At 54.2% G+C, this 57,671-nt stretch carries 50 protein-coding genes and 2 pseudogenes (2 of these 52 running past the window's edge); 24 read left to right on the top strand and 28 right to left on the bottom strand.

Features of this window, described 5'->3' with window-relative positions; all coding sequences use genetic code 11:
- From tdh to DAI21_RS03795, 5 genes are all read left to right on the top strand, one after another.
- Positions 1-332, top strand: the 3' portion of a protein-coding gene (gene tdh / locus DAI21_RS03815; protein WP_107702525.1) for an L-threonine 3-dehydrogenase. 694 nt of this gene lie to the left of the window's left edge; only the last 332 of its 1,026 coding nucleotides appear in the window; the start codon falls outside the window, past its left edge; the stop codon is at positions 330-332.
- Positions 333-554: 222 nt separating this feature from the next.
- On the top strand, positions 555-2,141 hold the full coding sequence (locus DAI21_RS03810) for a phosphoethanolamine transferase (RefSeq protein WP_107702524.1): 1,587 nt from the start codon (positions 555-557) through the stop codon (positions 2,139-2,141).
- 68 nt (positions 2,142-2,209) lie between these two features.
- The gene (locus DAI21_RS03805; RefSeq protein WP_107702523.1) at positions 2,210-3,469 is read left to right on the top strand and encodes an O-antigen ligase; all 1,260 of its coding nucleotides are present in this window, start codon (positions 2,210-2,212) and stop codon (positions 3,467-3,469) included.
- A gap of 72 nt (positions 3,470-3,541) precedes the next feature.
- Positions 3,542-4,390: a glycosyltransferase gene (locus DAI21_RS03800; protein WP_107702522.1), complete on the top strand. Its 849-nt coding sequence runs from the start codon at positions 3,542-3,544 to the stop codon at positions 4,388-4,390.
- A 15-nt stretch (positions 4,391-4,405) separates the two neighbouring features.
- Entirely contained in the window at positions 4,406-5,326 is a 921-nt protein-coding gene (locus DAI21_RS03795; RefSeq protein WP_234419516.1) for a capsular polysaccharide synthesis protein, read from the top strand.
- Positions 5,327-5,354: 28 nt separating this feature from the next.
- Here the strand turns inward: DAI21_RS03795 and DAI21_RS03790 are convergent, their stop codons facing one another.
- The 3 genes from DAI21_RS03790 to gpmM are packed head-to-tail and all read right to left on the bottom strand — an operon-like array spanning position 5,355 to position 9,137.
- Positions 5,355-6,296, bottom strand: a complete 942-nt coding sequence (locus DAI21_RS03790) for a divergent polysaccharide deacetylase family protein (RefSeq protein WP_102105055.1) — start codon at positions 6,294-6,296, stop codon at positions 5,355-5,357.
- Positions 6,297-6,299: 3 nt separating this feature from the next.
- Positions 6,300-7,559: a murein hydrolase activator EnvC gene (gene envC / locus DAI21_RS03785; protein ID WP_234419528.1), complete on the bottom strand. Its 1,260-nt coding sequence runs from the start codon at positions 7,557-7,559 to the stop codon at positions 6,300-6,302.
- A gap of 33 nt (positions 7,560-7,592) precedes the next feature.
- Positions 7,593-9,137, bottom strand: coding sequence for a 2,3-bisphosphoglycerate-independent phosphoglycerate mutase (gpmM, locus tag DAI21_RS03780; RefSeq protein WP_102105054.1), 1,545 nt, complete (start codon positions 9,135-9,137; stop codon positions 7,593-7,595).
- Positions 9,138-9,385: 248 nt separating this feature from the next.
- On the opposite strand from gpmM, the gene DAI21_RS03775 reads away from it, so the two are divergent.
- The 5 genes from DAI21_RS03775 (at position 9,386) to cysE (ending at position 12,500) form a co-directional block, all read left to right on the top strand.
- Entirely contained in the window at positions 9,386-9,817 is a 432-nt protein-coding gene (locus DAI21_RS03775; RefSeq protein ID WP_095280187.1) for a rhodanese-like domain-containing protein, read from the top strand.
- A 13-nt stretch (positions 9,818-9,830) separates the two neighbouring features.
- Entirely contained in the window at positions 9,831-10,079 is a 249-nt protein-coding gene (gene grxC, locus DAI21_RS03770; RefSeq protein WP_100778179.1) for a glutaredoxin 3, read from the top strand.
- A 33-nt stretch (positions 10,080-10,112) separates the two neighbouring features.
- Positions 10,113-10,580, top strand: a complete 468-nt coding sequence (gene secB / locus DAI21_RS03765; RefSeq protein ID WP_100778178.1) for a protein-export chaperone SecB — start codon at positions 10,113-10,115, stop codon at positions 10,578-10,580.
- Positions 10,580-11,599 carry an NAD(P)H-dependent glycerol-3-phosphate dehydrogenase gene (gpsA, locus tag DAI21_RS03760; RefSeq protein WP_107702519.1) on the top strand — a complete coding sequence of 340 codons (1,020 nt, stop codon included), beginning with the start codon at positions 10,580-10,582 and terminating at the stop codon, positions 11,597-11,599. The genes secB and gpsA overlap by 1 nt, the downstream gene beginning before the upstream one ends.
- A 79-nt stretch (positions 11,600-11,678) precedes the next feature.
- Positions 11,679-12,500 (top strand): serine O-acetyltransferase, encoded by an 822-nt coding sequence (cysE, locus tag DAI21_RS03755; protein WP_059180464.1) that lies wholly within the window; start codon positions 11,679-11,681, stop codon positions 12,498-12,500.
- Positions 12,501-12,537: 37 nt separating this feature from the next.
- Here the strand turns inward: cysE and trmL are convergent, their stop codons facing one another.
- The 8 genes from trmL to DAI21_RS03715 all read right to left on the bottom strand — a co-directional run bounded on the left by trmL (position 12,538) and on the right by DAI21_RS03715 (position 21,095).
- The gene (trmL, locus tag DAI21_RS03750; protein WP_107702518.1) at positions 12,538-13,011 is read right to left on the bottom strand and encodes a tRNA (uridine(34)/cytosine(34)/5-carboxymethylaminomethyluridine(34)-2'-O)-methyltransferase TrmL; all 474 of its coding nucleotides are present in this window, start codon (positions 13,009-13,011) and stop codon (positions 12,538-12,540) included.
- Between the two features lie 39 nt (positions 13,012-13,050).
- Positions 13,051-14,238 (bottom strand): FMN-dependent L-lactate dehydrogenase LldD, encoded by a 1,188-nt coding sequence (gene lldD, locus DAI21_RS03745; protein ID WP_107702517.1) that lies wholly within the window; start codon positions 14,236-14,238, stop codon positions 13,051-13,053.
- Positions 14,235-15,008 (bottom strand): transcriptional regulator LldR, encoded by a 774-nt coding sequence (gene lldR, locus DAI21_RS03740; RefSeq protein ID WP_100778174.1) that lies wholly within the window; start codon positions 15,006-15,008, stop codon positions 14,235-14,237. Before lldR ends, lldD begins: the two co-directional genes overlap by 4 nt.
- Positions 15,005-16,660: an L-lactate permease gene (gene lldP / locus DAI21_RS03735; protein WP_102105053.1), complete on the bottom strand. Its 1,656-nt coding sequence runs from the start codon at positions 16,658-16,660 to the stop codon at positions 15,005-15,007. Before lldP ends, lldR begins: the two co-directional genes overlap by 4 nt.
- Before the next feature lie 270 nt (positions 16,661-16,930).
- A complete protein-coding gene (locus DAI21_RS03730) occupies positions 16,931-17,293 on the bottom strand; it encodes a YibL family ribosome-associated protein (protein WP_100778172.1) in 363 nt (120 codons plus the stop codon).
- Positions 17,294-17,350: 57 nt separating this feature from the next.
- Positions 17,351-17,941: a mannitol operon repressor MtlR gene (mtlR, locus tag DAI21_RS03725; protein WP_102105052.1), complete on the bottom strand. Its 591-nt coding sequence runs from the start codon at positions 17,939-17,941 to the stop codon at positions 17,351-17,353.
- The gene (gene mtlD, locus DAI21_RS03720) at positions 17,938-19,101 is read right to left on the bottom strand and encodes a mannitol-1-phosphate 5-dehydrogenase (protein ID WP_107702516.1); all 1,164 of its coding nucleotides are present in this window, start codon (positions 19,099-19,101) and stop codon (positions 17,938-17,940) included. The genes mtlR and mtlD overlap by 4 nt, the downstream gene beginning before the upstream one ends.
- A gap of 83 nt (positions 19,102-19,184) precedes the next feature.
- Entirely contained in the window at positions 19,185-21,095 is a 1,911-nt protein-coding gene (locus DAI21_RS03715; protein ID WP_102105050.1) for a PTS mannitol transporter subunit IICBA, read from the bottom strand.
- Positions 21,096-21,753: 658 nt separating this feature from the next.
- On the opposite strand from DAI21_RS03715, the gene DAI21_RS03705 reads away from it, so the two are divergent.
- From DAI21_RS03705 to aldB, 6 genes are all read left to right on the top strand, one after another.
- Entirely contained in the window at positions 21,754-22,110 is a 357-nt protein-coding gene (locus DAI21_RS03705) for a DUF3302 domain-containing protein (protein ID WP_102105048.1), read from the top strand.
- 2 nt (positions 22,111-22,112) lie between these two features.
- Complete coding sequence (locus DAI21_RS03700; protein ID WP_100778167.1) at positions 22,113-23,249, top strand: HlyD family secretion protein; 1,137 nt, start codon at positions 22,113-22,115, stop codon at positions 23,247-23,249.
- 62 nt (positions 23,250-23,311) lie between these two features.
- Positions 23,312-23,920: a glutathione S-transferase gene (locus DAI21_RS03695; protein ID WP_102105046.1), complete on the top strand. Its 609-nt coding sequence runs from the start codon at positions 23,312-23,314 to the stop codon at positions 23,918-23,920.
- A gap of 102 nt (positions 23,921-24,022) precedes the next feature.
- Positions 24,023-25,408 (top strand): L-seryl-tRNA(Sec) selenium transferase, encoded by a 1,386-nt coding sequence (gene selA / locus DAI21_RS03690; RefSeq protein ID WP_370447039.1) that lies wholly within the window; start codon positions 24,023-24,025, stop codon positions 25,406-25,408.
- Positions 25,405-27,255, top strand: coding sequence for a selenocysteine-specific translation elongation factor (gene selB / locus DAI21_RS03685; RefSeq protein ID WP_107702513.1), 1,851 nt, complete (start codon positions 25,405-25,407; stop codon positions 27,253-27,255). The genes selA and selB overlap by 4 nt, the downstream gene beginning before the upstream one ends.
- Before the next feature lie 104 nt (positions 27,256-27,359).
- On the top strand, positions 27,360-28,898 hold the full coding sequence (aldB, locus tag DAI21_RS03680) for an aldehyde dehydrogenase AldB (RefSeq protein WP_102105043.1): 1,539 nt from the start codon (positions 27,360-27,362) through the stop codon (positions 28,896-28,898).
- Here the strand turns inward: aldB and DAI21_RS03675 are convergent, their stop codons facing one another.
- Positions 28,899-29,858, bottom strand: coding sequence for a LysR family transcriptional regulator (locus DAI21_RS03675; protein WP_100778162.1), 960 nt, complete (start codon positions 29,856-29,858; stop codon positions 28,899-28,901). It lies immediately after the preceding gene.
- A gap of 118 nt (positions 29,859-29,976) precedes the next feature.
- Between DAI21_RS03675 and DAI21_RS03670 the strand changes: the two genes are divergently transcribed.
- Both DAI21_RS03670 and DAI21_RS03665 read left to right on the top strand, forming a co-directional pair.
- Positions 29,977-30,717 carry a MipA/OmpV family protein gene (locus DAI21_RS03670; protein WP_100778161.1) on the top strand — a complete coding sequence of 247 codons (741 nt, stop codon included), beginning with the start codon at positions 29,977-29,979 and terminating at the stop codon, positions 30,715-30,717.
- 292 nt (positions 30,718-31,009) lie between these two features.
- Positions 31,010-31,253: pseudogene (locus tag DAI21_RS03665) on the top strand (type II toxin-antitoxin system HicB family antitoxin); the annotation flags it as partial.
- Positions 31,254-31,269: 16 nt separating this feature from the next.
- Here DAI21_RS03665 and DAI21_RS03660 read toward each other — a convergent pair.
- Together DAI21_RS03660 and DAI21_RS03655 are read right to left on the bottom strand one after the other, a co-directional pair.
- Positions 31,270-33,225 carry a glycoside hydrolase family 127 protein gene (locus DAI21_RS03660; protein ID WP_107702512.1) on the bottom strand — a complete coding sequence of 652 codons (1,956 nt, stop codon included), beginning with the start codon at positions 33,223-33,225 and terminating at the stop codon, positions 31,270-31,272.
- A gap of 10 nt (positions 33,226-33,235) precedes the next feature.
- Positions 33,236-34,636 (bottom strand): MFS transporter, encoded by a 1,401-nt coding sequence (locus DAI21_RS03655; protein ID WP_100778159.1) that lies wholly within the window; start codon positions 34,634-34,636, stop codon positions 33,236-33,238.
- A gap of 223 nt (positions 34,637-34,859) precedes the next feature.
- Here DAI21_RS03655 and DAI21_RS03650 point away from each other — a divergent pair, with 223 nt between their 5' ends.
- Positions 34,860-35,678, top strand: a complete 819-nt coding sequence (locus tag DAI21_RS03650) for an AraC family transcriptional regulator (protein WP_107702511.1) — start codon at positions 34,860-34,862, stop codon at positions 35,676-35,678.
- On the opposite strand, the gene araD is transcribed toward DAI21_RS03650, so the two are convergent.
- The 8 genes and pseudogenes from araD to yiaK all read right to left on the bottom strand — a co-directional run bounded on the left by araD (position 35,679) and on the right by yiaK (position 43,234).
- Complete coding sequence (araD, locus tag DAI21_RS03645; protein ID WP_107702510.1) at positions 35,679-36,374, bottom strand: L-ribulose-5-phosphate 4-epimerase; 696 nt, start codon at positions 36,372-36,374, stop codon at positions 35,679-35,681.
- Positions 36,368-37,228: an L-ribulose-5-phosphate 3-epimerase gene (locus DAI21_RS03640; protein WP_102105038.1), complete on the bottom strand. Its 861-nt coding sequence runs from the start codon at positions 37,226-37,228 to the stop codon at positions 36,368-36,370. The genes araD and DAI21_RS03640 overlap by 7 nt, the downstream gene beginning before the upstream one ends.
- 2 nt (positions 37,229-37,230) lie before the next feature.
- Entirely contained in the window at positions 37,231-37,884 is a 654-nt protein-coding gene (gene ulaD, locus DAI21_RS03635) for a 3-keto-L-gulonate-6-phosphate decarboxylase UlaD (RefSeq protein WP_107702509.1), read from the bottom strand.
- Positions 37,881-39,385: pseudogene (locus DAI21_RS03630) on the bottom strand (FGGY-family carbohydrate kinase). Before DAI21_RS03630 ends, ulaD begins: the two are co-directional and overlap by 4 nt.
- 49 nt (positions 39,386-39,434) lie before the next feature.
- Positions 39,435-40,754, bottom strand: a complete 1,320-nt coding sequence (locus tag DAI21_RS03625; protein ID WP_107702508.1) for an MFS transporter — start codon at positions 40,752-40,754, stop codon at positions 39,435-39,437.
- Positions 40,755-40,803: 49 nt separating this feature from the next.
- Complete coding sequence (locus tag DAI21_RS03620) at positions 40,804-41,730, bottom strand: DUF4862 family protein (RefSeq protein ID WP_107702507.1); 927 nt, start codon at positions 41,728-41,730, stop codon at positions 40,804-40,806.
- Positions 41,731-41,757: 27 nt separating this feature from the next.
- Positions 41,758-42,225: a YhcH/YjgK/YiaL family protein gene (locus DAI21_RS03615; protein WP_102105034.1), complete on the bottom strand. Its 468-nt coding sequence runs from the start codon at positions 42,223-42,225 to the stop codon at positions 41,758-41,760.
- Between the two features lie 10 nt (positions 42,226-42,235).
- Complete coding sequence (gene yiaK / locus DAI21_RS03610) at positions 42,236-43,234, bottom strand: 3-dehydro-L-gulonate 2-dehydrogenase (RefSeq protein WP_107702506.1); 999 nt, start codon at positions 43,232-43,234, stop codon at positions 42,236-42,238.
- Between the two features lie 226 nt (positions 43,235-43,460).
- Here yiaK and yiaJ point away from each other — a divergent pair, with 226 nt between their 5' ends.
- Positions 43,461-44,276, top strand: coding sequence for an IclR family transcriptional regulator YiaJ (yiaJ, locus tag DAI21_RS03605; protein WP_100778149.1), 816 nt, complete (start codon positions 43,461-43,463; stop codon positions 44,274-44,276).
- Between the two features lie 61 nt (positions 44,277-44,337).
- On the opposite strand, the gene avtA is transcribed toward yiaJ, so the two are convergent.
- Together avtA and DAI21_RS03595 are read right to left on the bottom strand one after the other, a co-directional pair.
- Positions 44,338-45,594, bottom strand: a complete 1,257-nt coding sequence (gene avtA / locus DAI21_RS03600) for a valine--pyruvate transaminase (RefSeq protein WP_107702505.1) — start codon at positions 45,592-45,594, stop codon at positions 44,338-44,340.
- 175 nt (positions 45,595-45,769) lie between these two features.
- A complete protein-coding gene (locus DAI21_RS03595) occupies positions 45,770-47,800 on the bottom strand; it encodes an alpha-amylase (protein ID WP_107702504.1) in 2,031 nt (676 codons plus the stop codon).
- Between the two features lie 314 nt (positions 47,801-48,114).
- On the opposite strand from DAI21_RS03595, the gene DAI21_RS03590 reads away from it, so the two are divergent.
- Positions 48,115-48,951: a protein bax gene (locus DAI21_RS03590; RefSeq protein WP_100778146.1), complete on the top strand. Its 837-nt coding sequence runs from the start codon at positions 48,115-48,117 to the stop codon at positions 48,949-48,951.
- Between the two features lie 55 nt (positions 48,952-49,006).
- On the opposite strand, the gene xylR is transcribed toward DAI21_RS03590, so the two are convergent.
- The 4 genes from xylR to xylF all read right to left on the bottom strand — a co-directional run bounded on the left by xylR (position 49,007) and on the right by xylF (position 53,974).
- Positions 49,007-50,185 carry a D-xylose utilization transcriptional activator XylR gene (xylR, locus tag DAI21_RS03585; protein WP_100778145.1) on the bottom strand — a complete coding sequence of 393 codons (1,179 nt, stop codon included), beginning with the start codon at positions 50,183-50,185 and terminating at the stop codon, positions 49,007-49,009.
- Positions 50,186-50,210: 25 nt separating this feature from the next.
- The gene (gene xylH / locus DAI21_RS03580) at positions 50,211-51,392 is read right to left on the bottom strand and encodes a xylose ABC transporter permease XylH (protein ID WP_102105030.1); all 1,182 of its coding nucleotides are present in this window, start codon (positions 51,390-51,392) and stop codon (positions 50,211-50,213) included.
- Positions 51,370-52,911 carry a xylose ABC transporter ATP-binding protein gene (locus DAI21_RS03575; protein WP_107702503.1) on the bottom strand — a complete coding sequence of 514 codons (1,542 nt, stop codon included), beginning with the start codon at positions 52,909-52,911 and terminating at the stop codon, positions 51,370-51,372. Before DAI21_RS03575 ends, xylH begins: the two co-directional genes overlap by 23 nt.
- Before the next feature lie 70 nt (positions 52,912-52,981).
- A complete protein-coding gene (xylF, locus tag DAI21_RS03570) occupies positions 52,982-53,974 on the bottom strand; it encodes a D-xylose ABC transporter substrate-binding protein (protein ID WP_100778142.1) in 993 nt (330 codons plus the stop codon).
- A gap of 373 nt (positions 53,975-54,347) precedes the next feature.
- Between xylF and xylA the strand changes: the two genes are divergently transcribed.
- The 3 genes from xylA to DAI21_RS03550 form a co-directional block, all read left to right on the top strand.
- The gene (xylA, locus tag DAI21_RS03560) at positions 54,348-55,670 is read left to right on the top strand and encodes a xylose isomerase (RefSeq protein WP_102105140.1); all 1,323 of its coding nucleotides are present in this window, start codon (positions 54,348-54,350) and stop codon (positions 55,668-55,670) included.
- Positions 55,671-55,778: 108 nt separating this feature from the next.
- On the top strand, positions 55,779-57,233 hold the full coding sequence (xylB, locus tag DAI21_RS03555) for a xylulokinase (RefSeq protein WP_107702502.1): 1,455 nt from the start codon (positions 55,779-55,781) through the stop codon (positions 57,231-57,233).
- 104 nt (positions 57,234-57,337) lie between these two features.
- Positions 57,338-57,671 carry the 5' portion of a cysteine hydrolase family protein gene (locus tag DAI21_RS03550; RefSeq protein ID WP_107702501.1) on the top strand. 206 nt of this gene lie beyond the right edge of the window, so 334 of the gene's 540 nt are visible here — the first part of the coding sequence; it begins with the start codon at positions 57,338-57,340; its stop codon lies off the right edge, out of view.

Genomic DNA, 57,671 nt, shown 5'->3' with positions numbered 1-57,671 from the left:
GCTTCGATGTGGGACTGGAGATGTCCGGCGCACCGCCTGCGTTTCGCACTATGCTCGATACCATGAACCACGGTGGCCGTATCGCGATGCTGGGTATTCCGCCGTCAGATATGTCTATCGACTGGAACAAAGTCATCTTTAAAGGTCTGTTCATCAAAGGCATTTATGGCCGTGAGATGTTTGAAACCTGGTACAAAATGGCTGCGCTGATCCAGTCCGGTCTGGATCTGACGCCAATCATTACGCACCATTTCGGCATCGATGATTTCCAGAAAGGCTTCGACGCGATGCGCTCGGGCCAGTCCGGGAAAGTGATCCTGAGCTGGGATTAACAGGCTCAATGGCACCCGATAGTATGGGTGCCATTGCTATTTGTGATGGTTTGACTTTGTGGCTTTTACTTGTTAGTTTTTGGCGAATTTTTCTTCATTCCTTCTTCTCGACACAGTTACATACAGAAACTTATTCCTGTTTTTGCATGGAGTAAATTTTCGGTGTGCAGATCATTTGAATGATAATGTCATGAAGATTAGGGATCTTCGAATCAGGTTAATATGTCAATTTTGTTTTCACAGAAGTCGGTTGGAACCTGTTCAAAATTAACAAGTTATATCTTGTTGATTATTTCCATGCTAATAGTTGCAGGCGTTAATATTTTGACCGCAAAATATAATGCGGTGATTAACAGAACGTTAATTTTTTTATTAATCATGCTGACGTTAAAATGCATTAATAATAAAGTAATCAGGAATGTATTTGCAGTCATTTTGTTAATCCCCATTGCGGCAGATATCAGCCTCCAGTTATATGCGTGGAATAATTTCAATTCAGCATTTAGCTATGGCTTTGCCATGAGTGTGTTAAATACAACACCGGGAGAGGCAAGCTCAATGCTTGGGCTTTATTGGCGAGATTGTCTTATTCTTGTAGGGCTTAGTGCATTATTTATTTACACAATTAATACCGGCCAATATCCAATTAAATCGAAATTCCGTCGCTGGCCTGTTGTCATTCTTTGTCTCACATTGTTTGCTTTTTTTGCACAAGCCTATTTGCATCAGATCAGGAAAAGTAATGTTGAAAGCCTGACTCAACGTTTTGTGCAAGCCACTCCTGTCAGTACCGCAAAAGTGTTTATGCAAGCCGTAGATGATATTTCGGTAGTGGCTAATATTGGTGGAAATATACCTGATTATAAACTGACTTTATCTGAAACTGGTATTGATAACTATGTGCTAATTATTGGTGAATCTGAACGCACGGCCAATATGAGCATTTATGGATATAAAAGAGACACAACACCTGAGCTCATAGAACAGCAACAAAAGAAACAGTTGCTACTTTTCAACAACGCCGTTTCCCCTGCGCCAGTAACTATCATGGCCGTTCCTTTAGCTATAACGGCGGATACGGTGAATGCCAGAGACCCGCGTAAGTACGGTGATAATATTATAAATATCGCTAATAAAGCAGGATACGAAACGTATTGGTTTAGCCGTCAGGGAAAAGGTGGCGCGCATAACAATGTTATAACTGGCATTGCCAAGAACGCACATAAGTCGGAGTGGGTTGACGAGGGCTATGATGAGGCATTGCTCCCTCTTCTCAATGACGCCTTAAAAAAACCGGGCAAGAAGGTTATCGTGCTGCATCTGTACGGTAGTCATGAACCCGCCTGTCGACGCTTCCCCGAAAATAAGGCTCTGTTATCCGGTGGTAGTGTTGCGGATGATTGCTACGATAATTCCGTGCGTTATACGGATACTTTAATGGGTAATATATTCCGTTCTCTGGAAAACACGCGTTCTTCGGTCATGTATTTTTCTGATCATGGCCTGGTGCGCGACGTTAATCGAGCAGTAGTCTATTCCCATGCTGGAGTTAATCCGCCAAAAGATGCTTTGCAAGTACCGATGTTCATCTGGTACAGCCATCCAGATGATGCAATGGATAAAATCATAGGTACTTATGATACTACGTGGTCTACAGACGATGTAAATACGCTTGCCGAACTATGGCTGGGAATACATCGACAAGGCGAGTCGATTAAAACAGTTGAGTCATGGTTATCCAGCTATGAAAAAGACGTGTCCATCATGGATACTACGGGAAAGACTTATGACTGGCGAAATGTCCGCTAACGTAGATGGGCCCGATTTATTATTAGTGGGATATTCACCTTGCTATCTTTTTGAAAAATGGAACGATAATGGTCACTTATAAATGTGAAAAAATCCAGTCAGCTTTGATGCACCTATTGTTTGGGTTGTGTGCCATCGCTTTTGGCTGTGTGATTGTCTCGCCAAACTTTTCCGTTAAAGTACTTAGTGTTGCAGGCGTCACTGCATTGCTAGTTTTTATACTTGATCTTAAGAATTTTAGAAAGAATGATGTGTTTTGGATATGCCTTTTACTTTTTATTATTGGAGTATCTGACCTTATCTGGTTTAGGATGTATAAAACAGATAATAGCTCTGCAATAAATTCGTATCGTGCCTATCTTGAGGTCGGGAAAATATGTTTGTATGGGGCGTTTAGTATTTTTGTTTTGGTGAACAAAAATCATCTTAAGTTAGGCAATAATAAAATTCATATTGTGTTGGCTATAGCGCTTCAATTAATGATTATAGTTTACGGTGGATATCAGCATCTCTATCTCGAAACAAAAAGGGTAACATTTTCACTGGCTCAAGGGGCTGACGCGACAGGGGCGGCTTACACGATTGCGTTCATTTCTTTCTATACAATTTTAGTCATTCAGCATACTTCGAGCAAATGGAAAGAACTCATAATTCTGGGGCATTTCTTCATTACATTTTTGATGCTGATTGCAACTGAAACACGTGCTGCAATTCTAACCTATCCGATAATATTTTTCGGTTTGCTGGTTTTTAAATGTTATAAGGAAAAACATATTCCATGGAAAGGGATAGTGGTTTTTATAATAACATTGCTGGCAGGTGCTTTTATGATGAAAGATAATCTTATCCAGAGATATAACGATCTTAACCGCGATATCGTAGCATATGACAAAAATAATAGTGCTACTTCAGTGGGTGCGCGTTTTGCTATGTGGGAGACAGGACTTATAGCGGCAAAAGGAAATTATTTGTGGCAATCAACAGACGAGCGAAATAAAAAAATATTAGCTGAAGTTGAGAAAGATAACAGTTTACGAGGCGTTTTACCGCATATCGCCGGTCATTTGCATAATGAAGTTGTTGAAACACTTTCCGTCAAAGGACCAACAGGTCTAATTCTCTATATTCTGTTTATTATTTCTCTTGCCTGGTATGCATTGCGAAAAGTAAACAGTATTATTCTTTTTGCTTTTCTTGTTTCTTTAATTATGTTTGGCGTTGGTGGGGTGATGTTCTACTCTAAAACAACTCCTGTTGCCTGGATGCTAACGCTCATTATGTCCATCGTTTTACTTGAGCAAAATAAGCACAGGGATGTCATCAAGTAATCATTTTGATTCTTCACCGGGAAATCGGTATTCTTCCCGGTGGAGAAATACTACCGAACAAACGGGCAAGCTATGGATAAACTGATTTCAGTCATTGTGACTACCTATAACAGAGAAGACTTACTAGAGCGTGCTATTCGTTCAGTTATCGCACAGACTTATTCTGCTATAGAGTTAGTGATAGTTGATGATTGCTCGAATGAAAAAACAACGCAACTCATTGAAAAGATACGCAATGAATGTGAAGCGCGTTTCGTTCGGTTCATTTACGAGCGTAACGAAAAAAACAGCGGTTCTAACTTCAGTCGTAATCGAGGTTACTCGCTTTCGCAGGGAGTATTTGTGACCGGATTGGATGATGACGATTATTTTCTACCTGAGCGTTTATCAAAGCTGGTCTCACGTTACGAAGAAAAATATGCGTTCGTTACGGATACACCAGCGCGCCTGGACAAGAAACATAGACGTTATCCTGAAAATAATCATAAAAGACTTATTACGTTACAGGATGTTTTATGTGAAAACGTTGTTGGTAACCAAGTTCTCACAACCAGAGAAAAACTGCTTGGAGTCGGTGGTTTTTCACCTGAGATTAAGCAACAGCAAGATCGTGATGTCTGGATTAAGCTTATTATAAAATATGGTCCAGGCATTAAATATAATTTTAGCACGGCTATGGTTGATGCCGAACATGGCAGTGACAGAATTACTTCACAGATAAAGAAATATAATGCATATCGCAAACTGTATTTCAAATATCGTGAGTTTATGTCCGAAGAAACGCGCAGTAATAATCTTTTTCAGTTAATGTCGTTTAGAGGCTTTAAATCTAATAGAATGAATCAGTTATTATGCGGAAAAAAGAAAGATATGAAATTAAGAATGAAGTTATTGCGTCGCACTTTAAAAGAGATTTTTTAATTTGTTAACGGTGAAATGATGAATATTAATGTATTGAATAAAATCATAAAAAAATCACGTCGCTGGTATAAAAAGACTAATTATTCTTTTTTCAAAGATATAGCGACGCGTTATGAAAAAAAGAAAAAAGATAAAATATTCACTGTCATTGATGATCTTAACATACAGCCTGAAACAAATATTGAATCTCAGTCCAGTTCCAGCGAGTCTCGGATCATTTGGATTTGTTGGTTTCAAGGTTTAGATAATGCACCTGAGCTGGTGAAAAGATGTATTGAATCAGTGGAGTTACATTCACCAGACGCAAAAGTAGTGATTTTAACTGATGATAATATCCCTCTGTATTTGTCCTTGCCTGATTATATTAAGGAAAAATATGAGCGAGGTCTTATTAGCAAAGCTCAATATTCAGATATCGTTCGTTGTTCCCTGCTGTATCAATATGGTGGTATATGGATGGATGCCACCGTATTTATAACTAAACCTGTCCCAGGGTCGTTTTACGAAAATACCTTCTCATCGCTTCGCTTTGAAGCCAATGAAGATACATTAAGTCAAGGTTACTGGACCGCCTATTTTTTGTCTTCTCAGAAATCTAATCAAATTATAAAATTTGTTCGCGATGTGCTTTACCGTTACTGGCAGCATCATGATACTTTGATCGAATATTTTTTGATAGATTATAGCTTCTTATATGCTCGTGAAAGATTTCCACAATTCCGACGAGTTATGGATGAACAACCTGTGACTGGAAATTCTCGCTTTCTGCTTCGACAATATATGAATCTTTCAGCAGATTCTGCATCGAACAAAGTACTCAGTAATGATCATATTGGGATTTATAAGCTCTCCCATAAAGAGAGATATATCACAACGCATGAGGGTCAGCCGACAATCTATAGCAATATCCTAAATGGTTCTTTTAAATTAAACTAATCAGCCACAAACTGTGGCTGATTTCTAATTACACCTTCTTACCCCAGCCCTGCCACTGGTGCTGGAAGTAAGTCACCAGTGAGCTTTGGCTGATGCTCTCACCAATCACTGTGAAGAATCGGGTCGCATAGACCGGCTCAGGCGGCTGTTTCGGTTTGCAAATCTGTACGCCACGGAATGGATTTTTAGGCTCCGTGCGTGGCTTGCTGCCTGGCGTGGAAGTGTCTGGCCGTGACGTATCCACCTGTGGTTCGTTCAGCAGACTGCTTGGGCGGACCAGCGTGATGTCTGAGGGCAGCGTCGGCAGCATTTGCTGCAAGACACGCACCGTGGACGGGTGCGGGTGGCCAATGGCGATCGCGGAGCCCGTGCGGCGAGCCAACTGAACGGCGCGATTAAACTGGAAGCGAATATCGGCTTCGTTCTGGGTGTCATCAAGGAACACTTTGCGCTTAATCACTTTCACGCCCGTGCCCTGCGCGGCGCGCATAGACTGGCTATTGCCGATGGTCATACTGTCGAGAAAATAGAGGTTGTAGCGCTCCAGCGCCTGCATCACTTTCTGCATCCCGAACAGACTCGAGGTCATGGCGCTGCCCATGTGGTTATTCAGCCCGACCGCAAACGGCACTTTGCCGTAGGCGTCGCGAATGATGCGCTCGATCTCGTCGCTGCTCATCTCCGGACGGAGGGTGTCTTTTTCCAGCGGTTGTTTGCTCAGCGGCGCCATCGGCAGGTGGATGAGCACTTCATGCCCGCTGTTGTGGGCTTTGGTCGCCATTTCACGCGCGTGCGGTGCATTCGGTAAGACGGCGACGGAGATGGCCGACGGCATCGCCAGCACCTGATTCTCGTTGTGCGGACGATAGCCAAAGTCATCAATGACGATGGCTAATTTGCCTGCGTAAACCGGTGAAGCCAGCGCCAGTGCACTGACGACGGAGAGAACAATACGACGAAATTGAAGCAAAACTTATCTTCCCAACCACGGCTGTGGATTGACCGCCTGACCCTGGCGACGAATTTCGAAATAGAGTGACGGGCGGCCCTGACCGCCACTGCTGCCCACAAGGGCGATGGGTTGTCCTGCACGGACCTGAGTGCCGACGCTGACCAGCGCGCTTTGGTTGTAGCCGTAAAGACTCATGTCGCCTTTCCCGTGCTCAACCACCACCACCAGGCCGTAGCCTTGCAGCCAGTCGGCGAGGATTACGCGGCCATCGGCGATCGCTTTGACTTCGCTCCCTTCCGACGCGCCAATCACGATACCCTTCCAACGTAGCTCACCCTGCAGCTGTTCGCCATAGCGATGCAAAATAGAGCCGCGCACGGGCCAGTAGGCTTGTCCGCGTGGGGCGCCTAATCCGCCGGTACGTGAGATAAGCGAGCGCTCGCTTTCCGTTGGCTTGTAGGTCGAGCCTTTGCGGGAGGCTTCCTGTTGACGGTCTTTCACGGCTTGCGCTTCGCGGGCCTCTTTCTCGGCGCGTGCCCGGGCGGCGGCTTCTGCGCGAGCAATAGTGTTGCGCAGTTTTGATTCGTTGGCACGCATTTCACCCAGCTGCGCCTGGCCTTCCTGGATGGAAGATTCCAGCCCGGAGAGGGTTTTCTTACGTTCGTTCCGCGCCTGTTCCAGCTTCGCCTGCTGCGCCTGCTGATCGTAAAGCAGGGTCTGCTGCTGACTTTGCTTCTCTTCCAGCTCGGCTTTCTGCGAGGTGACCTCTTCGCGCGTCTGTTTAAGCTGCGCGATGGTCTCCTGACGAGCCTGGTTCAGATAGCCGAAATAGGCCTGCAGGCGCTGCCCGCGCTGGCTCTCTTCCCCGCTGAGAATCAGCTGAATGCCGGTGTGCTCGCCCTGACGAAACGCAGCGTCGAGCTGTGCTGCAAGGTTACGTTCCTGAGTGGCTCGCTGGAGTTCCAGTTTGGCAATCGACGCATTCATCTCATCGATTTGCTTGTTCAGCACGGAAAGGGTGTTCTGCGTTTCGCGCAGTTTGCGCGCGGCGGCGGAGATCGCTTCTTCCTGCTGCTTTAACTGTGCAAGCAGTGAGGCGCGTTGCTGTTGCTGCTGGCGTACCGCGCGCTCTTTGGCGGCGATATCGGCCTGAATAGATTTGAGCTGATCGCGATCGTCAGCGTGGGCGGATGCGGCGCACAGCAATACGCCAGCGCTGAGTGCGCTGGCGTAAAGCAGAGGCCTGACTGATAACCGTAACGGCTTCACGACCCATGTGATTGAAAAAATCGCCTTTCCCCTCATGGGGAGGGATTATTCCACGATGAACAGCGGCTTGCCAGTCATCTCTTGCGGGATTTCCATACCCATCAGCGTCAACATGGTTGGTGCGATGTCAGAAAGCTTGCCGCCTTCCACTGCTTTCAGAGATTTCTCACCCACGTAAATCAGCGGAACAGGCAGGTTGGTGTGTGCTGTGTGCGCCTGTCCGGTAGACGGATCGCGCATCTGTTCTGCGTTACCGTGGTCAGCTGTAATCAGCAGTTGGCCACCGACGGATTCGACCGCTTTGGTCACTTCGTCAACGCAGTGGTCCAGCGCTTCAACCGCTTTCACCGCGGCTTCCATCACGCCCGTATGCCCGACCATATCGCCGTTCGGGTAGTTACAGATGATGGTGTCGTATTTACCGCTTTTGATTGCCGCAACCAGTTTCTCGGTCAGTTCAGCAGAGCTCATTTCTGGCTGCAGATCGTAAGTCGCCACTTTCGGAGAGTTGATCAGAATGCGGTCTTCGCCTTTGAACGGCTCTTCAACACCGCCGTTGAAGAAGAAGGTCACGTGCGCATATTTTTCGGTTTCAGAAATACGCAGCTGCGTTTTGTCGTTCTTCGCCATCCACTCGCCGAAGGTGTTTGCCAGCGATGCCGGTGGATACGCGCAAGGGACTTTGATGTCTGCGGCGTATTCGGTCAGCATGATGAAGTCGAGGTTCACGACTTTTTTACGGGCAAAACCGTCGAAATCCGCGTTCACGAAAGCGCGAGTGATTTCGCGCGCACGGTCAGCGCGGAAGTTCATGAAGATCAGCGCATCGCCGTCTTCCATTGCGGCATCAGCCTGGCCTTCAGCTCGGATCACGGTCGCTTTCACGAATTCGTCGTTTTCATCGCGCGCGTAAGCGGCTTCCAGACCGGCAACAGCGGTATCAAACTGGAATTCGCCTGCTGCCTGGGTCATCAGGTCGTAGGCTTTCTCAACGCGGTCCCAGCGGTTGTCGCGGTCCATTGCGAAGTAACGGCCAATGATAGACGCCACGCGGCCTTTGCCCAGTTCAGCAAATTTCTCTTCAAAGGTTTGCAGGGAGGATTTCGCGCTGCGCGGTGGGGTGTCGCGGCCGTCGAGGAAAGCGTGCAGATAGATTTTTTCTGCGCCGCGTTCGGCGGCCATCTCAACCATCGCCAGGATGTGATCTTCGTGGCTGTGAACACCACCGGCAGAGAGCAGACCCATGATGTGGACGGCTTTGCCCGCGTTGACTGCTTTATCAACGGCGGTGGTCAACACCGGGTTGGTGAAGAAAGTACGTTCTTTAATTTCAACGTCCAGGCGAGTCAGGTCCTGATAGACGATACGACCGGCGCCCAGGTTGACGTGTCCCACTTCGGAGTTGCCCATCTGACGGTCTGGCAGGCCAACTTCCAGGCCAGAAGCGTCAATCAGGGTATGCGGACGTTTTGCCCACAGCGCATCCATGACCGGGGTTTTAGCGTTGAAAATGGCGTTATCCTGGCTGTCCTCACGATAGCCATAACCATCCAGAATCACCAGTACCATAGGTTTTTTAGAAACCGACATTGCGACAACCTCATACTCAAGAGACAAAAAATTTGCGTAATTTTACTACAGCTGAATCGATAAAATAGCCGCAGAAGATCAAAGAAAGGGAGGGGACAGGCGGCGGGTGTGCTCATTTTGACGCTTTTTTTTCGTGGCATGCCGCAGAAAATGGATTAGCTTATTCTCGCTGGCTGTATTTGCCACAACGCACAGGTATACTCCTGTCCTGGTTTTTTTAATCACTACGTCGGGAGTTGTTACCCCCCATGCAAGAAATTATGCAATTTGTTAGCCGCCACCCAGTACTCAGTATCGCGTGGATTGGTTTACTGGCCGCTGTGCTGTTCACCACGTTTAAAGGCCTTACGTCTAAAGTTAAGGTTATTACCCGTGGCGAAGCAACGCGCCTCATCAACAAAGAAGACGCGGTCGTTGTGGATCTGCGCCAGCGTGATGATTTCCGTAAAGGGCACATTGCAGGGTCTATTAACCTGCTGCCAACAGAAATCAAAGCCAACAATCTTGGCGAGCTGGAAAAGCATAAAGACAAACCGATTATCGTGGTTGACGGTACCGGCATGCAGGCTCAGGACCCAGCGAGCGCACTCACCAAAGCTGGCTTCGATAAAGTCTTCGTACTGAAAGACGGCGTCTCTGGCTGGAGCGGTGAGAATCTGCCTTTAGTTCGCGGTAAATAAGAGGAACGACGTGATGGCCAATATTGAAATCTACACCAAAGCGACCTGCCCGTTTTGCCATCGTGCAAAAGCGCTTCTAAACAGCAAAGGGGTAACTTTCCAGGAACTGCCCATTGATGGCGATGCGGCAAAACGTGAAGAGATGATCAAACGTAGTGGCCGCACGACGGTTCCGCAGATTTTTATTGATGCGCAGCACATTGGCGGCTGTGATGACTTGTATGCGCTGGATGCACGCGGCGGGCTCGATCCCCTGCTGTGATAGCGTTTTAGGACAATTAAAAAGGGTATTTCCATGTCAGAACAAAACAACAACGAAATGAGTTTCCAGATCCAGCGCATCTACACCAAAGATGTCTCTTTCGAAGCTCCAAATGCGCCACACGTTTTCCAGAAAGATTGGCAGCCAGAGGTTAAACTTGATCTTGATACTGCTTCTACCCAACTGGCAGAAGACGTGTATGAAGTTGTGCTGCGCGTGACCGTTACCGCTGCGCTGGGCGAAGAAACTGCATTCCTGTGCGAAGTACAGCAGGGCGGTATCTTCTCCGTTGGCGGTATCGAAGGTAATCAGCTGGCGCATTGCCTGGGTGCATACTGCCCGAACATCCTGTTCCCGTATGCTCGCGAATGCATCACCAGCCTGGTATCCCGCGGTACATTCCCGCAACTGAACCTTGCGCCAGTAAACTTTGATGCGCTGTTCATGAACTATCTGCAGCAGCAAGCTGGCGAAGGTACTGACCAACATCAGGATGCCTGATGAGTACAGTTAATGCGTCAATGACTGTGATCGGTGCCGGCTCTTACGGCACCGCTCTTGCCATCACTCTGGCAAGAAATGGTCACGAAGTGGTTCTCTGGGGCCACGATCCCAAACATATCGCGACGTTGCAACACGACCGCTGCAACGTGGCGTTTCTTCCTGACGTGCCTTTCCCTGATTCGCTGCATCTCGAAAGCGATCTTGCCACCGCGCTTGCCGCCAGCCGCAATATTCTCGTGGTTGTGCCGAGCCATGTCTTTGGCCAGGTGCTGCACCAGATCAAGGCGCTGATGCGCCCGGATGCGCGCATTGTGTGGGCGACGAAAGGGCTGGAAGCGGAAACCGGACGTCTCTTGCAGGATGTCGCCCGCGAAATTCTGGGTGATGACATTCCCCTCGCGGTGATCTCCGGGCCGACGTTTGCCAAAGAGCTGGCCGCAGGCCTGCCAACGGCCATCTCTCTGGCATCGACCGATCAGACCTTCTCCGACGATCTCCAGCATTTGCTGCACTGCGGTAAGAGCTTCCGTGTCTACAGCAATCCCGATTTTATCGGTGTGCAGCTGGGCGGCGCGGTGAAAAACGTCATCGCGATTGGTGCCGGGATGTCCGACGGTATCGGCTTTGGCGCCAACGCGCGTACAGCGCTGATCACCCGTGGGCTGACTGAAATGTCTCGTCTCGGGACCGCGCTGGGCGCCGATCCTGCCACCTTTATGGGGATGGCCGGTTTAGGCGATCTGGTGCTGACCTGCACTGATAACCAGTCTCGCAACCGCCGTTTCGGCATGATGCTTGGACAGGGCATGGACGTGATCGGTGCGCAGGAAAAGATTGGTCAGGTGGTTGAAGGCTATCGCAATACCAAAGAAGTTCGGGAATTGGCGCACCGTTTTGGTGTCGAAATGCCAATAACCGAGGAAATTTATCAGGTATTGTATTGCGGAAAAAATGCGCGCGAGGCAGCATTAACGCTGTTAGGTCGCTCACGCAAGGACGAGCGCAGTAGTAGTTAATCGCAGGGAACCTTAGTCACCTGAATGACCCGGCTGGCGCAGAACTGGCCGGTCATTATGATACCGCCTGGAGTATGCAATGCCGTGTGAAGAACTGGATATCGTCTGGAACAATATTAAAGCCGAAGCCCGGGCTTTGGCCGACTGCGAGCCAATGCTGGCCAGTTTCTACCACGCGACGCTACTCAAGCATGAAAACCTCGGCAGCGCCCTGAGCTATATGCTCGCCAATAAACTGGCGTCCTCCATTATGCCCGCGATCGCTATTCGCGAAGTGGTGGAAGAGGCGTATGCCGCTGACCCTGAAATGATCGCCTCCGCCGCCTGTGATATTCAGGCTGTGCGCACGCGTGACCCTGCCGTCGATAAATATTCAACGCCGCTGCTGTATCTGAAAGGCTTCCACGCCTTGCAGGCCTACCGTATCGGCCACTGGCTGTGGAATGAGGGCCGCCGCGCGCTGGCGATCTTCTTGCAGAACCAGGTTTCCGTCACTTTCCAGGTCGATATCCACCCGGCGGCGAAAATTGGTCGCGGGATCATGCTCGACCACGCCACGGGGATTGTCGTCGGGGAAACGGCGGTGATCGAAGATGACGTGTCGATTCTGCAGTCCGTCACCCTCGGGGGTACCGGTAAAACCAGTGGCGATCGCCATCCGAAGATCCGTGAAGGTGTGATGATTGGCGCAGGCGCGAAAATTCTCGGCAATATCGAAGTGGGGCGCGGCGCGAAAATCGGCGCCGGTTCCGTGGTGCTGCAACCTGTTCCACCGCATACCACCGCCGCTGGCGTGCCAGCGCGTATCGTTGGCAAGCCAGAGAGCGATAAACCCGCGATGGATATGGATCAGCACTTCAACGGTATCCACCATACCTTTGAGTATGGTGACGGGATTTAAAACTTCGCGCGGGTAAGCGAATCGCTACCCGACAACATCAGCTTCGTAATACCGCGCCAGCATATCCCAGCTGGCGCCAGGCTTCGTACACTACTACCGACACCGCGTTCGACAGGTTCATGCTCCGGCTATCCGGCATCATCGGAATACGGATTTTTTGCTCAGCAGGCAGGGCGTCAAGAATAGTGGCAGGCAGCCCGCGCGTCTCCGGACCAAACATCAGATAATCGCCTTCCTGATAGCTCACCGCACTGTGTGCAGGCGTGCCTTTCGTCGTCAGGGCAAACATACGTTGCGGCTTTTGCGCTTCCATAAACGCGGCGTAATCGTGATGGCGGACCACGGCGGTAAATTCGTGATAATCCAGCCCGGCACGGCGCAGGCGTTTGTCATCCCACGCAAAACCCATTGGCTCGATAATATGCAAACGAAAACCGGTGTTGGCGCACAGGCGGATGATATTCCCGGTATTCGGTGGAATTTCTGGTTCGAATAAAACGATGTTAAGCATGCTGCCCCCTTAAAATGCGGGGGCAGGATACCACTTTCCCTACGCCGCGTCCCCTCGCGCCAATGGTGCCAGCGCCGCCGGTAATTTACTCAGCTCCTGCACCAGCGAATCCTTGCTGATCTCACCGATGGTTTTAGCCCCGGTCAGCGTCATCGCCACTTTCATCTCTTTTTCGATAAGGTTCAGCAGATTCGCCACGCCCGCCTGGCCATGCGTCGCCAGCGCATACAGATACGCCCGGCCCAGCAGCACGCTGTCAGCGCCGAGGGCAATCATGCGCACCACGTCCAGCCCATTGCGGATGCCGCTGTCGGCCAGAATCGCAATTTCGCCTTTCACCGCGTCGGCGATGGCCGGCAGCGCGCGCGCGGAGGAGAGCACGCCGTCAAGCTGACGCCCGCCGTGGTTCGACACCACAATGCCATCTGCGCCAAAATGCACCGCATCGCGTGCATCTTCCGGGTCGAGAATGCCTTTGATGACCATCGGGCCGTCCCAGAACTCGCGGATCCATTCCAGATCTTTCCACGAGATCGACGGATCAAAGTTATTCGCCAGCCAGCCGATATAATCCTCCAGCCCGGTCGGTTTACCGAGGTACGCCGAAATATTCCCCAGATCGTGTGGCCGACCGTTGACGCCCACATCCCACGCCCACTGCGGATGGGTGACCGCCTGCCAGTAGCGACGCATGGCCGCGTTCGCGCCGCTCATACCCGAGTGGGCATCGCGATAGCGGGCGCCCGGCGTCGGCATATCGACGGTAAACACCAGCGTTGAACAGCCTGCCGCTTTGGCACGCTCAAGGGCGTTACGCATAAAGCCGCGGTCGCGCAGGACGTACAGCTGGAACCACATCGGACGCTTAATGGTCGGTGCCACCTCTTCAATCGGACACACTGAGACTGTCGAGAGCGTAAACGGGATACCTTTAGCATCAGCCGCCGCCGCCGCTTGCACCTCACCGCGACGAGCGTACATGCCGCACAGGCCAACGGGTGCCAGAGCCACAGGCATCGACAGCGTCTCGTTGAACAGCTTCGTTTCCAGACTCAGATCGGACATGTTCTTCAGCACACGCTGGCGCAGCGCCACTTCGGACAGGTCCTCCACGTTGCGGCGCAGGGTGTATTCGGAATACGCCCCGCCGTCGATGTAGTGGAACAGGAATGGGGGCAGGATGCGCTGCGCCGCTGCGCGATAGTCACTGGCTGCGGAAATAATCATGCTTTGTTCTCCCTGGAAATATCATGATCGCCGGGCAGGCGGGTAATGCGCGCCTGCCGGGCCTGATCTTCATCGAATCGTTTGATGGTGGTATGGACGAAACCGAGATGGGCCATCATCGCTTTACGCGCGGCGTCGGCGTCGCCCTTTAGAATGGCGTCGAGCACGGCCTGATGCTGCTCCGTGAGCTGGGCAAAGACCGGAGGGACGAGATACATGCGCTGGCGGCTCTGCTTAACAGAGGATTGCAGCAGATCGAAAAAACCGCGCATGGTTTGCAGCAGCACCACGTTGTGTGAGGCCTCGGCAATGGCGAGATGAAAACGCACGTCCGCCTGCGAGGCGATATCCGGGTTGTCGCTCTGCGTCGCCTCAAAGCAGGCTTTGAGCTTCTCTTTGTCGGCGTCCGTCGCGCGCATCGCTGCGTGCCAGGCGGTGCTGGCTTCAATGGCATGGCGGGCTTCGAGGATATCGAAACTGTAATCCGGATCGTTCTCCATCAGCGTTTTAAGAGGCTGAACGATGTTTTGCTCAGACCAGTCGTCATGCTGCCAGCGGACAAAGGTCCCGCCGCCGCGACGGCTGAGCAGCACGCCCTCGCTGACCAGCGTCGCCAGCGCTTCGCGCAGTGAATTACGCGACACGCCAAGCAGCGCCGCTAACTGGCGTTCCGCGGGCAATTTCATGCCCGCTTCCAGCTGTTGTTCTTCAATCAGCGCCCGCACGCGAGAGGCAATCTCGTCGGACAGGCGTCTGGGCATCACTATCATGGAATCATCCAGGTTAAGACGTAGGCCTGAAGCGTGGTAATCACGCCCACCATACAGGTGAATATCAGGCTGTGTTTGACGGTAAATCGGAACAGGTCCGACTCTTTACCCACCAGTCCCACCGCTGCACAGGCAATGGCGATGGATTGCGGGGAGATCATTTTGCCGGTCACGCCGCCGGTGGTGTTCGCCGCGACGAGCAGCACGTCCGAAACACCAATCTGCTGTGCGGCGGTCGCCTGAAGCGCGGCAAAGAGGGCGTTGGATGACGTATCGGAACCGGTCAGGAACACGCCCAGCCAGCCGAGGAACGGCGAGAAGAAGGTGAATGCGTGCCCCGTATGGGCCAGGGCTAACGCCAGCGTCGATGACAAACCGGAGTAGTTCGAGATAAACGCGAACGCCAGCACCATACCGATAGAGTAAATCGGCAGCGCCAGCTCTTTCAGCGTGCTGGCAAAGGTCTGAATAGCCGCCGCCGGTTTCATGCGCAGCCACACCACAGAAAGAATCGCCGCAAACAGGATCGCCGTGCCGGTCGCAGAGAACCAGTCGAATTTATAGACCGCAGCATACGGCGTCGCTTCGTGAACGACCGGCGGCATGCGGGCAACCATTTTGTCGAGGAACGGCACGGAGATGTTAATCACCATGTCGTAGAGCGCACCGCCAGGGGCGAACAGCGCTTTGAACGGTGGGACGCTCCAGAGGGTGACCGTCGCGGTCAGAAACAGGAACGGCGACCAGGCACGCACAATCTGGCCGACGCTGTAATGGGTGCGTGCCAGAGTCTGATCGACCTGCGCCGCGCCCATATCGCCAAAGCGGAAGATGCGCACCGGCTGCCAGCGCTTCAGGAACAGGGTGAGGCAGACCAGCGATACCAGCGACGAGATGATGTCCGGCAGTTCCGGGCCGATAAAGTTCGAGCTGAGATACTGGGCGATAGCAAACGAACCACCTGCAACCACCACCGCAGGCCAGGTCTCTTTCACGCCGCGCCAGCCGTCCATAATCGCCATGATCCAGAACAGCACGATAATGGTCAGGAACGGCAGCTGACGCCCCACCATCTGGCCGATTTCGAAGCTGTCTAAACCGGTAACCTGCCCGGCGACCAGAATGGGAATGCCCATCGCGCCGAAGGCTACCGGAGCGGTATTGACGATCAGGCACAGGCCCGCAGCATACAGCGGATTAAAGCCGAGACCCACCAGCAGCGCAGCGGTGATTGCCACAGGCGCACCAAAGCCCGCCGCCCCTTCGAGGAACGCGCCGAAGCAGAAACCGACAATCAGCATTTGCAGGCGCTGATCCGGGGTAATGGAGAGAATCGACGAGCGAATGATGTCGAATTGCCCGGTCTTCACCGAGATTTTATAGACAAACACCGCCGCGATGATGATCCAGGCGATTGGCCACAATCCGTAGAAGAAACCATACACCACCGACGCAAGGGCGTGATCGACCGGCATTTTGTAGAAGAACAGCGCCACCACCAGCGCAATCGCGACGGTGTAGGTTGCGGCGAGATAGCCCTTCAGCTTGAGCTTAATCAGCGCGAAGAAGAAGAACAGAATCGGTAGCGATGCGATCAGGCTCGACAGCCAGATGTTTCCGGCCGGATCGTAGTTTTGTTGCCAGAGGCTCATTGCAGGTCTCCTGAGGACCACACATTCCGCTTCGCGGTGAGTCTGCGCTCATCTCAGCGTCACAGTTTGTGTAAAAGTGGTCCTGCCAATAGTGTGATGTAGGGGTAATGACAACAAATGGTTAATCAAATGTTATGGATGGGCAATGATTTTGTGAGCAGAAATAATGGAAGTGTGAACCAGGGAAGTATTGGTCAGGGGATTGGTTGGGCCAATTTTAAGGAGAGGGGGGAGCAGGCCGGGTAAGCATGGCGTCACCCGGCAGCTAAATCAGAACGCCGTCTTCGAAAAGCCGGTCATCTCTTTCAGGCCCATTTCACGGCCCAGTTCGGTCATCGGGTGCACAACCACCAGGCCGCGCACGCTTTTTTTCAGCTTGCCCATGTCGGCCTGTTCTTTTTTGGTGATCGCACGGCGATGCGGCATGTCCATCAGCTTCTGCGCTTCTTTGCTCAGCTTGTGGCCTTTCACGGCACGCAGACGGTCGATTTCTGCTTCCAGCGTCGCTTTCTCTTTTTCCAGCTCAGCGTATTTCTCAGCGGACTCAACCAGCGACATATCAGCCTGCTGGTGGCGGATCAGATCCAGGCGATCGCTCAGGCGTTTAATTTCGTTCTTTTCGACTTCTTTCATCACATATAGCTCTAAAAACGGGGGAATTAAGAGAAGGATACACCAATGTGCGCAGGGTTACTTCTGAAACGCTTTTTTTAAGCTGATTCGTGAAATCAGCTCAGTCAGGGAAAGGACCATCGTAGAACGCACAACCTGTTGATAACGAAGCTTTTGCATCGCATACAGTTCAGGATCGCTGTTATCGAAATGCGGTGCCGGCGGCAGGGCGGTGACGCAGTGTAATTCGCCAAACGGCCCGAGAATTTCATCGTCGGTAAAAGCGTACTCATTACCGTCGTGATTTAGCTCTTCGCGCAGGGCCATCAGCAGTTCCGCATCTTCATACTCGGGCCTGCTGAGGACGCCGAGGCCATAAATGAGCTTCAGGCGCACCGACAGATCGCCCAGCGGTCCGTCGCCGTCCAGTAACGGTTCTACAGCATATTTTACCGCGTAGTCGTCTTTGCGGAACACCTGAAGTACCAGAATATTCACCGCCTCGGTGAGTAACTCGACGGCGGCAATCAGGAAACTTCGTACGGTTTTGCCAGCATTCAGACGCTCAAGCACACGGTTTTCAAAGGCCTGGGTTTGTTCCATTATTGCCTGCATATCTGACAATCTGTCGTTCGGGCGCAGGAGAACCTGCGCCTGATCCTGAATCATTTGGTTGCGTTATATGCGTTAACCGCCTCCACAACCACGCTACTATTGGCCTCAAGCCCTGAAATCTCGGCAAGTGCCGCCTGCGGGCCTTTGGTATCGATCAATTGAGCCAGCTCCTGCGCCTGTGGGTCCTGCTCGCTGCGATAGTGCATGGCGCCCGCAATCCCTTTTACCAGGTTGGCGTGCGGCAGGTCGTACTCCAGCGTGCCCAGCAGCGGTTTGATCAGGCGATCGCCGGCGCTCAGTTTACGCAGCGGCTGACGACCGACGCGCTCAACGTCATCTTTCAGATACGGGTTTTCGAAACGACCGAGGATTTTCTGAATGTATGCCGCATGCTTCTCGGCATCAAAACCGTAGCGTTTGATCAGGACCGCGCCGCTCTCTTCCATCGCACCTTTTACCACCGCACGGATTTTCTCATCGAGAATCGCATCACGAATGGTCTGATGACCGGCCAATTTTCCGAGGTACGCGGTTATAGCATGCCCGGTGTTCAGCGTGAAGAGTTTGCGTTCGACAAATGCCATCAGGTTATCGGTTAATTCCATACCCGGGATCGTCGGCAGCGGGCCTTTGAACTGAGTTTTATCAACAATCCACTCGCTGAAGGTTTCAACGGTTACTTCCAGCGGATCGTGAGTGGCGGATTCAGACGGCGGGACGATACGGTCCACGGCGGAATCGACAAAGCCAACGTGCTCTTCGACCCAGGCTTTATCTTCGTCGGCGACGGCGGCCAGAACGTGGCCTTTCAGCTGCGTGGTACCGCGCACCATGTTTTCACAGGCGATGATATTCAGTGGCGTGGTGATGCCCTGGGCTTTACGTTTTGCCAGACCTTTCGCGACGGCAGGGGCGATACGCTCAAGCACAACCGGACCGACGGCGGTGGTCACCAGATCAACGCTGGCGATCAGGTCAATAACGTCGTCGCCAATGCTGCTGACGGCATTCACACCCGAGACGGTTTCAACCAGCTCGTTTTCGCCCACGACGTGAACCTGGTAGCTATGACGGGCATTCAGGGCGTCGAGCACCACTTGATTCACATCGGCGAATGTCAGCGTAATGCCCGCGTCTGCCAGCAGTTTGCCGATAAAACCACGACCGATATTACCTGCGCCAAAATGTAATGCTTTCATAGTATTAACCTTCATCAATGTTTTTACCCGAGAGGGCTGGGGTGAGGCATTTCCCTCACCCTAACCCTCTCCCGTTTGGGAGAGGGGATAGGACGCTGTTACTTGTTCAGCAGCGCCAGCACTTCTTCAACGCTGGTGGTCTGCGCCAGGCGCTCGATGACGGATTCATCATCCAGAGCGTTGGTCAGGCTGGTAATCACCTGGATGTGCTCGTTGTTGCGAGCGGCGATACCAATCACCAGACGGGCGATGTCGTCTTCTTCTTCACCGAAGCGCACGCCTGCCGGGTACTGACAGAACACCACGCCGGTTTTCAGAACGCGATCTTTCGCTTCAACCGTACCGTGTGGCACCGCGATGGATTCACCCAGATACGTTGGCGTCAGTTTCTCACGCGCCAGCATCGCATCAACATATTCTGGCTCGACGTAACCGCCTTTCACCAGCTGCTCACCCGCAAAGCGAATCGCTTCTTCTTTGTGGCTCGCGGTGCGGCCGAGGAAGATGTTTTCAGCGCCCAGACGGAACAGGTGGCTGTCGTTTGGATCAAAGCTGTCTTTCAGGCTATCACGGACTTTCACTTCGTTGTCGGTGTGACGCTGTGCCGCTACCAGACGCTCGGTCAGGCTAGAGTACAGGCCGCTGTCGAGGAAGTTCGTGAGTGAAATGTGTTGTGCCTGTGGAACCTGACGCATCGCACGTTCTGTCAGATCGCGGTGCGTGATGACCAGGTCGACATCCGGTGGCAGGCTGTTGATTGCGCTGTTGGTCACGGAGATGTTGGTCAGGCCCGCATCCTGGACTTTCTTACGCAGCACGCCAGCACCCATGGCGCTTGAACCCATACCGGCATCACAGGCTACGATGATTTTACGCACGTGGCTCAGGTCGTTAGAGACGTCACCCGCAGTCAGCGGCGTTGCAGCGCCTTTGGATTCGGCTTTCATATCCTGCATACGACGGGTCGCAGCGTCGATATCGTCTTCTTCTTTCACTTTGCTGGTTTTCAGCAGGATTGCGGAAACCACGAAGGAGACAGCCATTGCCGCGCAGATTGCCGCGATGTTAGCGAAGTAGGCACCTTTTGGCGTCATCGCCAGAACCGCCAGGATAGAACCCGGAGATGCAGGAGAAACCAGACCGCCGCCCAGCACGCTCAGAGTGAACACGCCAGTCATACCGCCGAGGATAACGGCCAGGATCAGACGTGGGTTCATCAGCACGTATGGGAAGTAAATTTCGTGGATACCGCCCAGGAAGTGGATGATAGCCGCGCCGCCAGCAGACTGTTTAGCGCTGCCGCGACCGAAGAACATGTACGCCAGCAGAACACCCATACCCGGACCTGGGTTAGCTTCAATCAGGAAGAAGATGGATTTGCCCAGTTCATGGGACTGCTGAATACCCAGCGGTGAGAAGATACCGTGGTTGATCGCGTTGTTCAGGAACAGGATTTTCGCTGGTTCTACAAAGATAGAGGCCAGCGGCAGCATGTCGTGAACGACCATGAAGTTAACGCCCGCAGCCAGCACTTTCGACAGCACTTCAACCGCAGGGCCGATACCCAGGAACGCCAGAATCGCCAGGATCATACCGATGATGCCAGCGGAGAAGTTGTTCACCAGCATTTCGAAGCCGGATTTGATCTTGCCATCAACCCAGACGTCAAATTTCTTAATTGCCCAGCCGCCTAAAGGACCTGCAATCATCGCACCGAGGAACATCGGCATATCCGCACCGACGATAACGCCCATGGTGGTGATAGCACCGACCACACCGCCGCGATCGCCGCCAACCAGACGACCACCGGTATAACCGATGAGCAGTGGCAGCAGATAGGTAATCATTGGGCCAACGAGTTTCGCCAGCGTTTCGTTCGGCAACCACCCTGTCGGAATAAATAACGCAGTGATGATACCCCACGCGATAAACGCGCCGATATTTGGCATCACCATGTTGCTCAGGAAACGACCAAAGCTTTGCACTTTGATCTTGATATCGGATGACATAAAACACCCCTTCTTCTGTTTACGCTTAGGCTTGCGGCCCGAGGTTTATCGTTAATGTGCGGCGGCAGAGGTAGCCGAGCCCTGTTCTGATGCTGTGAAATCTGGCACTGAATCGTTCAACTGTCCAGACAGCGAAATTTTGTGTGATCTCAATCACGTAAATGTAGGGGGTGGGGCTAAAATTGAAGTGATCTTCGTCACAAATGTGGTGTGTAAAAAAAATACACAGGGGAAAAATCCGCCAGGATTGACGCTTTTATGTGATCATAATCACATTTTGTGTTGGCGGGTTTGTTGGATGTTTGTGATCATCTTCACAATAAATTTGAAGGCAGATTTCTCCAGGTGTGATCGCCGCCCACTTCTGTTTTGTCAATTCAGCCAGGCTCTAATCCAGTCCCTGATTTTCCACAACATGGTTCATCCCTTAGTGTTATGGAGAAAAAGCGTAATGAGGATTAATCTGCTAATGTAAGATTAAGTAGATTATTAGTCAGGATATATTTTGTCACGCTATTAAACTTGCGCGGAGATATTTTAATAATAATACTCCACGGCTCTAATTTATATGTGCAAAGAAATTGCACAGTAAGAAATTAATTTGGTTGCTTACCATTTAATATTTTTAAAGAGTTGAAGCTATTTTAGTGAGGCAAATATGTTCCTTAACTATTTCGCGCTGGGCGTATTGATTTTCGTTTTTCTGGTCATTTTTTATGGGATCATTGCGATTCATGATATCCCCTATTTGATGGCGAAAAAGCGTAATCATCCCCATGCCGATGCGATCCATACAGCGGGCTGGGTCAGCCTGTTTACGCTGCATATCATCTGGCCATTCCTGTGGATTTGGGCCACGCTGTACCAGCCCGAGCGCGGATGGGGGATGCAAAATCACATTGCGCAGCCCCCGCAGCAACCCGATATTGATGCCCTCACCAGACGCGTTACCGAGCTGGAACACCGGCTAGCCGCGGAGCCAACGCCCGCAGAAAAAAATACGCCGGAGAGCTAATCATGGATCTGCTAATTATTCTGACCTATGTCGCGTTTGCCTGGGCGATCTTTAAAATCTTCCGTATTCCGGTTAACCAATGGACGCTCGCCACCGCCGCATTAGGTGGGGTATTTATCGTCGCCGGTTTGATCTTATTAATGAACTATAACCACCCTTATACATTTACGGCGCAAAAAGCGGTGATTTCTATTCCGATCACGCCGCAAGTGACCGGGGTGGTGAGTGAAGTGACGGATAAAAATAACCAGCTAATTAAAAAAGGCGACGTGTTATTTAAAATCGATCCGGTTCGCTATCAGGCCCGAGTCGACAGACTGCAGGCTGATCTGGTCACCGCCACCTACAATATTGACGTGCTGAAAGGCCAGCTGTCGGAAGCGCAGGCCAATACCACCCGCGTCTCCGCAGAGCGCGACCGCCTGTATAAGGATTACCAGCGCTATCTGAAAGGCAGCCGGGCGAAGGTAAACCCGTTTTCTGAAAGCGATATCGACAACGCACAGCAAAACTATCTGGCGCAGGATGCGATGGTGAAAGCCTCGGTGGCCGATCAGGCACAAATCAAAAGCCAGTTAGACAGCATGGTCAACGGCGAGCAGTCGCAGATTGCCAGCCTGCGGGCACAGCTGACCGAGGCGAAGTACAACCTCGAACAAACGGTGGTGCGTGCGCCGAGCGATGGTTATGTCACTCAGGTGCTGATTCGCCCCGGCACCTATGCCGCAGCACTCCCGCTGCGCCCGGTGATGGTCTTTATTCCTGACCAAAAACGCCAGATTGTCGCTCAGTTCCGCCAGAACTCTCTGCTGCGCCTGAAACCGGGTGATGACGCGGAAGTGGTCTTTAACGCGCTACCGGGGCAAGTATTCCACGGCAAACTGAGCAGCATTCTGCCGGTCGTGCCGGGCGGTTCCTACCAGGCGCAAGGCTCACTGCAATCCCTGACGGTGGTACCTGGCACAGACGGCGTGCTTGCCACTATCGATCTGGACCCTAGCGCGGACGTCGATGCCCTCCCTGACGGGATTTATGCCCAGGTGGCGGTCTATTCCGACCACTTCGCGCACGTCTCCGTCATGAGGAAAGTGCTGCTGCGCATGACCAGCTGGATGCATTACCTGTATCTCGACCATTAACGTTCTGCTTTTTTTGTTGCCTGATCCATACTTACACTTTTGTTGGCGTAAAGGATCAGGCAATGAAACTCATCGGCAGCTACACCAGCCCCTTCGTACGTAAGATTTCGATTCTCCTGCTGGAAAAAGGCATCACGTTCGAGTTTGTGAACGAACAGCCCTATCACGCGGAAACCGGCGTGGCACAGTACAACCCGCTCGGGAAAGTGCCGGCGCTGGTAACCGATGATGGCGAAACCTGGTTTGATTCTCCAATTATTGCCGAGTACATCGAGCTGCTCGGGATTGCCCCGGCGATGGTGCCCCGTGAGCCGAAAGCGGCACTGGCGATTAAACAGATCGAAGCGCTGGCCGACGGCATCATGGATGCGGCGCTGGTGTCGGTGCGTGAACAGGCGCGACCTGCCGCGCAGCAATCCGAAGCGGAGCTGGTGCGTCAGCGGGAAAAAATCAGCCGCAGTCTTGATATGTGCGAACAGCTGCTTCAGGACGGGAAACTCAAAACCGACGCGCTCAATCTGGCGACCATCGCCATCGCCTGCGCGATTGGCTATCTCAATTTCCGCCGCGTTTCTCCCGGCTGGTGCGTGGATCGCCCGCTGCTGGTCAAACTGGCCGAAACGCTCTTTAGCCGAGAAAGCTTTGCCCGCACCGAACCACCAAAGGCTTGACGCGGGTTATAACACTTCACCTCTGTACGCTGTACAATCCCTCTGCACGTTGACTCCCTCCCCCGTCGGGAGGGGGTAGAACTCCAACCGCCAGGCATGTTAATGACTACTTATCGTTCCCTCTACAGCCAGATCCCTGCGACCGATCGCCTGCTGCGCGATCCCCGATTCACCCCTCTTCTTGAACGGTCCGGGCACACCCGCATGGTGGCGCTCCTGAATGTGATGCAGGATGAAGCCCGCCTGCACATTCAGACGCAAAATACGCTGCCGCAGTGGTGCGAGGACTGGGCGAACGAGGTGGAGAAACGGCTGACAGCGCATACGCAAAGCGCGTTGCGTCCGGTGATCAACCTGACGGGAACGGTGATGCACACCAATTTAGGCCGCGCGCTACAGGCGGAAGAGGCGATAACGGCGGTCACGCAGGCGATGCGATCCCCGGTGACGCTGGAGTACGATCTGGACGGTGCCGGGCGTGGACACCGCGACCGCGCGCTGGCTGATCTTCTGTGCCAGATAACGGGCGCGGAAGATGCCTGCATTGTGAACAATAATGCGGCGGCGGTTCTGCTGATGCTGGCGGCCACCGCCAGCGGCAAAGAGGTGGTGGTGTCGCGCGGCGAGCTGGTGGAGATCGGCGGCGCGTTCCGCATTCCTGACGTGATGCGTCAGGCGGGCTGCGAGCTGCATGAAATCGGGACCACCAACCGCACGCATGCGAAAGATTATCGCGCGGCGGTTAACGAAAACACCGCGCTGCTGATGAAAGTCCACACCAGCAACTATCACATTGAAGGCTTTACCAAAACGGTGGAAGAGGCGGAGCTGGCGGAAATTGGCCGCGAACTGAACGTGCCGGTCATTGCCGATCTGGGCAGCGGTTCGCTGGTGGATTTGAGTCTCTACGGTCTGCCGAAAGAGCCGATGCCGCAGGAGATGATCGCCGCAGGCGTGAGCCTGGTGAGCTTCTCCGGCGACAAACTGCTCGGTGGCCCACAGGCCGGGATTGTGGTCGGTAAACGTGAACTGATTGCGAAGCTCCAGCAGCACCCGCTGAAACGCGCCCTGCGCGCTGATAAAATGACCCTCGCTGCGCTGGACGCCACGCTGCGGCTTTATCTCCATCCGGAGAAACTGGCCGAACGTCTGCCAACGCTGCGTCTGCTGGCGCGCGATGCGGCCTCGATTCGCGCTCAGGCGGAACTGCTACTGCCGCAAGTCGCCGCACACTTCCCCGATTTCGACGTGCGCGTGGAACCCTGTCAGTCGCAGATTGGTAGCGGATCGCTGCCCGTTGACCGCCTGCCCAGCGCCGCGCTGACTCTGACGCCGCGCGACGGGCGCGGAAGCCAGCTCGACGCCTTGTCTGCGCGCTGGCGTGCGCTGCCTACGCCGATTATCGGGCGCATTTACGATGGTCGCCTGTGGCTGGATCTGCGCTGCCTTGAAGATGAAGAACGGTTTCTGGAGATGTTGTTGAAATGATTATTGCCACTGCCGGTCACGTTGACCACGGAAAAACGACGCTGTTACATGCCATTACCGGCGTGAATGCCGATCGTCTGCCGGAAGAGAAAAAGCGCGGCATGACCATCGATCTTGGCTACGCCTACTGGCCGCTGCCAGACGGTCGGGTACTCGGCTTTATCGATGTGCCAGGCCATGAAAAGTTTCTCGCCAATATGCTGGCCGGGGTCGGCGGTATCGATCACGCTCTGCTGGTGGTGGCCTGCGACGACGGCGTGATGGCGCAAACGCGTGAGCATCTGGCGATTTTACAGCTGACGGGCCAGCCGCAGCTGACGGTGGTGCTCACCAAAGCGGATCGCGTCGACGAGAGCCGCATTGACGAAGTGCGCGAAGAGATTCGCTCTACTCTTCTGGAGTACGGTTTCCCCTATGCGCCGGTTTTTGTCACAGTAGCGACTGAAGGGCGCGGAATCGACGAACTACGCGACCATTTACAGCATCTTTCCTCCCGCGAACCGGCCAGCGATCACAGCTTCCGTCTGGCAATAGATCGCGCGTTCACCGTGAAAGGGGCCGGACTGGTGGTGACCGGGACGGCGCTCAGCGGTGAAGTGAAGGTGGGCGATAGCCTGTGGCTGACGGGCGTGAATAAACCGATGCGCGTGCGCGGGCTGCACGCACAGAACCAGCCCACGGAACAGGCCCAGGCGGGGCAGCGTATCGCCCTGAATATCGCCGGTGATGCGGAAAAAGAGCAGCTCAATCGCGGTGACTGGCTGCTGGCCGACGCGCCGCCGGAGCCTTCCACGCGGGTGATTGTCTCTCTGCACACCCACGCGCCGCTCACCCAGTGGCAGCCGCTGCATATTCACCACGCCGCCAGCCACGTGACGGGCCGTGTCTCTTTGCTGGAAAACGATTTGGCTGAGCTGGTGCTGGATAGCCCTTTGTGGCTGGCGGATAACGACCGGCTGGTGCTGCGTGATATCTCTGCGCGCGTCACCCTGGCAGGCGCCCGCGTGGTGACGCTCAATCCGCCGCGTCGCGGAAAACGTAAGCCTGAATATCTGCAGTGGCTGGCGGCGCTGGCACAGGCAGAAGACGACCAGGCTGCGCTGGCGGTGCATCTTGAGCGCGGTGCAGTGAATCTCGCCGATTTCGCATGGGGGCGTCAGCTGAGCGGTGACGGTTTGCGCCAGCTTACGCAGCAGCCTGGCTTTATTCAGGCCGGATACAGCCTGCTTAATGCACCGGTTGCCGCCCACTGGCAGCGCAAGGTGCTCTCTACGCTTGCGACCTACCACGAACAGCATCAGGACGAGCCAGGCCCAGGCCGCGAACGTCTGCGCCGTATGGCGCTGCCGATGGAAGACGACGCGCTGGTACTGCTGCTGATAGAAAAGATGCGCGAAAGCGGCATGATCCACAGCCATCACGGCTGGTTGCATCTGCCGGATCACAAAGCCGGATTTACCCCGGAACAGGACGCCATCTGGCAAAAAGCCGCCCCGCTGTTTGGCGATGAACCCTGGTGGGTGCGCGATTTGGCCCGCGAAACTGCGACGGATGAAGTGGTGATGCGTCAGGTATTGCGCCACGCCGCGCAGCAGGGGCTGATTACCGCGATCGTCAAAGATCGCTATTACCGTAACGATCGCATCGTCACCTTTGCCAGTTTGATCCGCGATCTGCATCAGGAAAAGGGATCGACCTGCGCTGCCGACTTCCGCGATCGCCTGAACGTGGGCCGCAAACTGGCGATACAAATTCTGGAGTATTTCAATCGTATTGGCTTCACGCGCCGTCGGGGTAATGACCACCTGTTACGCGATTCGCTGCTGTTCCCGCAGATCGAAAAATAACCGCGCAAATAATCCGTGATACCTGTCGTAAAGCTGTAAGCGGCTGGCGAGAAATTCGCCAGCTGTGACTACCCTTGTTAGACACCAACAGCAAGGAGACGGTCATGACGAACAATCCTCCCTCAACGCGTATGCAGCCTGGCGAGTATGGTTATCCTCTCAAGCTAAAACCCCGGTATGACAACTTCATTGGCGGCGGCTGGGTCGCGCCGGTCGACGGCGAATACTACTCCAACCTGACCCCGGTGACCGGGCAGCCGCTGTGCGAAATTGCCAGTTCCGGCAAAAAAGATATCGATCTGGCGCTCGATGCGGCCCACAAAGCGAAAGAGAAATGGGCGCACACCTCCGTTCAGGACCGCGCCGCGATCCTGTTCAAAATCGCCGACCGAATGGAGCAAAACCTCGAGCTGCTGGCCGCGGCAGAAACCTGGGATAACGGTAAACCGATCCGCGAAACCACCGCCGCGGACGTGCCGCTGGCGATTGACCATTTCCGCTATTTTGCCTCCTGTATTCGCGCCCAGGAGGGCGGGATCAGCGAAGTGGACAGCGACACAGTGGCTTATCACTTCCAGGAGCCGCTGGGCGTGGTCGGGCAAATCATTCCGTGGAACTTCCCGCTGCTGATGGCGAGCTGGAAAATGGCCCCCGCGCTGGCGGCGGGTAACTGCGTGGTGCTCAAACCGGCGCGCTTAACGCCGCTGTCGGTCTTGCTGCTGATGGAAATCATCGGCGATCTGGTGCCGCCAGGGGTGATAAACGTGGTGAACGGCGCGGGCGGCGAAATCGGTGAATATCTGGCGACCTCAAAACGTATCGCGAAAGTGGCGTTTACCGGCTCCACGGAAGTCGGCCAGCAGATCATGCAGTACGCCACGCAAAATATCATTCCAGTGACGCTGGAGCTGGGTGGTAAATCGCCGAACATCTTCTTCGCCGATGTGATGGACGAAGAGGACGCCTTCTTTGATAAAGCGATGGAAGGCTTTGCGCTGTTTGCCTTCAACCAGGGCGAAGTCTGCACCTGCCCGAGCCGCGCGCTGGTTCAGGAATCGATTTATGAACGCTTTATGGAACGCGCTATTCGTCGTGTGGAATCCATTCGCAGCGGAAACCCACTGGACAGCGTGACGCAGATGGGCGCGCAGGTTTCTCATGGGCAGCTGGAAACCATTCTGAACTATATCGATATCGGCAAAAAAGAGGGCGCGGATGTCCTGACGGGTGGCCGACGCAAAGTGCTGGAAGGCGATCTGAAAGACGGCTACTACCTGGAGCCGACCATTCTGTTTGGTCAAAACAACATGCGCGTTTTCCAGGAAGAGATTTTCGGCCCGGTGCTGGCGGTGACAACCTTTAAAACCATGGAGGACGCGCTTGAGCTGGCCAACGATACGCAATACGGGCTGGGTGCCGGGGTCTGGAGTCGCAACGGTAATCTGGCGTACAAAATGGGACGCGGTATTCAGGCCGGGCGTGTCTGGACTAACTGTTATCACGCCTATCCGGCCCACGCGGCATTTGGGGGATATAAACAATCGGGCATCGGACGTGAAACCCATAAGATGATGCTGGATCACTATCAACAGACGAAATGCCTGCTGGTGAGTTATTCCGACAAACCGCTGGGACTGTTCTAATTAATCAGAGCGGGTCGCCCCTGGGACGGCCTGCTTAATTCGCTCTCGCAGACTGTTCAGCACACCATCCAGAATGTACTGAACCCGCCACGGCTGATATTCGCGCTTGCGGAAAATAGCCGTCAGATCCAGCCACCACTCCTCCTGATGAGAAAAACAGGGCATTAAGATGCCTTGCTCAATCTCGCTTTTCAGGCTCTCTTTTGGCGCAAACACGATACCAAGGTGGTTGCGCGCCAGCTCCAGCGCCGTTTGTGTATTATCACAAATATAATTACCGGTGACTTTATAATCGCGCACTTCGTCGCTGCCATGAACGCGAAAACGCCAGATGTTAGCATCATCCACTAATATGGAATCTAACAAAATACAGGAGTGTTTAATTAAATCATCGGGTCCGTTAATAGGACGCTTTTTGATATATTCTGGTGTGGCGAAGGCGGTAACAGAATATTTTGTTAGCTGATAAGCAACCAGGCTTTCATCTTTGGGTTGTGCATAGGTAATTAAGATGTCGCAGTCGTCAGGAAACGTGACGCCTTCAGATAATTCATTACGATTAGGATTATAGGTTTTTAAACAAATGCGAATATCGCCGATCTCTTCGAGAAGATGGATCACATGGCGAGCGAGATAGGTGTTGATCCCTGTAGGCGCGTAAATCGTGACGCGTCCGCTTTTTTCATGTTTATAATCGGCGATAAAATTAATGAGTTGATTATTTTTATCAAGTGATGCGTTGATATAAGGGAGCAGGACCTCGCCGAACTGCGTGAGCGCCAGTTGACGGGTGGTACGTTCAAAAACTTTCAAACCCACGCGGGTTTCAAAATCTGCGAGATATTTACTGACATTGGCCTGCGCCATGCCTAACAACGCGGCGGCGTCTCCGATACTGCCGGTGGCGGCAATAACAGAAATGATTTTTAACTCACGCGGCTTAATCTGTAAATTATTCATCACGTACGCTCATCTATATGATTTCATATATAATATTATATAAACACATTCATTGCATCGGCAAATTTGTAACCATTATTATTCGCCTCGTTTGTTAGGCATTTAATGGATACAGGGAATGATTACTAAAAAGAATTTGCTCATCACCACAACCTTATTTTTCGCTTCATCAGCAATGGCGGGTGAATTTTCATTGGGTGCGGGCGCTGTTTTCAATGAATCGCCTTACAAAGGGTATAACGAAAATACGACTGCGGTTCCACTCATTAGTTATGAAGGCGATAATTTCTACGTGCGTCAGACCACCGCCGGTTGGGCGTTGTGGAAAGACAGTAAGAATGAACTCAGCCTGACGGCGTCCTGGATGCCGCTGCATTTTGATCCCGATGACAATGACGACCACGCGATGAAGCAGCTCGATGAGCGCAAAGCATCTGCATTCCTGGGAGGCGCCTACTATCGCCACGAGCGCTGGGGTAGCCTGAAGTTTGGCGTTGCGGCGGATGCCATGGACGAAAGTGGCGGGGTGGTGGGTGAAATTTCCTACTTCCACCCGATCCGCATGGAGCGTCTGACCCTGATTCCGTCCGTGGGTGTGTTTTACTATGACGAAAGCTTCAACGACTACTACTACGGTGTTTCCGGTAAAGAGTCTCGCCACAGTGGTATGAACGAATACACCGCGGGCGATAGCTGGAACCCGTACGTGGGACTGGTCGCGAAATACAAACTGACCAATAACCTTTTCCTGAATGCCAGCGCGGTTTATACCGTGTTGCCGGATGACGTTAAAAACAGCCCAATGATCGACCGCGAAGACAGTTTCGTGCTGATGACCGGCATGAGCTGGCGCTTCTGAGTTCAAAAAGCGGTCCTCAAGGATGAGGCTGCTTCACCTACTTTCCCGGTGGTGCTGTGCTTGCCCGGCCTGCGGTAGTCAGACCGGGCAGGTTTAGCGTCGTCGGGTATTACGAGCCTGCCTCCACAATCTGCTGTAACTCTCACGTTTGCCTGTTCTCTTTGCGAACTCCTTTCCCGCTTTGATTTTTTGCCACTGAAGTCGCTTAGCCAATAGGTTATCGTGATCTCAAGTGCCTGGCTGGGCGTGTCACAGTCGAGGGATATCCAACAGTCAATTTGCAGGAGGGGTTATATTCTACCCGGCTTATATTCATACCGACCGCGATGGCCGTGCGAGCGGCTTTTTCCCGGATGTACCGGGGTGTTTTTTTGCTGGTGGAGATCAATATGCAGCAATTTGATGGCAGAGCAGAGCGCATCAGTATCACGCTCCCCCGCCGTTTATTAGTGAAAATTGACGCGTTTATTAGCGAGCATCCGCAGTTCAGCAACCGAAGCGCCTTTCTTGCCGAGGCAGCACGGCGTGTGCTGCCTGGAAGATGGTCAGGATTTACACCTCATCCACCCATATCCGCATCTCGCCCTCGCCGCGGTTGGCCCAGCTAAACCACGGAATAAACGTTAGTGTCTGAGTGTGTGGCGCAGTGGGCGTGCGGTCGTATTGCCAGAGCGGTTGCGGCTCGGTCTCAACGGCGCGTTGTGAGATGCCGTCAGCCTGAATCAACATCTTATGCGAGAACAACCCTTTCCCTTCGAACACGTGGAAGGTGCTGTCGGCGGGCAGCGACAGGTTATGTAACCCCGCGCCGTTATCCGCCTCTTCCAGACAATAGACCAGCGGGCCGCGCTGCAGGGCCACTTTGCCTGCCTGCTGGCGCACCTGTGGATTGCCGTATAAGCGGCGCACCGGCATCGGCAGCGTGAGGGTCACAGAATCCCCCTCCTGCCAGCGACGGGTGAGATAACAATATCCCTGACGCACGTCGCCTGTTATCGCTTCACCGTTCAGCGCTATCTGCGGGCTGGCGCACCAGTCGGGCAGACGCAGGGCGAGAGTGTGCTCAACCGCAACCGGCGAGGTGATGTCGATCTTCACCTGCTCCTGCCACGGATAGTTGCCGCTAATACGCAGTTGCAGCTCGTGGTCCCCGACCGGAATGGCCGCGCTGTTGCCGACGTAGAGGTTGATAAACAGTGCCTCGGGGCGTGCGGTATAGATGTAGTGCCCAAGCGAAGTCAGCATGCGGGCGATATTCGGCGGGCAGCAGGCGCAGCCAAACCAGCGCTGACGCACCGGTTTCACGTGATCATAGATATGGTTGAAAGCCAGCGTTTTTGGATGGACCTCCAGCGGGTTCACGTAGAAAAAGTGTTTACCGTCCAGCGCCATGCCGCCCAGCACGGTGTTATATAACGCGCGCTCCATGACGTCGGCATACTGGCTATCCGCTTCCATCTCCAGCATCCGGCGGGCAAACATCATCAGGCCAATCGAGGCGCAACTTTCGGCATAGACCGTATCATTGGGCAGATCGTAGTCGCTGCTGAAGGCCTCGCCGCTGCTCTGCGAGCCAATCCCACCAGTAATATAGAGCTGCCGTTGCACCATATTATTCCAAAGACGCAGGCAGTCCTGGCGTTTGCTTTCGTCACCGCTCAGCCGCGCAAGGTGCGCAATGCCAGTCATCAGATAGACAAAACGCACGGCGTGCCCGATGGCGGTTTGCTGCTCCGCGAGAGGCTGATGCGCCTGACTATAGGCTTTGTCTTTGACCATCCACGCCGGGCCGTAGTTGTGCCAGTGCGATGTTCTGCCGCGCTTTTCGTATTCGATATCGTAAAAATGCGGCTGCGCGCCGCGCTCTTCGACGAAATATTTCACCAGCGCCAGATAGCGTGGCTCCTGGGTGACGTCATACAGGCGCATTAACGCCAGCTCGATTTCAGGATGGCCGGGATAGCCGTGCAGCTGGTTTTCTCCGGGGCCAAACACGCGGTCGATATGATCGGCCAGTTTGGAGACCACGTCTAACAGTGCGCGTTTTCCGGTGCCCTGGAAGTACGCCACGCCCGCCTCGATCATATGCCCTGCGCAATACAGTTCGTGGCACTCTGCGAGATTAGTCCAGCGTTCGCCGGGTGCTTTCACGGTGAAATAGGTATTCAGATAGCCATCGTCGCATTGGGCGGCGGCCACCAGTTCAATGACCTCATCGGCGGTTTTCTCAAGTTCAGGATCGGGTTTCTGGCACAGGGACCACGCCACGGCTTCGAGCCATTTGGCGACATCGCTGTCCTGGAAAACCATGCCGTAAAATTCCCCTTCTTCCAGCCCGGCAGCGATCCGGAAATTGGTGATGGCGTGGCTCGGCTCCGCTTCGGCGATGCGGTCGTTCAGCGCATCCCACTGATAGGGAATGACCACATCCCGTACCAGCTGTTGATACTGGCCGAGGAACGGATCGTTAATTTTGAGCTTATGCAGGTCGGGTTCCATGATGGACATGTTGTTCTCCTCAGGACTGAACGTGACGCTGGCGCAGATCGGTAGAGATGCGCGACATCATCGGATTAGTGAGTCTGCACCAGCGTATTGAAACGGCCAGCAGCAGGTGGAAAAGGGCGGGCAGCAGCGTTTCCATGGTTGTAATGCCAGAAAGCGAAGCCGGGGTCTGGTTGCCCGCACCGGGCTGATAGGCGACGAAGATAAACACCAGGCTGATAATCCCGGCACTTGAGGCCCACGCCAGCTTGATGAAAAAGAGGTTAAAGGCGAAGTTCATCCCTGACGAGCGCACGCCGGTTTTCCATTCGCCGTAGTCGTCGGCGAAGGCCATCAGCGAGAAGTGCAACGGCAGCGTAAAGCCGAGGATCACGCCGTTGCCCAAAATCACTGCCAGCCACAGGGTTTGATACGCCGGGCCAGTTGGCAGGAACCACATGGCGAATGCCAGTGCGGCCAACACCAGATTGGTGGTGTAGTACAGTTTCACCGTATCAATACGACGGGTAAGCGGGCTGACGATCACCGCGCCGAGAATGGCGGCAAAGGTCACCATGGTGAAGAACAGCGACGTATAGGCAGTGCTGCCCTGTAGCACGTAGGTGATGAAGTACATGTACCCGCCGCCGCGAATGTTAAAGACGTTAATCAGCAGGAAAGACATCACCAGCATCAATAGCAGCTGATCGTTGTTACGCAGCCCGGCCAGATGTTCGCGCAGGGTAAAGCGCCCCATCAGGGCCAGCGGGACGCGCTCGCGTACCCAGAAGAAACAGCACAGGAACATCACCACCGCGATGGCGCACAGCACGCCGACACCCAGCTGATAACCCTGCGCAACGTTACCCTGGCCCAACGCCGCGACCAGCCACGGCAGGCCCACGGAGACCAAAAAGCCTGCCACGCCGCACAGCACAAAGCGCCAGGACTGGCAGGAGATCACCTCGCTGTGGCGGGTAGTCATGGTGTTGATCAGCGCGCAGTAGGGCACGTTGATGGCGGTATAGCCGACGGAAAGCAACAGATAGGTGCCGAACGCCCAGGCGATTTTCACCCCCATGCTGGCTTCCGGCACGGTGAACGTCAGGACGCCGATAATCCCGATAGGGAAGGCGATCCACAGCTGCCACGGGCGAAAGCGTCCCCAGCGGCTCTGGGTACGGTCGGCAATCACCCCCATGATGGGGTCAGAAACGGCATCAAATACGCGCAGGGCAATAAACAACGTACCGACCAGCGCTGGCGTCAGGCCAAAGACATCGGTATAGAAAAAAGTAAGGAAGTTCATGATCAGGCAGGTGATTACCGTCCCGCCAGCATCACCCAGGCCGTAGCCAATCTTCTCGCGCACTGACAGGCGCTCGTCGGCGGCCTGTTGTACGACATCGGTTTGCGTAATCGGAGTGGAAGTCATTCGATAACTCCTCGTGAAGGGGATTTTATTATGTTCTGCAAGGTACCCAATTCATTCTGCACTGAAAGTCAGCGCCAACAAGGGAAGGGAAAAGTATAAAAAGATGACGATTCCGACCTGATGATGAAAATGTGATTTCGATCGGGCGTAAATACAATTATTCATTAATAATCAACGTGAAAGGTGACTATTAATATGATTTAAAGCGGGAAATTGAATACCGATGCTCGAATTATCCATAGCGCTTCCGATTCACGTTCAAAACGGCGGGTTATTTATTTCCCGGGGCGTTGGGCGCCATCCCGCCCGTAAATTAACCTCGTGGGAAATCATCTTTGTCGAAAAAGGGACGTTAACGATTCAGGAGGAAAATACGGTTTTCGAGGTGAAAGCGGGGGAGAGTTTGGTTTTATGGCCCAACCGTCGCCACGTGGGAACTGAAGATTTCCCGGCCGATCTGCGGTTTTACTGGCTGCATTTTGACGTTGAGGCTGAGCCGCACAGGCCAGACGCTTTTGCGCAGCTCGCCATCGAACAACATTGCCGTGTTCGCGAGGCTTCTTACGTGGTGTCTCTTTTCCGCCAGTTCCTGACGGAGCAGGAGAAATTACAGCGAAGTGTGGCGCTGGAATTAATGCTGCTGCTGATTTTGCAGCAAATTTCGTTTTCGGTGGGAAACGAGGAAATTCAGGACGAAGCAGGCACGTCGATCGCGTGGAGAGCCAAACAAATTATCCGCACGCAATTTCATCTGCCCCTTTCGACCTCGCAGCTGGCAAAAGAGCTGCACTGTAATGCGGATTATCTGGGGCGCGTGTTTCGTCGCACCTTTCATTTAACGTTGACCGAGGCGATCCATCGCCAGCGCGTCCGCTCAGCGGAGAAACTGCTGCTTGATGACGCGTCCTCACTTACGGAGGTGGCCAATCGCTGCGGCTTTAATGATGTCGGGTATTTTCGCCAGATCTTTCGCAAACATACCGGGCTAACACCCGCCGTCTGGAAACGGCGGTATTGTAAGGAGCATATCAATTCCGGCTGATCACTGGCCGTAATAGGCATTCGCCCCGTGCTTGCGTAGATAGTGTTTATCCAGCAGCTCTTGTTGCATGACCGGCAACTGCGGCGTCAGCTGGCGCGAGAAAAGTCCCATATAAGCGCACTCCTCCAGCACCACGGCGTTATGGACCGCATCGGCGGCATCTTTACCCCAGGCAAACGGACCATGAGAGTGGACCAGCACGGCGGGGATCTGCATCGGGCTTAGATCGCGCTCTTCAAAGGTTTTGATGATCACCTCTCCGGTCTGATACTCATATTCGCCCGCAATTTCTGCGGGCGTCATCAGCCGCGTGCAGGGAATATCGCCATAGAAATAGTCCGCATGGGTGGTGCCCCACGCGGGAAGATCCAGCCCGGCCTGGGACCAGATAGTCGCGTGACGCGAGTGGGTGTGGACGATGCCGCCAATCTCCCGGTAGCGGCGATAGAGCGCAAGATGCGTCGGCGTGTCGGACGATGGCTTTTTGCTGCCTTCCACCACCTTGCCGGTGGCGATCTCCACCACCACCATGTCATCTGCGGTCATGACGTCATATTCGACGCCGGAGGGTTTGATGACCATCAGGCCGCTTTCGCGATCGACTGCACTGACGTTGCCCCAGGTAAATGTCACCAGCTGGTGGGCGGGCAGCGCCAGGTTAGCGGCCAGGACCTCCGCCTTGAGTTGCTCTAGCATGTCATGCCTCCTTCCTGCATGCGGGCTTCGATCCAGCGCCGCGCTTCGATAATTTCCAGTACCGGCTCTTTCGCTTTTTCGGTCCACATTTCGATTAAAAATGCCCCGCGATAGTTGAGCTGATTCAGGGTGTTGAACACGCCGACAAAATCGACACAGCCCTCGCCAAACGGCACATCGCGAAACTGTCCCGGGCTTTGTTCGGTAACGGGCTGGGTGTCTTTCAGGTGGATGGCGGCGATTCGGTCGATGCCGAGGGTCAGCTCGGCGGTGACATCGTTGCCCCAGGCACTCAGGTTGCCCACATCCGGATAGACGCTAAACCACGGCGAGGCGAGCATCTCATCCCACTTTTTCCACTTGCTGATGGAATTCATGAACGCGGTATCCATGATCTCCACTGCCAGCATCACCTGCGCGGCGGCGGCTTGTTCCACCGCCCACGCCAGCCCTTCGGCAAAACGCTGCTGCGTGCCCGCGTCGTGCTCTTCGTAATAGACGTCGTAACCTGCCAGCTGGATGGTGCGGATACCCAGATCGCGCGCCAGTTTGATCGCTTTGGTCATGATCTCGCGGGCGCGTTCGCGCACGGTTTCATCGCGGCTGCCAAACGGAAAACGGCGGTGCGCCGACAGGCACATGGACGGGATGGCGACGCCGGTTTCCAGCATGGCTTCGACCAGCGAGGCGCGCTGCGTGGTGCTCCACTCCAGCCGTGAGAGGCGCTCGTCGGTTTCATCCACCGACATTTCGACGAAATCAAAGCCGCAGCTTTTGGCTAACACCAGACGCTCCGGCCAGGAGAGATCCTTCGACAGCGCTTTCTCATAAATTCCTAAAGGATGCTGACGCATGGTTATTCTCCCCAGATTTCGCGGATTTGTGTGTGGAACGCCTGTGCCACCTGTGGTGGGTTAGCGGCCCCAGCCAACGCCCGTCCGGCGATAAAGGCTTTGACGTTAATCTCCCGGAACAGCGGTAAATCCGCCGGGGTGATGCCGCCGGTGATAGAAAGCTGCAGGCCGATATCCGACAGGGCTTTCATTCTTGCGAGATCCTCTTCTCCCCACTGCTGGCCACTGGCCTGGGCGTCGCGCCCACGGTGATAAATCGCCTGTTTAACTCCAACGCGGTGCCACGCGCGCGCATCGTCCAGCGTCCAGTTGCCAAACAGCTCCATCTGGATTTCGCACCCGCGTGCGGCAGCCACCGCGTGGCCTTTTTCAACGGTTGCCAGCGGTGCGGCGCAGATGATGGTCATCCAGTTTGCGCCCGCATCAAAGGCCTGCTGCGCCAGCGTTTCACCTGCGTCAGCCACTTTCCAGTCGGCGACGATGATTTTGTCCGGGCACTGCTGGCGCAACGCGCGGACGGCTGATAGGCCTTCCGTCAGGCACAAAATGGTGCCCGCTTCGACGATATCGACATGGTCGTGCAGCAGCGAGACATCGCGCTGGGCGGCCTTAAGGCTGGTGTGGTCGAGCGCCAGCTGCAGTAATGGTCGGCTCATAGGTCGTGCTCCTTAATTCGGGCGTGATAACCCTGCAATGCTGAAATCAATTGCTGATAGCGGTGATATTTATGCTGATAGGCGGCGTGAGCCTGCATATCCGGCTCAACGACGCGGATGGCGTGTTTGAGATTTTGCTGCGCGGTAAAGAAGTCGGGATAAACCCCGGTGCCGACGAGGGCGGCCAGCGCCGCGCCGGAGCAGCCGGTCTCCTCGACCTGGGGCAGTTCAATCGACAGGCCGCTGACGTCTGCCAGCATCTGCATCCAGACATCGGAATGGGTCGGGCCGCCGGTGACGCGCAGGGCAGACACATCGGTAAAGCGCTCCAGCATGCGGTTGAGGTGGGTCATATGACAGAACACCACCCCTTCATACACCGCCTGCAGCAGGTGGGCGCGGGTATGGATCGCCTGCATGCCGTAGAAGCCGCTGGTCATCTCAAGCCCGGCGTTGCTGCCGTAGAGAAACGGCAGGAAAAACACGTCGCTTGCCGCTTTCGGCAGGCTGGCGACGGCCTGGTTGATCTCGTCAAAAGAGAGTTCGCCCCACTGTGCCGTGAGCCATTCAAGATTGCCGGAGGAGGTCGGGCTGGCTTCGTGAACGATGTACTGCTGCGGATGAACGTAGCGGCCATAGACGTAAGGGAAAGGTTCGTTATCGCGAATACCATTCGCAATACCGCTGGTGACGGCCCAGGTGCCCATCACCGCATTGAGCGTGTGCTCGTCGTGCAGCCCGGCGCAGATCGCGGTGGAAACCACATCAAACAAGCCCCCACGACGGGCGTACCCGCCGCAAGACCGGTCAGGGAGGCTGCCTGAGAGGTGATTTCACCGCAAATTTCTGCTGAACCGACGATTGGCGGCAAGGCGCCGTCGATTTCAGCGATCCCAAGCCAGTGCGTCAGTTGCGGGTCGTAGGCGCCCGTGTTCATATTGTAGAGATTGGATTCGGAAATGTTGCTCTCTTCGCAGCCCTTTTTGCCCGTCAGGCACCAGCGCAGATAGTCATGCGCCATCATTACGCAGCCGATTTGCTGGTAGCGCTTCGGCTCGTGCTCTTTAACCCAGCGCAGCAACGAGGCCGGGTGCCCGGTCCACAGGGTTTGCCGCGTGTGCGGGTAGAGCTTTTCGGGGATCTCGTCCTGCTGCCAACGTTGCACGATCGCAAGCGCCCGTCGGTCGGAGGAGAGAATGGCGTTGCCCAGAGGGCGATCTTGTTTATTCAGCAGAAACAGCCCTTTACCCTGCGCGGAGATGCCTACGCCTTTGATTTGATCGCCACGGACACCCGTGCGTTTGAGCAGTGCGGCGACGGTTTCGTGGCAGCGCTGCCAGAGCAGGGACATATCGCGCTCCGCATAGCCCGGACGCGGGCTAAGGGTGGCGACCGCGCACCGTTCGATGCACTGTTCTTTACCCTGGCTGTTGTACAGACCGGCTTTCAGATAAGTACCGCCACAATCGATACCCAGCCAGAAGGGCTCTTTTTCACTCATCTTTGCGATTCTCTGTCGTTGCCGGGTGAGCGCAGCCCACCCGGCGTTTTCAGGCCACACGTTTGTGTGGATTCACCGTTGGATTGGGCTGTGCGCCGGCATCGCATTTCGCCGGCAGCAGCAGCGCTAACAGCGAGGCCAGTGCCAGGGAGATCGCCAGGCAGTAAACCCCCGCATCTTTGCTGTAAAGGGTGATCAGCACGCCTACCGCATAAGGGCCGCAGAAGCCGCCGAGGTTGCCGAGCGCGTTGATCACACCGCGCGCACCACCGGCCATTTCTGCACTGAACAGACGTGCCGGAATGGTCCAGAAGACGCCCGCTGCCGACTGCAGGAAGAAACCGCAGCCCACCAGCGCGGCGTAGGCCAGCCAGATGTTTTCTTTCAGCGCCACGGAGAGGAACATGCACAGAGCAAAACCGATCAGCGGCAGGGAGACGAACAGCTTGCGCTTGCCGGTGCGGTCAGAGAGGGAAGAGAACAGGAACATCCCGGCAATCGCGCCGACATACGGCAGAATGGCGAGCATTCCCACCTGGCCCATCGTCGAATGGGTCAGCTCCTTTAGAATGGTTGGCAGCCAGAGGGTGTAGCCGTAAATTCCGGTCTGGTAGAAGAAGTTAAGGGCGATCAACTGCCACATGGTTTTGTCCGACAGCACCGCACCGAGCGAGGCATTTTTCACCTCTTTGCCTGCGATAGCGCGCTGCTCGGCGGCCAGCGTTTCAACCAGATAGTTTTTCTCGGTGGCGGAAATCCACTTCGCCTCCTGCGGGCGGTCATAGATGGTCAGCGTCCAGAGAACCAGCACCACCAGCGACAGCAGGCCTTCAATGATGAACAGCCAGCGCCAGTCGAGAGCCGTAATGATCCAGCCGGAGAGCGGGGCGGTAATGATCCCGGCAATGGGTACGAACATAATCACGATCGCGTTGGCGCGACCGCGCTCGGCGTCCGGGAACCAGTTGCTGATCATGGTCAGCACCACCGGCAGCATTCCGCCTTCGGCGACACCGAGTAAAAAGCGCAGTGCCAGCAGCTGATACTGATTGGTGACGATCCCCGTCAGCACGGAGATCACCGCCCAGGCCACCAGCGACCAGCCGATGAATTTTTTACCGCTGCCGTGCACCGCGATTTTGCCGCCGGGAACTTGCAGGAACAGATACCCGATAAAGAATATTCCGCCTGCCAGTCCCGCCATGGTGGCGGTGATCCCTAATTCCTCATCCATACCGCCTGGCATGGCGAAGGCAATATTGACACGGTCCATATAAGAGATAATACAGGCGATAAGAATAGGCGGAATTATTCTTAACCAGCGTTGGCGCGGAATATCCGCATGTAGAGCACGAGAAGAAATAGTCATAATTAATGTCTCATTAAGGTAATCGGCTCGGGAATATAGGTTTTTATTTTTATTGTGCTGCTTTTTTCATAACGCTAATGCCGTCGCGCAAAATGGCGATGCGATGGCTGACGTTAGCATTAGCATTTATTTCCAGTAATTTGATACCGGAGAATTTCAATGTTGCGGCGCTCGCCGCAGTAAATAGCTCAGTGACTTTTTCAGGCGTCATTAAACTGTCGGGGCAGAACGACGAAAATGGCGCGTGAAGATCCTGCCAGTCGCCGTAATCGCCCGTCGCCGTGGTGCCAGAAAACATCAGTGCGCCGAGCTTTCCTGCCTTCTGCGCGGCCTGAACATGCGCGACAGGCAGTGCAGTGTCGCGCCCTTCGATGGCTGAGCGCGCCCAGTTAATGCAGACGCTGATATCCGTGTCGCCCAGCACCTCCAGAACGTTTTCAAGGGGGAGAAACCCTTTTCGTGGCGCGCGGCCTGTCATGGCATCGCAGTGTTCCAGCACCAGATCGCATGGCCAGTCCCAGGCGGCGATCTCTTTCATCGAACGAGAGAACGCCTCGGTGGCTTGCGCAACGCAAGCGTTGCCAGACTGCGGCGCGGCCTGCATTTCCAGGGCGATCACTTTCCCCGGGAAGCGGGCGTTAACGGCGACAATTTTCTCAAGCAGGTGACGATAAAATGTCACGCTTTCACGACGCTGATCTTCATCGGCGGAGGCCAGGCCAAACCCGCCGTTGGCGCCGCGCCGACGCATGGTTTCCATCACCGCCGTGACCACGATTTGCCAGTCCCCCGGCGTGTGGCGAAACAGCCACTCATCCCCCAGCGGGTGGAGGTTATCCAGGCACGGTTGTTCAAGACCGCGAATATTGGGTGTATCAGCTAACTGACGCCAGAAATCGCGCTCTTCCTGTTCCCCTTTCTGGTGAAACGAGGGTGCGCAGGGGTACGCACCAATAATAAAACCGGTGTGAGTCATTTGGCTTTCCTGTCTAATTCAGAAAAATTACATTAATTCGCTGACAGCCACTTTGACGACAATTTTACGAATGGCCGACTCCTTGTGTTTATGACATTGCGGGCGATGAACATCCTGCGGGAAAAATATGGCATAACTGCCCGGAATCATTTCAATCAGTGATTCATTTTCCATCTGGTGATAAAAAATAATATCGCGCTGTTCCAGTAATGATTCGCTTATTTCGTTATTACCGGTGTCGATCGCAAAACCTATTTTCTCTTCGCCCCATGCCAGAAATTGAATATCCAGATAGCGGCGATGGACTTCCGGGCGGTTTTCGTGATGCGGCCGGGTGGTGAGATCGAGAACCTGCGCGAAGATAGCGCGCCCGTCGATCTCCACCACGCCGGGTTCCAGCGTGGTGAAATCCGTGGTGCGTAAAAACGCGAGCGCCCGTTCTATCGCCTGCGGCAGACGGCAAGGATTGGGCTGTGAAATATGTCCGAATATCATACGTCACTCCTTACAGCGACTGGATCTTCGCCCATACGCTGTCATCAATGGTGATGCCATTGCGACGGTTCTCTTCCAGCAGGCGGGTGAATTCATGCCCTGGCAGGCGCACGGCGACGTCGTCGTCAGAGCGTTCAGCGGTGGTGATGAAATCCATAATGCGCTGCAGTTTGGCATCACGGGTTTTTCCGTCGATCAGCTTGTCCACTTCGATGGCGATAAAGATCTGCGACACACCGTATTCATCGCTATTGTCCTGCGTCACTTCCGCCACGGACGACCCGTTGGACAGCAGGGTGGCGATCATGTCCAGCACGATAGACAGACCGGAACCTTTCCAGTAGCCCATCGGTAAAATGCGGCGGTTTTTCTCAATCACACCCGGCTCTTTGGTCAGATGGCCTTCGTCGTCAAACCCGCCGTCTACCGGCAGTTCGCGCCCTGCCAGACGGTTCACTTCGAGCATGCCGTAGGAGAACATCGACATCGACATATCCACCATGGTGATGGGATTTGATGGAATGGCGACGATCAGCGGGTTGGTGCCGATGCGACACTCCTTCGCGCCCCACGGCGGCATGACGGCGATAGAGTTGGTCCAGCAAATTCCGATATAGCCCTTTTCAGCGGCCTGCCAGCCGTAGCTGCCGCCGCGCATCCAGTGGTTGGCATTGCGCAGCGCCACCAGTCCAATCCCGTGATCCGAGGCCAGCTCGGTTGCGCGATCCATCATTTTTTTGGCCGTCAGATTGCCGATGGAGCGCTGGGCGTCCCACTGCTCAATGGCTCCCAGCGTGGTGATGCGCTTCGGCTGCGCGTCAGGAATGATGTCCCCGGCGTCCAGCTGCTGAATGAAACGCGGAAAACGGTTAACGCCATGTGAATAGACGCCTGATTCGGTGGTGCGCGCAAACATCTCTGCGCAGGCATCGGCGGTTTCTGCCTTGACGCCACGGTTGAGCAGCACCTGATTGAATGCCGCTTTCAACTCGTCAAAGGTCACTTTCATCCCTGTTCTCCTGTTCGTATGAGGGGCGCGTGTGAGTGCTTTTTTATCTCTAAATTTCACATTGCGAAATCTGATTTCAAATATAGCGATCAATTTTTGTCAGATCAACGACATTCATGTTTTTCAAAATGTAGTAAAATCAACGAATTGTGTTTTTAATGCTGAGATCGTGAACTGAACCACACTTTGCGCTACCATCAGGACGCGATTAACGGAGAACGATGTAATGAGCATGAAAGAGAGCGAGATGACGCAAGAAAAAGAGAGGCCAGCAGGCAGCCAGAGCTTGTTTCGCGGCCTGATGCTGATTGAAATTCTCAGTAACTATCCGAACGGGTGTCCGCTTGCGCATTTATCTGAACTTGCTGGCCTGAATAAAAGCACCGTGCATCGGTTACTGCAGGGTTTGCAGTCGTGCGGCTATGTTACCCCCGCGCCTGCGGCGGGCAGCTATCGTCTGACCACGAAATTTATCGCCGTGGGGCAAAAAGCGCTGTCGTCGCTCAATATCATTCACGTGGCGGCGCCCCATCTGGAAAATCTGAATATCGTGACGGGCGAAACGGTGAACTTCTCCAGCCGGGAAGACGACCATGCGATTCTGATCTACAAGCTGGAACCGACGACGGGGATGCTGCGCACGCGCGCTTATATCGGCCAGCACATGCCGCTCTACTGTTCTGCAATGGGGAAAATCTACATGGCGTTCGGCCATCAGGATTACGTGGCGAGCTACTGGCAGAGCCATCAGGAGCAGATTCAGCCCCTGACCCGCAATACCATTACCGAGCTGAGCGCGATGTACGACGAGCTGGAGGAGATCCGCTCCCGCAGCATGGCAATGGATAAAGAAGAGAACGAACTGGGCGTGTCCTGCATTGCGGTCCCGGTGTTTGATATTCACGGGCGGGTGCCGTATGCCATTTCAATTTCCCTTTCGACCTCACGCATGAAGCAGGTGGGGGAAAAGAATCTGCTTAAACCGCTGCGCGAAACCGCTGAAGCCATTTCACAAGAGCTTGGGTTCACCGTGCGCGGATAAGTGCTAAAAAAAAGGCCAGATGGAGAATCTGGCCTTTTTTTGTTGTTCTGCGGGTACGCGGTTAGTGGCCGCCTTCACTCCAGGCCAGCTCGATCTCTTCGGCCAGGATTTTCACCCCGGCTTCGATTTTCTCTGGGTCTGGCACGTAGTTCATTCGCATACACTGATGCGTATGCGGCCATGGCTTATCAAGCCCCGGGAAGAAGTAATCCCCCGGCACCATCAACACGCCGCGCTTTTTCAGGCGCTGATACAGCAGCTCGGTGGTGATCGGCAGATCCTTAAACCACAGCCAGAGGAAAATCGCCCCTTCCGGTTTGTGGATCAGGCAGCGATCTTCGGGCAAATAGCGGCGAATTGTCGCGATGGTTTCCTGAACGCGCTGGTAGTAGAACGGCTTTATCACGTCATTCGACAGGCGCAGCAGATCGTTGCGCTTAATCATTTCGCACATCATAGCCGGGCCCATTCCACCCGGCGCCAGGCTGATGATGCCGTTCATATTGGTGATGGCGCTGATGATTTTTTCATTGGCGATGATGATGCCGCAGCGGCTGCCCGGCAGGCCGAGTTTCGAGAGGCTCATGCACAGGACGATGTTCGGATTCCACAGCGGACGGGCTTCGCTAAAGATAATGCCGGGGAACGGCACACCGTAGGCGTTATCGATCACCAGTGGAATACCGTGCTGATTGGCCAGCACGTCTAACTTCATCAGCTCTTCGTCAGTGATGACGTTGCCCGTCGGGTTGGTCGGGCGTGAGACGCAAATCATGCCGGTCTCTTCGCCGATGCGCAGGTGTTCAAAATCGACGTGATACTTGAACTGGCCTTCGGGCAGTAGCTCAATATTAGGACGAGCAGAGACGAACAGATCCTCTTCCAGCCCGGAGTCGGCATAGCCGATGTACTCCGGCGTCAGCGGGAACAGCACTTTTTTGGTGCTGCCATCGGCGCGACGTCCTGCAAAAAGGTTAAACAAGTAGAAAAATGCGCTCTGGCTGCCGTTTGTCAGTGCAATATTCTGTGGTTCGATATCCCAACCCAGTTCGTCGCGCAGCATATCTGCCAGCAGCGTCAGCAGCTCAGTTTTGCCTTGCGGGCCATCGTAATTGCACAGCGCATCAGTGGCTTTGCCGTTTTGCAGCATCTCCGCCAGCAGGTTGTGGAAGTAGTCGTTCATGGCCGGGATTTGGGCCGGATTTCCCCCGCCGAGCATGATGGCGCCCGGTGTGCGCAGCCCGTCGTTGAGATCCTCCATCAGGCGGGTAATGCCTGAATGGCGGGTGAATTTATCGCCGAAAAGTGAAAACGTCATAACAGGTGATCTGGCATTCTTATAATGAAAGTGGGTAACCATAACGCTAGCATCGTGCATGTGCAAATCGAGGGAAGAGGGGCGGATCGTTGTTTTGTTTTGCTGATTTGTATTTGTGTGGTGAATTATTCTGATTAAAGAACGTCCCCTCCGCTTGAAGGGGACGCCGCAGGCGTTAGTGATTTCCGGCCCAAACCACCATCACTTTATCGTCCTGGTGCTGGCGCACAAAAGCGTAGCCTTGCGCGAGGGAGAGGGTGGTTTGCGTGCCTTCGCCAATAGCCGGATGGCGCGCCCGGAACTGCCCGAGAATTTGCCAGTGTTTGACGCCCGAAGCCTGGCTGCCGGTGACGTCCTGCCAGTTCATGTCTGAGCGTGTGCCTTGCAGCGGATCGGAACCGGTTGGGCCAAATGGCCGCGCTGATTCGTCACCGTAATAGATCTGCACCGACCCCGGAGAGAGCAGCAGCAGTTCTGCCGCGCGCTGGCCACCTTCGCGGAACAGGCGCGTGTCGTGAGACGAGAGATAGCTCAGGACGTTGAAGCTCTGTAATTTTTCCGCCATCTGCTGCCAGGTGAGATCGATATCCGCCAGACAATCGACGGCTTTGGCGGCCTGCTCCTGATAGTCAAAATTGATCATCGCATCGAAACCATGGCGGTAATAGTCGCTTTGCATCACGCCATGCCCCCAGGATTCACCCGTCATCCAGAACGGGGCATCATCCAGCTTTTTGTCCGGATTAGCGTGCTTCCACGTTTTCAGCGCCTGGGTGGATTTATCCTTCAGCTCTTGCCAGGCGGGAAGTTCGACGTGTTTAGCCGTATCCACCCGGAAACCGTCAATGCCGTAGTCGCGCACCCACTGGCTGAGCCAGTGGGTAAGATAATTGCGCGGAGTGTAACCGGCGATTGCTTCGGCATGGGTGTCCGGCTTGTGGCGGTAGAAATTCGGTAAACCGAAAGGGGTGGTCGATTCGGTTTTGAGATCGGGTAAAAAGGCCAGCGACATGGTCAGATCGTCAAAGCCAGGATTGTCATAATCGCCGATATCGGTGCGGATCCAGTGTTTGCCCCACCACTTTTCCCACCCGGCTTTGTCGCTGAAATTGATGTAGTCGTTAAAACTGTGCCAGCTTTGCCCGGCCGCGGGTTTCCAGTCGGTCCAGCGTTCGCCCAGCGTTTTTTTCAACTCATCGCCCTGCAGGTATAACGCGCCAAACTGATATTCCTGCATATCCGCAAGCGTGGCGTAGCCGACGTGGTTCATCACGACGTCAAACAGAATGCGGATACCGCGCTTGTGCGCCTCGTCGACCAGGTGGCGGAGATCGTTTTCGCTGCCCATGTTGGCGTCGAGTTTTGTCCAGTCCTGCGTGTAGTAGCCGTGATAGGCATAGTGCGGGAAATCGCCTTTGGTGCCGCCGCCAACCCAGCCGTGAATCTGCTCCAGCGGCGAGCTAATCCACAGGGCGTTGACGCCAAGCTGCTGGAGATAATCGAGCTTGCTGCTGAGTCCTTTAAGATCGCCGCCGTGGAAGGTGCCAATTTCCTGCATGCCGTCTTTGTGGCGGCCATAGCTGTTGTCATTAGATGGATCGCCATTCACGAAGCGGTCCGTCAGCACAAAGTAGACGGTGGCGTTTTGCCAGCTGAATGGCGCGGCTTTATCGGTTTCGGCCCGTTCAAGCAGGAGCAGACCGTTGCTGTTCGCGGCGGGTTGCAGGGTGATTTTCCCTTGCTGCACGGTGGCCGTCTGCTGACTGTAGAAATCCCGTACCACGGAGCCTTCCGGGAAAGTGTCTTTCACCTCGATGGTGAGCGGTTTACCGTCCCATTTCGGGCACTGGCGAGTGACCTCTGCGACGGGTTTCTCTGCGGCACTTTGCACCGTCAACATCAGCGTTGGCGTGCCTGAGCGCGTATCAATGCGCATCTGATAATCGCCCTCGCGGAAGAGGCGCCACTGAGGTGGCATTCCCTCGCAGGGTTTAAGCGACATCATCTCATTGAGTTTAATGGGATTTGTGGGCTGCCAGCACGCATTGTCAAAATTGAGGGTCAGAGGACGAGTACCCTTCGCGAGCTTTGCATGGCTTGTGAACACCCCAGCGCCTTCGGCGTTAAAGGTAGAAAAGCCGGGAGATGACCAGTCTGCATTCGCTATCGCGGGTAGTAGCAAAAGAGCTAAAGCGGAGCGTTTCATTCCATTTTCCTGTCGCGGCAATTTTAACCAGTGTGCCATCAGGTTTATCGCGCTGACTCCTCCCCCTGAGCTTTATGGCGGGATGAGTCGAAAGGGTGAGTGATCTCGCGCAAAATTAGGCGTTTATCTGCGATATCGCACACAAATTTGTAGAAATGATGGTTAAGTGAGCAAGTTTCAGGTGACATAGTTTCGGAATTAGACTATTTCTTTGGATGCTCTTGAAGACTATTTTTGATATGATTTGAGATTCCGCTCTCAATTTTGTGAAAAAAATAAGGTGTTGGAATGCATATATCCGACCAGGAGAACTAATGATATCGACTCCCATACGACGATTTGGGGCTACGATACTCATGTTGCTCACCGTGTCATTTTCAGGTGAGGTGCTTGCGAAGACGCACACGGATACAACGAGTAAAAAAGCCCACGTCATAAAGACGACCAGCAGTAGCAGTAAGATTAAGGTTAGCAGTAAACAAGAGTATTCTCGCAATAGTGTAAAGAGCAGTTCACTTCCTGATTTGCGAAAATACCCTTCCGGGACACCAAGGAAAAAAGCGTTTCTCCGGACGGTAATGCCTTATATTACAAGCCAAAATTCTGCAATTACTGCAGACCGTAACTGGCTGGTTTCAAAACAGTACGAAAGCCGTTGGTCACCCAGCGAACGCGCACGTCTGAAAGACATCGCGAAGCGCTACAAGGTGAGCTGGAATGGTAATACCCGCCGCGTGCCGTGGAACTCACTGCTTGAGCGCGTAGATATTATTCCAGGCAGCATGGTCGCGACCATGGCAGCCGCAGAGAGTGGTTGGGGCACGTCAAAACTGGCGCGTAACAACAACAATCTCTTCGGCATGAAGTGCGCCAAAGGCCGCTGTAACAACGCGCCAGGCAAAGTGAAAGGCTATTCGCAGTTCGAATCGGTTAAAGATTCCGTGAATGCCTACGTGGTAAACCTGAACACGCATCCGGCCTACTCTTCGTTCCGTAAGTCACGCGCTCAGCTGCGTAAAGCGGACCAGGAAGTGACGGCGAGTACCATGATTCACAAGCTGAAAGGGTATTCAACGCAGGGGCAGAGCTACAACAACTACCTGTTTGCGATGTACCAGGATAACCAGCGCTTAATTGCCGCTCATATGTAAGTTATCTCAAAAAAACGCCTTCCATCGGAAGGCGTTTTTCTTTGCTGAATCAGCGCTACACCAACACTTCGCTATACCGCTCCCGATACTCTTTCGGCGTGGTGTCGTACTCTTTCTTAAATACTGAATAGAAATACTGCAATGACGGATAGCCGCACATCTGCGAAATTTCGTTGATCGACAGCGAAGTTGAGATCAGCAGGCTACGGGCTTTCTCCAGTTTTTCGGCGTGAATCACCGCGTGGATCGTCTCCCCGACTTCTTCTTTAAAGCGCTTCTCCAGATTTGAGCGAGAAATACCGACCGCGTCCAGCACCTGATCCACTTTGATGCCTTTACAGGCATGGTTACGGATGTAGTGCATGGCCTGAATGACCGCCGGATCGTTTAACGAGCGGTAGTCCGTGGAGCGGCGCTCGACTACGCGAACCGGCGGCACCAGCAGGCGCTGAAGAGGCAGGGATTCGTTATCCAGAAGACGATGAAGTAATTTCGCGGCCTGATAGCCCATCTGACGCGTCCCTTGTGCCACCGACGACAGGGCCACGCGCGACAGATAGCGCGTCAGCTCTTCGTTATCGATGCCAATGACGCACAGTTTCTCAGGAACCGGAATGTGCAGATGATCGCAGACCTGCAGCACATGGCGCGCGCGGGCATCCGTGACGGCAATAATGCCCGTTTGCGGCGGCAGGGTTTGCAGCCAGTCGGCCAGTCGATTTTGCGCGTGCTGCCAGTTCTCTGGTGCGGTCTCCAGCCCCTGATAGACCACGCCCCGGTATTTCTCCTGCGCGACGATCTGGCAAAACGCATATTCGCGCTCCATCGCCCAGCCTTTGCCACTGGAGGAGGGCAGGCCGTAAAAGGCGAAGCGGTGTACCCCTTTTTCTTTTAAATGCAAAAAGGCGCTCTCGACCAGCGCGTGATTGTCCGTTGCGATGTAGTGGACCGGAGGGTACTTTTCGGGCGAGTGATATGAGCCGCCGACACCCACAATCGGGACGTCGACGTCGGTTAGCAACTGCTCGATCACGGGATCGTCGTAATCGGCGATCACGCCATCGCCCAGCCAGTCTTTGATATTTTCAATGCGGGTGCGGAAATCTTCTTCAATAAAAATATCCCACTCCGATTGCGACGCCTGCAAATATTCACCCACGCCTTCAACTACCTGACGGTCATAGGCTTTGTTGGCGTTGAATAACAACGTAATGCGGTGACGCTTCTCAAACATGGTTTATCTTTCCCAAATCAATGACTCATGCCCGTCGCTTGGTCGCGGAGTCCATCCAGACCGCCAGCAACAAAATGGCGCCTTTAACGATATACTGCCAGAAGGTTGGAACGTCCATCATACTCATTCCGTTATCCAGCGACGCCATAATAAATGCCCCCATCACCGCGCCCGCAACGCTCCCGATGCCTCCTGCGAGGCTGGTTCCACCAATGACGCACGCGGCGATAGCATCCAGCTCGGCAATGTTACCGGCAGAGGGTGAACCGGCGCCGAGGCGCGAGCTTAAAATCAGCCCGGCGATAGCCACCATCAGACCATTAATCGCAAACACGGCGAGTTTGGTGCGCTCCACATTGATCCCTGAAAGACGTGCGGCCTCAATATTGCCGCCGATGGCGTAAATGCGTCGGCCAAAAGCGGTGCGAGTCGCCATAAACATACCGGCCAGCAACAGCAGCGTCAGAATCAGCACGGGTGTCGGCACGCCACGATAATCATTCAGGAGCCAGATCGCACCCAGCACAATGACGGCGGTCAGCGCCTGCCGCCCTACGACCGACGTTGAAGGCGTCGAGGCGAGCCCCAGCGCCTGACGGCGCATTCTGGCGCGCCACTGCCACGCGATGAATGCCATCAGACCGATAGCGCCAAAGGTAAAACCAACGCCATCGGAGAGATAACTCTGACCAATTTGCGACATCGACGCGCTGGTGGGTGAAACCGTGGTGCCATTGGTGATGCCGATCAGAATGCCACGAAATGCGAGCATCCCCGCCAGGGTGACGATGAATGAAGGCACCTTACGATACGCCACCCACCAGCCATTCCAGGTGCCGAGCAGCAGGCCGAGCACCAGCGTGACGGCCACCGTCAACGGGAGCGGCCAGCCGAGCCAGACGTCAAAGATTGCGGCGACTCCGCCCAGTAACCCCATCATCGAACCGACCGACAGATCGATTTCGGCAGAGATAATGACGAACACCATCCCGACTGCCAGAATGCCGGTAATCGCCGTCTGGCGCAGCAGGTTGGAGATGTTGCGCGCGCTTAAATACGAACCGTCGGTCATCCAGGTGAAGAACAGCATGATGGCGATAATGGCCGCGATCATGACGAAAACCTGTAGGTTCAACGCTTTAAATCCCGAGAACAAACCTGGCGCAGACACAGGGACTTTGATATCAGACGGGTTGCTTTTCGACATGACGTTCGCTCCTCAGGGCGGCTTCCATCACCTGTTCCTGGGTCAGGTTTTGGTTGATCAAATTGGCTTTCAGTTTGCCTTCATGCATGACCAGAACGCGATCGCTCAGGCCGAGCACTTCGGGCAGTTCGGACGAGATAACAATGACCGCGATGCCCTGTTGCACCAGCAGGTTAATGAGTTTGTAGATTTCATATTTTGCGCCGATGTCGATTCCACGCGTCGGCTCATCCAGAATCAGGATGCGTGGATTCAAAAGCAGGCAGCGCGCCAGAATCGCCTTCTGCTGATTGCCCCCGCTCAGCCGCCCGATGGCCAGCTCAGGTGATGAGGTTTTGACCTTCAGGCGCGCTAAAGACTGGAGAATGCACTGCTGTTCCGCCGCATCGTCCAGGCTGCTCAGCGCACCCGAAAACTGGTTGAGGGCCGCGAGGGTGATGTTTTTCCCCACTGCCATGACCGGCACAATGCCGTCTTTTTTACGGTCTTCCGGAACCATCGCGATGCCCTGGGCGATGGCCTGCTGACAGCTGTTGATATGTACGAGCTGGCCGTCGAGATAAATGCTGCCTTCCCAGCGGCCCGGCCAGACGCCAAACAGGCACTGGACTGCTTCGGTTCGCCCTGCACCGACTAAACCGGCAATGCCGAGGATCTCCCCGCGCCGCAGCGAGAAGGAGACATTGTTGACGCGTTTGATATGGCGGTTAACCGGATGCCAGGCGGTCAGGTTTTCGACTCTTAATATTTCGTCCCCGGTGGTGTGCGGTTCGTTTGGGTAGAGCGCGGTGAGTTCGCGCCCCACCATCATGGTAATGATGTCGTCTTCACTCATCCCGGCAGCTTCTCGTGTGCCGATGTGTTGTCCATCGCGGATAACGCAGATGGTGTCCGAGATGGCTTTCACTTCATTGAGTTTGTGAGAAATATAAATGCAGGCGATGCCGTGATGCTGCAGGTCGCGGATGATATCCAGCAGGACCGCAGTTTCTTGCTCAGTCAGCGATGCGGTAGGTTCATCGAGGATCAGCAAGCGCACCTGTTTGTTCAGGGCTTTGGCAATTTCGACCAGCTGCTGCTGCCCTAACCCCAGATCGCCGACGCGGGTATTGGGCGAAATTTGAAGGCTGACCTGAGCCAGCAGCTTTTCACAGCGCAGGGTCATGGTGTCGTAGTCCAGCACGCCGAAGCGTGAGATCTCGGCACCCAAGAAAATATTCTCCAGCACCGTGAGATGCTTCACCAGCGCCAGCTCCTGGTGAATGATGGCGATCCCTTTGCGCTCCGTGTCGCGAATGTGCGTGGCTTGCAGCGTTTCACCGGCAAAGACGATTTCACCGTCATAGCTGCCGTGTGGGTAGATGCCGCACAGCACTTTCATCAGCGTGGATTTGCCAGATCCGTTTTCACCGCACAGCGAGACAATCTCGCCGGGGTTCAGGCGAAGGCTCACGTTGTCGATGGCTTTCACCGCGCCAAAGGCTTTGGTAATGCTTTTCATTTCAAGTAAATACGGCATAACTGCTCCACATGACCCGAGTCAAATCGTACAAGTCGACATGCCCCCGCAAAGCAGGGGCGATGCGGGATTACAGTTCGCTTTTCTTGTGGAAACCGTCTTTCACGACGGTGGAATCAATGTTCTCTTTGTTGACTTCGATTGGCGTCAGCAGACGGGCAGGGACATCTTTGAGGCCGTTATTCAGTTTGGAATCGGCCTTAGGCTGCTGATCGTTGCCCAGCTCAACGGCGATTTCCGCAGCAGTAGTGGCCAGTTCGGTGATGGGCTTGTAGACCGTCATGGTCTGGGTGCCGGCAATAATACGTTTTACGCCCGCGAGATCCGCATCCTGACCGGAAATCGCGACTTTACCGGCCAGACCTTGCGCACTCAGCGCCTGAATTGCACCGCCCGCAGTGGCATCATTGGAAGCGACCACAGCGTCAATTTTGTTATTGTTCGCGGTTAACGCGTTTTCCATAATTTTCAGCGCATTTTCCGGCAGCCAGCCGTCGGCCCATTGATCGCCCACCACTTTAATTTTACCGTCGTCGATATACGGCTTAAGGACCTTCATTTGCCCTTCACGGAATAATTTGGCGTTGTTATCAACAGGGGAGCCGCCCATCAGGAAATAATTCCCCTGCGGCACTTTGTCGACCAGACTTTGCGCCTGAATTTCACCGACTTTTTCGTTGTCGAAGGAAATATAAAAATCAATGTCAGCGTTATTAATCATTCGGTCATAGGCTAAGACTTTAATTCCTTCTTGTTTAGCCTCTTTTACCACATTACTTAACACCTGGCCGTTGTAAGGAATTATCACCAGCACATCTACGCCGCGGTTAATCATATTTTCGATTTGCGACATTTGCGTTTCTTCATTGCCATTCGCAGATTGAACAAACACTTTTGCACCGAGAGATTCCGCTTTATTCACAAAAATATCGCGGTCTTTTTGCCAGCGCTCCAGGCGCAGGTCGTCAATGGCCATTCCGATTTTGACTTCTTTTGCATGCCCCGCAAAGCTGGTTAGCAGTAGCGAAGCACAGAGAGTAAGGCACAGGTTTCTTATCGTCATAATTATTTTACCTTTTTCTGTAGGGTGGTAAGGCTGAGACAAAAGAATCATTCACTGCCAGATACGCAGCAAATTCTTAACGGGGAAAGGCAAACTGGCAATTACAGATTTTTATCTTCTCATTACGATATTTGGTTTATTTGCGAATTTATGACCGTGATCTGATTTTAAAATGTGCAACTTATTAATTACACATGATTCTGGAATAAGCGCCGAAAAATCGTTTGCTTGCGTATTATTTTTGCGAGCCAGCGCACGTTTGTGCATTCTCTCAATAGCAGTGTGAAATAACGTAATTGAGCAAGCTGCAATGAGTATTCACTATTACTCCATTATCGATTACTCGCCGCACCTCTTGATTATGGAGTTCAATATGCAAGCTTATTTCGACCAACTCGATCGCGTTCGCTACGAAGGCCCAAAATCCACCAATCCTTTAGCATTTCGTCATTACAACCCGGATGAGCTGGTACTCGGTAAGCGCATGGAAGATCACCTGCGTTTCGCTGCCTGCTACTGGCACACCTTCTGCTGGAATGGCGCGGATATGTTTGGTGTCGGCTCGTTTGACCGCCCATGGCAGCAGCCTGGCGAAGCGCTGGAACTGGCGAAGCGCAAAGCCGATGTGGCATTCGAGTTTTTCCACAAGCTGAACGTCCCGTACTACTGCTTCCACGATGTGGACGTCTCTCCTGAAGGGGCCTCGCTGAAAGAATATCTGAACAACTTTGCGCAGATGGTGGAATATCTGGGCGAGAAGCAGCAGAAAAGTGGCGTGAAGCTGCTGTGGGGGACGGCGAACTGCTTTACGAACCCGCGCTATGGTGCCGGTGCGGCGACTAACCCTGATCCTGAAGTGTTCAGCTGGGCTGCCACTCAGGTGGTGACGGCTATGAACGCCACCCATCAGCTGGGCGGTGAAAACTACGTGCTGTGGGGTGGTCGCGAAGGCTATGAAACCCTGCTTAACACTGACCTGCGTCAGGAGCGCGAGCAGATTGGCCGTTTCATGCAGATGGTGGTCGATCACAAACACAAAATCGGGTTCCGTGGCACCTTGCTGATCGAGCCGAAGCCGCAGGAGCCAACCAAGCACCAGTACGATTACGACGTGGCGACGGTCTACGGCTTCCTCAAACAATTTGGTCTGGAAAAAGAGATCAAAGTGAATATCGAAGCCAACCACGCCACGCTGGCGGGGCACTCTTTCCATCATGAAATTGCCTCTGCTATCGCGCTGGGTATCTTTGGCTCTGTCGATGCTAACCGTGGCGATCCGCAGCTCGGCTGGGACACCGACCAGTTCCCAATTAGCGTGGAAGAGAATGCGCTGGTGATGTACGAAATCATCAAAGCAGGCGGCTTTACCACCGGCGGCCTGAACTTTGACGCCAAAGTACGCCGTCAGAGTACCGATAAGTACGATCTGTTCTACGGCCATATTGGCGCTATGGACACCATGGCGCTGGCGCTGAAAGTGGCGGCCCGCATGATTGAAGACGGTGAACTGGATAAACGCGTTGCGAAGCGCTATTCCGGCTGGAACAGTGAACTCGGCCAGCAAATTTTGAAAGGGCAGTTATCCCTTGCCGAGATCGCGAAGTACGCTGAACAACATAGCCTGGCGCCGAGCCATCAGAGCGGCCACCAGGAACTGCTGGAAAACCTGGTCAATCACTATTTGTTCGATAAATAGTCAGTGTTGCCGGGCGGCGCTGAGCCTGCCCGGCCTACGGAAAATATTGGTATTGTAGGCCCGGTACGCTTCGCGCCACCGGGCGTTTCTGTTAAAGGAGTCACCGCAATGTATATCGGGATTGATCTTGGCACATCGGGTGTGAAAGCCATCCTGTTAAACGAGCAGGGCGACGTGCTGGCCTCACACACTGAGAAGCTGCATGTTTCGCGCCCACATCCCCTATGGTCAGAACAAGACCCCGAACAGTGGTGGCAGGCGACGGATCGCGTGATTAAAGCGCTGGGCGAACTGCACAGTCTGCGTGAGGTAAAAGCGCTGGGGATTGCCGGGCAGATGCACGGCGCCACGCTGCTGGATAGCGCGCACCGTGTGCTGCGCCCGGCGATTTTGTGGAATGACGGCCGCTGCGCCGAAGAGTGTGCCATCCTCGAAGAACGGGTGCCGACGTCACGGCAAATTACCGGTAACCTGATGATGCCAGGCTTTACGGCTCCGAAGCTGCTGTGGGTCCAGCGTCATGAGCCGGACGTTTTTAAGCAGGTGGCGAAGGTCTTGCTGCCAAAAGATTATCTGCGTTTTCGCATGACGGGTGATTTCGCCAGCGACATGTCGGACGCCGCAGGGACGATGTGGCTCGATGTCGCTAAACGCGACTGGAGCGAGGCGATGCTGGATGCCTGCCAGCTGAAACGCGATCACATGCCTGCGCTCTTCGAAGGCAGTGAAATCACCGGCGTGCTGAATCCGTCGATTGCGGAAAGCTGGAATATGCCTGCCGTGCCGGTAGTGGCGGGCGGTGGCGACAATGCGGCGGGGGCGGTGGGCGTGGGAATGGTGGATGCCGGGCAGGCAATGCTGTCGTTAGGCACCTCGGGCGTCTATTTTGCCGTCAGCGACGGGTATCGCAGCAATCCGGAAAGCGCCGTACACAGTTTCTGCCATGCGTTGCCGGGGAAATGGCATCTGATGTCGGTGATGCTCAGCGCCGCGTCATGCCTTGACTGGGCGGCAAATTTAACGGGTCTTAAGGACGTTCCGGCGCTAATCGCGGCGGCCCAACAGGCCAATGAGGATGCCGGTGCCGTGTGGTTTTTACCCTATCTTTCCGGTGAGCGCACACCGCACAACAACCCAGAGGCTAAAGGCGTGTTCTTCGGTCTTACGCATCAACATGGCCCAGCCGAGCTGGCGCGTGCGGTGCTGGAGGGCGTTGGCTATGCGCTGGCAGAAGGGATGGATGTGGTTCACGACTGCGGGCTAAAACCGACCAGCATTACCCTCATCGGCGGAGGCGCGAGAAGTAGCTACTGGCGGCAGATGCTGGCAGATATTAGCGGCTTGCAGCTTGATTACCGCACGGGCGGCGACGTAGGGCCTGCACTGGGCGCAGCCCGTCTGGCGCAGATTGCGCTGAACCCGGACCAACCGCTTTCGCAGCTACTTCCGCAGCTCATGCTTGAGCAGGAACATAAGCCGGATGCGGCGCGTCATACCCGCTACGCCGAACGGCGCGAAGTGTTCCGCAAAATCTATCAGCAGCTCTTGCCGTTAATGTCGTAAGGCGACGTTGTCCCAATGGAACATGAGGATGTCCTTTTTTGGTCTTCTCGTGGAGCCGTCTCCTCGTCAGTATAGGGTTATACCCACTGGCGAGGAGAATCACCATGTCGCGCACCGCATTAATCAATATCGATACTCAGCAGTCGTTCCATCACCGTGAATACTGGCAGGAAGAGGGTTTTGAGGCATTTCAACAGGCCATGCTGGGGCTGATTGAAGCCTGTGAATCGCGCGATATCCCCGTTGTGGATATCTTTCATGTCGACGATGCCGGGCCGTTCTCACTGCAAAGCGGTTATGTCACTCCGATGTCCTTTTTACGTCATCAGCCTGCGGTCGTTTTCCAGAAGCATGTGCATAATGCCTTCACCGATACGGGCCTTGACCACTGGTTGCGCGAACGGGATATTAATCGTCTGATCATCTGTGGTCTGCGTA

The sequence above is a fragment of the Lelliottia sp. WB101 genome (genome assembly GCF_003051885.1).
Taxonomy (GTDB): Bacteria; Pseudomonadota; Gammaproteobacteria; order Enterobacterales; family Enterobacteriaceae; genus Enterobacter; species Enterobacter nimipressuralis.
Note: the sequence above shows the minus strand (reverse complement) of the source record. Positions and strands in the feature narration are given on the sequence as shown.

Excerpts from the sequence above, each read along its gene's own strand:
- selB (WP_107702513.1), top strand. The coding sequence starts at position 25,405 with ATGATTATTGCCACTGCCGGTCACGTTGACCACGGAAAAACGACGCTG.
- xylA (WP_102105140.1), top strand. The coding sequence starts at position 54,348 with ATGCAAGCTTATTTCGACCAACTCGATCGCGTTCGCTACGAAGGCCCA.
- DAI21_RS03775 (WP_095280187.1), top strand. The coding sequence starts at position 9,386 with ATGCAAGAAATTATGCAATTTGTTAGCCGCCACCCAGTACTCAGTATC.
- DAI21_RS03660 (WP_107702512.1), bottom strand. The coding sequence starts at position 33,225 with ATGTCCATCATGGAACCCGACCTGCATAAGCTCAAAATTAACGATCCG.
- DAI21_RS03695 (WP_102105046.1), top strand. The coding sequence starts at position 23,312 with ATGAAACTCATCGGCAGCTACACCAGCCCCTTCGTACGTAAGATTTCG.
- DAI21_RS03575 (WP_107702503.1), bottom strand. The coding sequence starts at position 52,911 with ATGCCGTATTTACTTGAAATGAAAAGCATTACCAAAGCCTTTGGCGCG.
- selA (WP_370447039.1), top strand. The coding sequence starts at position 24,023 with ATGACTACTTATCGTTCCCTCTACAGCCAGATCCCTGCGACCGATCGC.
- yiaJ (WP_100778149.1), top strand. The coding sequence starts at position 43,461 with ATGAGCATGAAAGAGAGCGAGATGACGCAAGAAAAAGAGAGGCCAGCA.
- DAI21_RS03810 (WP_107702524.1), top strand. The coding sequence starts at position 555 with ATGTCAATTTTGTTTTCACAGAAGTCGGTTGGAACCTGTTCAAAATTA.
- xylR (WP_100778145.1), bottom strand. The coding sequence starts at position 50,185 with ATGTTTGAGAAGCGTCACCGCATTACGTTGTTATTCAACGCCAACAAA.
- DAI21_RS03730 (WP_100778172.1), bottom strand. The coding sequence starts at position 17,293 with ATGAAAGAAGTCGAAAAGAACGAAATTAAACGCCTGAGCGATCGCCTG.
- DAI21_RS03670 (WP_100778161.1), top strand. The coding sequence starts at position 29,977 with ATGATTACTAAAAAGAATTTGCTCATCACCACAACCTTATTTTTCGCT.
- mtlD (WP_107702516.1), bottom strand. The coding sequence starts at position 19,101 with ATGAAGGTTAATACTATGAAAGCATTACATTTTGGCGCAGGTAATATC.
- DAI21_RS03590 (WP_100778146.1), top strand. The coding sequence starts at position 48,115 with ATGATATCGACTCCCATACGACGATTTGGGGCTACGATACTCATGTTG.
- DAI21_RS03625 (WP_107702508.1), bottom strand. The coding sequence starts at position 40,754 with ATGACTATTTCTTCTCGTGCTCTACATGCGGATATTCCGCGCCAACGC.
- DAI21_RS03705 (WP_102105048.1), top strand. The coding sequence starts at position 21,754 with ATGTTCCTTAACTATTTCGCGCTGGGCGTATTGATTTTCGTTTTTCTG.
- lldR (WP_100778174.1), bottom strand. The coding sequence starts at position 15,008 with ATGATAGTGATGCCCAGACGCCTGTCCGACGAGATTGCCTCTCGCGTG.
- gpmM (WP_102105054.1), bottom strand. The coding sequence starts at position 9,137 with ATGTCGGTTTCTAAAAAACCTATGGTACTGGTGATTCTGGATGGTTAT.
- DAI21_RS03620 (WP_107702507.1), bottom strand. The coding sequence starts at position 41,730 with ATGACTCACACCGGTTTTATTATTGGTGCGTACCCCTGCGCACCCTCG.
- xylH (WP_102105030.1), bottom strand. The coding sequence starts at position 51,392 with ATGTCGAAAAGCAACCCGTCTGATATCAAAGTCCCTGTGTCTGCGCCA.
- xylF (WP_100778142.1), bottom strand. The coding sequence starts at position 53,974 with ATGACGATAAGAAACCTGTGCCTTACTCTCTGTGCTTCGCTACTGCTA.
- DAI21_RS03700 (WP_100778167.1), top strand. The coding sequence starts at position 22,113 with ATGGATCTGCTAATTATTCTGACCTATGTCGCGTTTGCCTGGGCGATC.
- DAI21_RS03795 (WP_234419516.1), top strand. The coding sequence starts at position 4,406 with ATGATGAATATTAATGTATTGAATAAAATCATAAAAAAATCACGTCGC.
- grxC (WP_100778179.1), top strand. The coding sequence starts at position 9,831 with ATGGCCAATATTGAAATCTACACCAAAGCGACCTGCCCGTTTTGCCAT.
- xylB (WP_107702502.1), top strand. The coding sequence starts at position 55,779 with ATGTATATCGGGATTGATCTTGGCACATCGGGTGTGAAAGCCATCCTG.
- aldB (WP_102105043.1), top strand. The coding sequence starts at position 27,360 with ATGACGAACAATCCTCCCTCAACGCGTATGCAGCCTGGCGAGTATGGT.
- DAI21_RS03805 (WP_107702523.1), top strand. The coding sequence starts at position 2,210 with ATGGTCACTTATAAATGTGAAAAAATCCAGTCAGCTTTGATGCACCTA.
- araD (WP_107702510.1), bottom strand. The coding sequence starts at position 36,374 with ATGCTAGAGCAACTCAAGGCGGAGGTCCTGGCCGCTAACCTGGCGCTG.
- DAI21_RS03715 (WP_102105050.1), bottom strand. The coding sequence starts at position 21,095 with ATGTCATCCGATATCAAGATCAAAGTGCAAAGCTTTGGTCGTTTCCTG.
- DAI21_RS03800 (WP_107702522.1), top strand. The coding sequence starts at position 3,542 with ATGGATAAACTGATTTCAGTCATTGTGACTACCTATAACAGAGAAGAC.
- lldP (WP_102105053.1), bottom strand. The coding sequence starts at position 16,660 with ATGAGCCTCTGGCAACAAAACTACGATCCGGCCGGAAACATCTGGCTG.
- DAI21_RS03640 (WP_102105038.1), bottom strand. The coding sequence starts at position 37,228 with ATGCGTCAGCATCCTTTAGGAATTTATGAGAAAGCGCTGTCGAAGGAT.
- ulaD (WP_107702509.1), bottom strand. The coding sequence starts at position 37,884 with ATGAGCCGACCATTACTGCAGCTGGCGCTCGACCACACCAGCCTTAAG.
- DAI21_RS03595 (WP_107702504.1), bottom strand. The coding sequence starts at position 47,800 with ATGAAACGCTCCGCTTTAGCTCTTTTGCTACTACCCGCGATAGCGAAT.
- avtA (WP_107702505.1), bottom strand. The coding sequence starts at position 45,594 with ATGACGTTTTCACTTTTCGGCGATAAATTCACCCGCCATTCAGGCATT.
- DAI21_RS03650 (WP_107702511.1), top strand. The coding sequence starts at position 34,860 with ATGCTCGAATTATCCATAGCGCTTCCGATTCACGTTCAAAACGGCGGG.
- DAI21_RS03675 (WP_100778162.1), bottom strand. The coding sequence starts at position 29,858 with ATGAATAATTTACAGATTAAGCCGCGTGAGTTAAAAATCATTTCTGTT.
- secB (WP_100778178.1), top strand. The coding sequence starts at position 10,113 with ATGTCAGAACAAAACAACAACGAAATGAGTTTCCAGATCCAGCGCATC.
- mtlR (WP_102105052.1), bottom strand. The coding sequence starts at position 17,941 with ATGATTCAGGATCAGGCGCAGGTTCTCCTGCGCCCGAACGACAGATTG.
- yiaK (WP_107702506.1), bottom strand. The coding sequence starts at position 43,234 with ATGAAAGTGACCTTTGACGAGTTGAAAGCGGCATTCAATCAGGTGCTG.
- gpsA (WP_107702519.1), top strand. The coding sequence starts at position 10,580 with ATGAGTACAGTTAATGCGTCAATGACTGTGATCGGTGCCGGCTCTTAC.
- lldD (WP_107702517.1), bottom strand. The coding sequence starts at position 14,238 with ATGATTATTTCCGCAGCCAGTGACTATCGCGCAGCGGCGCAGCGCATC.
- cysE (WP_059180464.1), top strand. The coding sequence starts at position 11,679 with ATGCCGTGTGAAGAACTGGATATCGTCTGGAACAATATTAAAGCCGAA.
- DAI21_RS03655 (WP_100778159.1), bottom strand. The coding sequence starts at position 34,636 with ATGACTTCCACTCCGATTACGCAAACCGATGTCGTACAACAGGCCGCC.
- DAI21_RS03615 (WP_102105034.1), bottom strand. The coding sequence starts at position 42,225 with ATGATATTCGGACATATTTCACAGCCCAATCCTTGCCGTCTGCCGCAG.
- trmL (WP_107702518.1), bottom strand. The coding sequence starts at position 13,011 with ATGCTTAACATCGTTTTATTCGAACCAGAAATTCCACCGAATACCGGG.